At 51.8% G+C, this 57,671-nt stretch carries 48 protein-coding genes and 1 pseudogene (1 of these 49 running past the window's edge); 18 read left to right on the top strand and 31 right to left on the bottom strand.

All coding sequences use genetic code 11. The features are described 5' to 3' along the window. The 4 genes from J1778_RS09880 to J1778_RS09865 all read right to left on the bottom strand — a co-directional run. Positions 1-311: the 5' portion of a nucleoside hydrolase gene (locus tag J1778_RS09880; RefSeq protein WP_217173027.1), read on the bottom strand. The gene continues 652 nt to the left of window position 1, outside the view; the window shows 311 of its 963 coding nt (coding positions 1-311); the start codon lies at positions 309-311; its stop codon lies off the left edge, out of view. Between the two features lie 3 nt (positions 312-314). Next, a complete protein-coding gene (locus J1778_RS09875; RefSeq protein ID WP_217173026.1) occupies positions 315-1,265 on the bottom strand; it encodes a nucleoside hydrolase in 951 nt (316 codons plus the stop codon). Continuing rightward, the gene (locus J1778_RS09870; RefSeq protein ID WP_217173025.1) at positions 1,262-2,146 is read right to left on the bottom strand and encodes a dihydrodipicolinate synthase family protein; all 885 of its coding nucleotides are present in this window, start codon (positions 2,144-2,146) and stop codon (positions 1,262-1,264) included. Before J1778_RS09870 ends, J1778_RS09875 begins: the two co-directional genes overlap by 4 nt. A 92-nt stretch (positions 2,147-2,238) precedes the next feature. Beyond that, on the bottom strand, positions 2,239-3,801 hold the full coding sequence (locus J1778_RS09865; protein ID WP_217173024.1) for an ABC transporter substrate-binding protein: 1,563 nt from the start codon (positions 3,799-3,801) through the stop codon (positions 2,239-2,241). Positions 3,802-3,942: 141 nt separating this feature from the next. On the opposite strand from J1778_RS09865, the gene J1778_RS09860 reads away from it, so the two are divergent. Further along, on the top strand, positions 3,943-4,830 hold the full coding sequence (locus J1778_RS09860; protein ID WP_217173023.1) for a LysR family transcriptional regulator: 888 nt from the start codon (positions 3,943-3,945) through the stop codon (positions 4,828-4,830). 380 nt (positions 4,831-5,210) lie between these two features. Further along, on the top strand, positions 5,211-7,700 hold the full coding sequence (locus tag J1778_RS09855) for a membrane-bound PQQ-dependent dehydrogenase, glucose/quinate/shikimate family (RefSeq protein WP_217173022.1): 2,490 nt from the start codon (positions 5,211-5,213) through the stop codon (positions 7,698-7,700). Between the two features lie 63 nt (positions 7,701-7,763). On the opposite strand, the gene J1778_RS09850 is transcribed toward J1778_RS09855, so the two are convergent. After that, positions 7,764-9,059 carry a type II toxin-antitoxin system HipA family toxin gene (locus tag J1778_RS09850; protein ID WP_217173021.1) on the bottom strand — a complete coding sequence of 432 codons (1,296 nt, stop codon included), beginning with the start codon at positions 9,057-9,059 and terminating at the stop codon, positions 7,764-7,766. 3 nt (positions 9,060-9,062) lie between these two features. Beyond that, positions 9,063-9,314: a helix-turn-helix domain-containing protein gene (locus J1778_RS09845; protein ID WP_217173020.1), complete on the bottom strand. Its 252-nt coding sequence runs from the start codon at positions 9,312-9,314 to the stop codon at positions 9,063-9,065. A 207-nt stretch (positions 9,315-9,521) separates the two neighbouring features. Between J1778_RS09845 and J1778_RS09840 the strand changes: the two genes are divergently transcribed. After that, positions 9,522-10,232 carry a GntR family transcriptional regulator gene (locus J1778_RS09840; protein WP_217173019.1) on the top strand — a complete coding sequence of 237 codons (711 nt, stop codon included), beginning with the start codon at positions 9,522-9,524 and terminating at the stop codon, positions 10,230-10,232. A gap of 5 nt (positions 10,233-10,237) precedes the next feature. Here the strand turns inward: J1778_RS09840 and J1778_RS09835 are convergent, their stop codons facing one another. Then, on the bottom strand, positions 10,238-11,437 hold the full coding sequence (locus tag J1778_RS09835; RefSeq protein ID WP_217173018.1) for an enolase C-terminal domain-like protein: 1,200 nt from the start codon (positions 11,435-11,437) through the stop codon (positions 10,238-10,240). Positions 11,438-11,761: 324 nt separating this feature from the next. Here J1778_RS09835 and J1778_RS09830 point away from each other — a divergent pair, with 324 nt between their 5' ends. Continuing rightward, a complete protein-coding gene (locus J1778_RS09830; RefSeq protein WP_217173148.1) occupies positions 11,762-13,162 on the top strand; it encodes a PTS transporter subunit EIIC in 1,401 nt (466 codons plus the stop codon). A 6-nt stretch (positions 13,163-13,168) separates the two neighbouring features. Here J1778_RS09830 and J1778_RS09825 read toward each other — a convergent pair whose 3' ends face one another. After that, positions 13,169-14,041: a fumarylacetoacetate hydrolase family protein gene (locus J1778_RS09825; protein WP_217173017.1), complete on the bottom strand. Its 873-nt coding sequence runs from the start codon at positions 14,039-14,041 to the stop codon at positions 13,169-13,171. A gap of 158 nt (positions 14,042-14,199) precedes the next feature. Here J1778_RS09825 and J1778_RS09820 point away from each other — a divergent pair, with 158 nt between their 5' ends. After that, positions 14,200-15,123, top strand: a complete 924-nt coding sequence (locus J1778_RS09820) for a LysR family transcriptional regulator (protein WP_113876553.1) — start codon at positions 14,200-14,202, stop codon at positions 15,121-15,123. A 34-nt stretch (positions 15,124-15,157) separates the two neighbouring features. Here J1778_RS09820 and J1778_RS09815 read toward each other — a convergent pair whose 3' ends face one another. The 9 genes from J1778_RS09815 to pdxR all read right to left on the bottom strand — a co-directional run bounded on the left by J1778_RS09815 (position 15,158) and on the right by pdxR (position 27,308). Continuing rightward, positions 15,158-16,123, bottom strand: a complete 966-nt coding sequence (locus tag J1778_RS09815) for an ABC transporter ATP-binding protein (protein ID WP_217173016.1) — start codon at positions 16,121-16,123, stop codon at positions 15,158-15,160. Beyond that, positions 16,120-17,124 carry an ABC transporter ATP-binding protein gene (locus J1778_RS09810; RefSeq protein ID WP_217173015.1) on the bottom strand — a complete coding sequence of 335 codons (1,005 nt, stop codon included), beginning with the start codon at positions 17,122-17,124 and terminating at the stop codon, positions 16,120-16,122. Before J1778_RS09810 ends, J1778_RS09815 begins: the two co-directional genes overlap by 4 nt. Next, entirely contained in the window at positions 17,121-18,068 is a 948-nt protein-coding gene (gene opp4C, locus J1778_RS09805; RefSeq protein ID WP_217173014.1) for an oligopeptide ABC transporter permease, read from the bottom strand. The genes J1778_RS09810 and opp4C overlap by 4 nt, the downstream gene beginning before the upstream one ends. Continuing rightward, entirely contained in the window at positions 18,068-19,027 is a 960-nt protein-coding gene (locus J1778_RS09800) for an ABC transporter permease (protein WP_217173013.1), read from the bottom strand. Before J1778_RS09800 ends, opp4C begins: the two co-directional genes overlap by 1 nt. Before the next feature lie 51 nt (positions 19,028-19,078). Then, positions 19,079-20,698: an ABC transporter substrate-binding protein gene (locus J1778_RS09795; RefSeq protein WP_238484654.1), complete on the bottom strand. Its 1,620-nt coding sequence runs from the start codon at positions 20,696-20,698 to the stop codon at positions 19,079-19,081. Positions 20,699-21,104: 406 nt separating this feature from the next. Then, a complete protein-coding gene (locus tag J1778_RS09790; protein WP_217173011.1) occupies positions 21,105-22,091 on the bottom strand; it encodes a replication initiation protein in 987 nt (328 codons plus the stop codon). 1,374 nt (positions 22,092-23,465) lie between these two features. Then, positions 23,466-23,675: a plasmid partition protein ParG gene (locus tag J1778_RS09785; RefSeq protein ID WP_112289538.1), complete on the bottom strand. Its 210-nt coding sequence runs from the start codon at positions 23,673-23,675 to the stop codon at positions 23,466-23,468. Continuing rightward, on the bottom strand, positions 23,672-24,298 hold the full coding sequence (parA, locus tag J1778_RS09780) for a ParA family partition ATPase (RefSeq protein ID WP_217173010.1): 627 nt from the start codon (positions 24,296-24,298) through the stop codon (positions 23,672-23,674). The genes J1778_RS09785 and parA overlap by 4 nt, the downstream gene beginning before the upstream one ends. 1,489 nt (positions 24,299-25,787) lie before the next feature. Next, positions 25,788-27,308, bottom strand: a complete 1,521-nt coding sequence (pdxR, locus tag J1778_RS09775) for a MocR-like pyridoxine biosynthesis transcription factor PdxR (protein WP_217173009.1) — start codon at positions 27,306-27,308, stop codon at positions 25,788-25,790. A 146-nt stretch (positions 27,309-27,454) separates the two neighbouring features. Between pdxR and J1778_RS09770 the strand changes: the two genes are divergently transcribed. Both J1778_RS09770 and J1778_RS09765 read left to right on the top strand, forming a co-directional pair. After that, positions 27,455-28,723, top strand: coding sequence for a 4-aminobutyrate--2-oxoglutarate transaminase (locus J1778_RS09770; protein ID WP_217173008.1), 1,269 nt, complete (start codon positions 27,455-27,457; stop codon positions 28,721-28,723). 8 nt (positions 28,724-28,731) lie between these two features. After that, the gene (locus J1778_RS09765; protein ID WP_217173007.1) at positions 28,732-30,186 is read left to right on the top strand and encodes an NAD-dependent succinate-semialdehyde dehydrogenase; all 1,455 of its coding nucleotides are present in this window, start codon (positions 28,732-28,734) and stop codon (positions 30,184-30,186) included. 86 nt (positions 30,187-30,272) lie between these two features. On the opposite strand, the gene J1778_RS09760 is transcribed toward J1778_RS09765, so the two are convergent. After that, entirely contained in the window at positions 30,273-31,778 is a 1,506-nt protein-coding gene (locus J1778_RS09760) for a sugar porter family MFS transporter (RefSeq protein ID WP_217173147.1), read from the bottom strand. 309 nt (positions 31,779-32,087) lie between these two features. Between J1778_RS09760 and fabV the strand changes: the two genes are divergently transcribed. Together fabV and J1778_RS09750 are read left to right on the top strand one after the other, a co-directional pair. Continuing rightward, a complete protein-coding gene (fabV, locus tag J1778_RS09755; RefSeq protein WP_217173006.1) occupies positions 32,088-33,284 on the top strand; it encodes an enoyl-ACP reductase FabV in 1,197 nt (398 codons plus the stop codon). 282 nt (positions 33,285-33,566) lie between these two features. Further along, positions 33,567-34,403 (top strand): HAD family hydrolase, encoded by an 837-nt coding sequence (locus J1778_RS09750; RefSeq protein ID WP_238484648.1) that lies wholly within the window; start codon positions 33,567-33,569, stop codon positions 34,401-34,403. A gap of 118 nt (positions 34,404-34,521) precedes the next feature. Here J1778_RS09750 and J1778_RS09745 read toward each other — a convergent pair whose 3' ends face one another. The 7 genes from J1778_RS09745 to J1778_RS09715 all read right to left on the bottom strand — a co-directional run bounded on the left by J1778_RS09745 (position 34,522) and on the right by J1778_RS09715 (position 42,766). After that, complete coding sequence (locus tag J1778_RS09745; RefSeq protein ID WP_217173005.1) at positions 34,522-34,782, bottom strand: helix-turn-helix domain-containing protein; 261 nt, start codon at positions 34,780-34,782, stop codon at positions 34,522-34,524. A gap of 164 nt (positions 34,783-34,946) precedes the next feature. After that, a complete protein-coding gene (locus tag J1778_RS24860; protein WP_390889625.1) occupies positions 34,947-35,003 on the bottom strand; it encodes a hypothetical protein in 57 nt (18 codons plus the stop codon). A 216-nt stretch (positions 35,004-35,219) separates the two neighbouring features. Continuing rightward, on the bottom strand, positions 35,220-35,711 hold the full coding sequence (locus tag J1778_RS09735; RefSeq protein WP_217173004.1) for a nucleotidyl transferase AbiEii/AbiGii toxin family protein: 492 nt from the start codon (positions 35,709-35,711) through the stop codon (positions 35,220-35,222). A 6-nt stretch (positions 35,712-35,717) separates the two neighbouring features. Beyond that, entirely contained in the window at positions 35,718-36,491 is a 774-nt protein-coding gene (locus J1778_RS09730) for a type IV toxin-antitoxin system AbiEi family antitoxin domain-containing protein (protein WP_132964567.1), read from the bottom strand. A 257-nt stretch (positions 36,492-36,748) separates the two neighbouring features. Beyond that, positions 36,749-40,462 (bottom strand): autotransporter domain-containing protein, encoded by a 3,714-nt coding sequence (locus tag J1778_RS09725; protein WP_217173003.1) that lies wholly within the window; start codon positions 40,460-40,462, stop codon positions 36,749-36,751. 323 nt (positions 40,463-40,785) lie between these two features. Beyond that, positions 40,786-41,091 carry a YdgH/BhsA/McbA family protein gene (locus J1778_RS09720; RefSeq protein WP_217173002.1) on the bottom strand — a complete coding sequence of 102 codons (306 nt, stop codon included), beginning with the start codon at positions 41,089-41,091 and terminating at the stop codon, positions 40,786-40,788. Between the two features lie 283 nt (positions 41,092-41,374). Continuing rightward, a complete protein-coding gene (locus J1778_RS09715; RefSeq protein ID WP_217173001.1) occupies positions 41,375-42,766 on the bottom strand; it encodes an aldehyde dehydrogenase family protein in 1,392 nt (463 codons plus the stop codon). Positions 42,767-42,866: 100 nt separating this feature from the next. Between J1778_RS09715 and ptrR the strand changes: the two genes are divergently transcribed. From ptrR to J1778_RS09690, 5 genes and pseudogenes are all read left to right on the top strand, one after another. Further along, positions 42,867-43,751 carry a putrescine utilization regulator PtrR gene (gene ptrR / locus J1778_RS09710; RefSeq protein ID WP_217173000.1) on the top strand — a complete coding sequence of 295 codons (885 nt, stop codon included), beginning with the start codon at positions 42,867-42,869 and terminating at the stop codon, positions 43,749-43,751. A gap of 535 nt (positions 43,752-44,286) precedes the next feature. Further along, a complete protein-coding gene (locus J1778_RS09705) occupies positions 44,287-44,694 on the top strand; it encodes an H-NS family histone-like protein (protein ID WP_112287421.1) in 408 nt (135 codons plus the stop codon). A 207-nt stretch (positions 44,695-44,901) separates the two neighbouring features. Continuing rightward, positions 44,902-45,435 carry a cytochrome b gene (locus tag J1778_RS09700; RefSeq protein ID WP_217172999.1) on the top strand — a complete coding sequence of 178 codons (534 nt, stop codon included), beginning with the start codon at positions 44,902-44,904 and terminating at the stop codon, positions 45,433-45,435. Positions 45,436-45,597: 162 nt separating this feature from the next. Further along, positions 45,598-46,047 (top strand): annotated as a pseudogene (locus J1778_RS09695) (STM2901 family protein). Then, positions 46,047-46,361: a DUF1493 family protein gene (locus tag J1778_RS09690; protein ID WP_217172998.1), complete on the top strand. Its 315-nt coding sequence runs from the start codon at positions 46,047-46,049 to the stop codon at positions 46,359-46,361. The pseudogene J1778_RS09695 and the gene J1778_RS09690 overlap by 1 nt, the downstream one beginning before the upstream one ends. Positions 46,362-46,385: 24 nt before the next feature. Here the strand turns inward: J1778_RS09690 and J1778_RS09685 are convergent, their stop codons facing one another. From J1778_RS09685 to rhaS (J1778_RS09660), 6 genes are all read right to left on the bottom strand, one after another. Next, positions 46,386-46,868 carry an Hcp family type VI secretion system effector gene (locus tag J1778_RS09685; protein WP_217172997.1) on the bottom strand — a complete coding sequence of 161 codons (483 nt, stop codon included), beginning with the start codon at positions 46,866-46,868 and terminating at the stop codon, positions 46,386-46,388. A gap of 180 nt (positions 46,869-47,048) precedes the next feature. Beyond that, the gene (locus J1778_RS09680; RefSeq protein ID WP_217172996.1) at positions 47,049-47,972 is read right to left on the bottom strand and encodes a ketopantoate reductase family protein; all 924 of its coding nucleotides are present in this window, start codon (positions 47,970-47,972) and stop codon (positions 47,049-47,051) included. A gap of 171 nt (positions 47,973-48,143) precedes the next feature. Next, entirely contained in the window at positions 48,144-49,106 is a 963-nt protein-coding gene (locus J1778_RS09675) for an ABC transporter permease (protein ID WP_217173145.1), read from the bottom strand. A 56-nt stretch (positions 49,107-49,162) separates the two neighbouring features. Beyond that, on the bottom strand, positions 49,163-50,176 hold the full coding sequence (locus J1778_RS09670; protein ID WP_217172995.1) for an ABC transporter permease: 1,014 nt from the start codon (positions 50,174-50,176) through the stop codon (positions 49,163-49,165). Further along, positions 50,173-51,687, bottom strand: coding sequence for a sugar ABC transporter ATP-binding protein (locus J1778_RS09665; RefSeq protein ID WP_217172994.1), 1,515 nt, complete (start codon positions 51,685-51,687; stop codon positions 50,173-50,175). The genes J1778_RS09670 and J1778_RS09665 overlap by 4 nt, the downstream gene beginning before the upstream one ends. A 67-nt stretch (positions 51,688-51,754) precedes the next feature. Next, positions 51,755-52,747 (bottom strand): rhamnose ABC transporter substrate-binding protein, encoded by a 993-nt coding sequence (rhaS, locus tag J1778_RS09660; protein WP_013578029.1) that lies wholly within the window; start codon positions 52,745-52,747, stop codon positions 51,755-51,757. Between the two features lie 411 nt (positions 52,748-53,158). Between rhaS (J1778_RS09660) and rhaS (J1778_RS09655) the strand changes: the two genes are divergently transcribed. The 4 genes from rhaS (J1778_RS09655) (at position 53,159) to J1778_RS09640 (ending at position 57,426) form a co-directional block, all read left to right on the top strand. Further along, positions 53,159-53,977 (top strand): HTH-type transcriptional activator RhaS, encoded by an 819-nt coding sequence (gene rhaS / locus J1778_RS09655; RefSeq protein WP_217172993.1) that lies wholly within the window; start codon positions 53,159-53,161, stop codon positions 53,975-53,977. Between the two features lie 189 nt (positions 53,978-54,166). After that, positions 54,167-55,606: an aldehyde dehydrogenase gene (gene aldA, locus J1778_RS09650; RefSeq protein ID WP_217172992.1), complete on the top strand. Its 1,440-nt coding sequence runs from the start codon at positions 54,167-54,169 to the stop codon at positions 55,604-55,606. 54 nt (positions 55,607-55,660) lie between these two features. Beyond that, positions 55,661-56,242, top strand: a complete 582-nt coding sequence (locus tag J1778_RS09645) for a LutC/YkgG family protein (RefSeq protein ID WP_217172991.1) — start codon at positions 55,661-55,663, stop codon at positions 56,240-56,242. Between the two features lie 140 nt (positions 56,243-56,382). Next, positions 56,383-57,426 carry a coiled-coil domain-containing protein gene (locus J1778_RS09640; protein ID WP_217172990.1) on the top strand — a complete coding sequence of 348 codons (1,044 nt, stop codon included), beginning with the start codon at positions 56,383-56,385 and terminating at the stop codon, positions 57,424-57,426. The last annotated feature ends 245 nt before the right edge of the window (positions 57,427-57,671 follow it).

Genomic DNA, 57,671 nt, shown 5'->3' with positions numbered 1-57,671 from the left:
ACGGCGTGTTCGGCCTGCGGTTGGAGTTCAGCGTCCGGCACCAGTTCATCTTTGAATGCGCCGATATGCGCATATTTGCCGTAAACCTGTTCGCGCACCAGCGGACCCGGTGCGCCGGCAAAAACAGGTATCTGCGTTTTACCGGACAACGCGACAATCTTACAGGCGTTACGCACGGTGTCTTTCAGCGCCACATTGCCGGCAACCACGGTCACGCCAAGCACGTCCAGTTCCGGTGACGCAAGCGCCAGCCAGATGGCGATGGCGTCATCCACGCCGGGATCGGTGTCAATAATGATGCGCTGGCTCATAGATTATTTCCCGGCATAACGTGAAAGCAGCTCGTAAAACAGCGCAAAAACTTTGTTCGTTTCTACACGTGTGACGATCTCAACGTTGGGCGTCATTCCCGACTTTCCATACCAGTCGGCGACGGTTTGTCCCATACACAATTCGCTGTCGTGCTCGATAAACACCCGCGCTTTTTCGCTGCCAAACAGTTCCGGTGCCAGCACGTAAGCAATCACCAGCGGATCGTGCAATGGCCCGCCGCGCGAACCGTAACGGCGCACGTCGTTGCGATCCCAGAACGCCATTAACTCACCCAGCTGCGCGGATATCCGCCCGGAGACTTTGACGAATCTCGCCACGTGCTCCGGTGTCAGGATCACCTGATGGGTGGCATCGAGCGGCAAAACGGTGATGTTCAGAGTCGAGGAAAAGACAATATGCGCAGCATGCGGGTCGGCCAGCATATTGAATTCGGATGTCATGGTGCGGTTACCGGCTTCGCGGTATGCGCCGCCCATTAGCACGACGCGGCCTATACCGGCGGCAATGTCAGGTTTCATGCGCAGCGCCGTCGCCAGATTGGTCAGCGGCCCGAGCACGCACAGCGTCAGCGGCTGATTACCCGCGATGGCCTGTTCGCAACGGGTGATCAGAAAGTTAACGGCATGGAGGGATTCAGCGGATTTTTGCGGTGCGGGAAAGGCGGTATTGCCGAGGCCATTTTCACCGTGAAACTGGCCGTGGATCGGCGCGCGCAGCATCGGCTGATGACAACCGGCGAACACCGGAATATCCAGCCGGTAACCCAGTTCGGCGATTTGCAGCGCGTTGCGGGTAGTATTCGCCAGCGGCTGATTGCCGCAGACCGTGCAGATGCCGAGAATGTTCAGCTGCGGCGAGACAAAAGCGCTGAGCAGCGCAATGGCATCATCAATGCCCGGATCGCAATCAATGATAACCGGTATAGTTTTCACAGCGCCCCCACGGAACGTAAAACCTCTGCGATCTCCTGACGTGCCGCCTCGTTCAGAGGCACCTGCGGCGGCAGCGGATCGCCTACCGCAAAGCCCTGCAATTGCAGTGCCGCTTTGATACAACCGGCAATCGAATATTTGGCGAAGATTTCGTTGATGCGCCACAGCGGACGCTGCAACTCCATCGTCTTCTTCCAGTCACCCTGCTTCGCGGCTTCATACAGTGCCAGACTTTGCCTGGGCACAATACACGCCGGACCGGCCATCCAGCCCACGCCGCCAATCAGCATCACACACGCCGGAATATGCGCCGATGCAGCAAATACCTGCATCCGTCCCTGAGTGCGTTCAATGATCGACAGCAACCGGCCGGTATTGGTCGAGGCATCTTTAATATAGTTAATGTTTTCCACGTGGCTCAGTCGCTCGATCACTGGCAGGCTGAGATCAGAACGCTGGAACTGCGGATTGGTGTACAGCACGACCGGCAGTTTTCCTGCGGCAGTCGCGATGGCACGGAAATAATCCTCGACGCCCTGTTCGGGCACCGGGAAATAGGCTTCGAGGATCGCCAGAATACCGTCGACACCCAGATCGGCGTAGCGAGCGGTTTGCGCTACAGCGTCCTGAATGGTGGTGGCTGCAACTCCGGCAATGACCGGAACGCGGCCTCGAGCGGCTTCAACGACGATTTTCACTATCTCCGTGCGTTGCTCTGCATTGAGATAAGCGAATTCACCTGTACTGCCGAGCGGCGTCAGACCATGCACTCCGCTGTTTATCAGATGTTCGACCAGCGCTGTTAACACTGGTTTATCTATCTGGCCGCCATCAGTGACTGGCGAAACCAGATAGGGATACACACCGCTAAAAGAAGTCATAGCTTCTCTCTCTTTTAGTAAACTACTACCTTAGTACAGCCCTGGTGTTGGTGCTGTATTCCCGCCTTGGTTCGGTATTCACTATGGGCTTATTATTTCTCATGCACAAAGTACGGCAACGTATAACCGTCGGAGCGGCCAACGTAGCTATAAGGTGTTTTCATCGCCCAGGTGTATGAAAGGAACAGCAACGGAATGGTGCCTTCATCTTTCATCGCAATCTCTGTGGCCTGCTGCAACAGCTTTTCACGCTGACCGTCGTCGAGAGTTTCCCGCGCTTTTGCCAGCGTTTTATCAAATTCAGGACTGGAATAACGTCCGCGGTTGCCCTGTCCGCCGTTCGGCCCGAAGGTTTCGAGCAACGGCCCCAGTACGCCGGAAGCCTCACCGGTTTCAATCGCCGCCCCGCCCATGATCAGACTGAAATCACGTTTTGAAGCACGTGAGAAATACACGCTGCCCGGCATGGTCACGACGTCGGTTTTAATGCCGACACGGCTGAACATCTGGCCAAGCGCCTGCGCGATTTTGGAATCGTTCGGATAACGGTCGTTCGATGCATGGAACGTCAGCGTAAAACCGTCCGGGTAGCCTGCCTGCGCCAGCAATTGTTTGGCTTTCGCCGGATCGTATACCGGCGCGGCAATCGACGGCGTATAACCGAAATAGCCTTTTGGCACCAGTTGCGACGCCGGTACGCCCTGCCCGTCCATGATGCGGTCCACAATCGCCTGCCGGTTTATCGCCAGCGACATCGCCTCTCGAACCTCACGTTTTTTCAGCGGATTGCTGCCATCCGGCCCTTTGGCGAATGGCGACACATCGCGATCCTGATCCGGGTGTAAATACAGAATGCGGTTGCCGGCGACAGATTCCAGATGCAGGCTGGTTTGTTTCCCCAGATCCCGTCCGTCCGCCGTCGGCACGCTTTCAATCATATCCACATCGCCGGAGCGCATCGCCGCCACGCGGGCACTCGGGTTTTTAAAGACGCGCAAAGTGACGTGATCCCACTGGGCTTTGCCGCCCCAGTACTGGTCGTTACGCGCCAGCACCACGTTATCGTCCGGCGTCCAGCTGACAAATTTGAACGGGCCGGTACCGATGACGTCTTTCCCTTCGTTGAGGGTTTGCGATCCGACCGTCTCAAGACGCGCAGGCAAAATCGCGACGCGGCTTAAATTATTCAGTAAAAGAGGTGTTGGCGCTTTGGTGATAATTCTCACCGTTAAAGGATTTACTTCGATAACTTCAGCAATATCATTCACGTACGGCGTATAGGCGCTCGGACTGTTTTTCGAGGCCAGCGCCACGCGTTTCACACTGGCAATCACATCTTTGGCGGTGAAATCGCTGCCGTCGTGAAACTTCACGCCGGGCCGCAGGGCAAATTCCCAGGTCGTGTCGTTGATGACTTTCCAGGACACCGCCAGCGCAGGCGTAATATGTTGTTTTTCGTCCTGATTAACCAGGCCGTCAAAAATATTACGCGCCATGGCACTGTTGGCACCCCCGACGTAAAATTGCGGATCCATTGAAGTTGTTGAAGCGGCCAGACCGATTTTAAGATCAGCAGCCTGTGCAGAAGTGGTATTAAAAATAAAAAGCGTGGCCAGTGCTGAGGAAAGCACTCCTGCCAGAACAGACTTTCTCATGCATTTAACCCTTAATTATTTTAGATTTTCAGGCAATGTGTGACAGATCGTAAATTGGAGTCTAGGGGGTGGACTTCTGAATTGAAAATTGTATTTTGTGTTTCATCCATAAACAAATGTTATGGATTCTGAGGATATATTATGAAAATTAATCCCCGTCAGGTTGAAGCTTTTCACAAAGTGATCCTGACAGGTAGCATTACCGCAGCCGCGAATATGATGAATATCACCCAGCCTGCGGTGAGCCGGCTGATCCGCGACTTTGAATATGCCGTGGATCTGAAGCTTTTTGACCGCGACGGTCGCGGGCTGATCGCGCGTGACGACGCCATCAAGCTGTACCGCGAAGTCGAGCGTTTGTATCTCGGACTTGAACATATTTCACATATCGCCGACGAAATCCGTCATTCCAAAGGCAGCGTATTGCGCATTGGCTCGGTGGCGGCGTTATCGGCGCTGTGCGTCGAGCATATTCTCCCGCCGCTGATAGAGAGTATCAGCGATATCTCGCTGTTTCTGGACATAGAAAGCACGACGCATATCACCGATGTCGTCACCAGCAATCAGTACGACGTCGGGTTTATATTCGGCAAACCGGACGTGAAAGGTCTGGAAGCGGAAATGCTGGCACGGGCGAAAGCAGTTGCCGTGATGTCGCCGCGCCATCCGCTGGCGAAACAAGATGTGGTGACCGCCATGGATCTGACGCGTTACCGCCCTATTATTCCGGGGCGCAAAACGCCGTTGCGCGAACAGCTTGATCAGGTGATGAGCCGCCTCGACTTGTATCTCAACAACCCGATAGAAACCTCACTCAATAACTGTTGTGTGATGGCAGGAAACAATCTTGGCGTCGGCGTGGTCGATTTCATCACGGCGCGCAGCCATAAAAGTGATCTGGTGGTTAAACCCTTTACCCCGGATATCAGCATTGCCTATCTGGCCGTTTTCCCGCCACAAATCCCGAAAAGCCGTCTGGTGGAACACATCACCAAAGAAATGAAGACCTTAATAGAAGGCTTTTTGTAAAACTCCCCGTCAGGTTCGCCGATTTCGTACCAATGAGTCCACAATGTAACATTTCAGTCATTATGATGAAAAATGAGCGGACAGTTGGTGCGATCTGTTAGATGAAAAAAATATATCCATTAATTCATTCATCAAAATAACGAATAACACACTTTATTTTATTCTTTAAAATCAACGCATAAAATTTCCCTGCATAAATAATAATCTAATCTATAATAATTTACCTAAATTCAAACTCTTCGTTACACATTCACAACCTCGATGAGAAGTATTACTATTTGCGCGAAATTGTTCTATTTGGTTCATTTAATAACGGGTGGTCATTAAGTGTTACCAGTTTTTCATCAACAGTTATCTACAACTATGCAGTGAGATAAATCATGCCAACAACAAATAGCAAGTGGACCTGGCTCCTCTGGCTGCTGAGTGCGCTGATGGTCGTCATCGGCCTGACACTCGGTATCGGTGGCGCGTATCTGGCGACATTGGGAGGAAGTGTTTACTTCCTGCTGATGGGTCTGGCGCTCATCGTTTCCGCCGTTTTGATTTTTAAAGGTAAGCCTTCGGGCGCTTGGCTGTATGCCTTAGCCTTTGTGCTTTCTATTATCTGGGCTGTCTGGGACGCGGGCTTCACGTTCTGGCCTCTGTTCTCCCGCCTGTTCACTTTCGGCGTGCTGGCTTTCCTGGTGGCTCTGGCTTATCCGCTGCTCAAAGCACGCGCGGGTCTGGTGGCGCGTAAAGGGCCTAGCTTCTCGCTGGCTGCTGTGCTGGCTGTTGCATTAATTGCCGCATTCGGTAATACCTTCGTGCCGACGCCAATCATCAGCGCTGACAACGATCAGGTGCCGGTGAAACCGGTAGATAAAGGGGCAGAGCAAAAGAACTGGGAAAACTGGGGTAACACTACCGCTGGCGACCGTTTTGCTGCATTGGATCAGATCAACAAAACCAACGTGGATAAACTTCAGGTTGCGTGGATTGCTCATACCGGTGATATCCCGCAGAGCAACGGCTCCGGCGCTGAAGACCAGAACACTCCGCTGCAAGTCGGCGACAAGCTGTTTGTCTGTACCGCTTACAGCAAAGTGATCGCCCTGAATGTGGATGACGGTAAAAAGCTGTGGTCTTACGACTCCAACTCGACTGCACCTAACTGGCAGCGTTGCCGTGGTCTGGGCTATTACGAGAACAGCAGCGTAAACGGCGCAGCGCCACAGGCTCCGGCGGCACAGCCCGCTGCAACTCCTGCGACTGAACCGGCCACGCCAAATGCAGCGTCAGAAGCGGCCGCACCTGCCACTAACGCACCGCAAACGCCTGCTGCCACCGGCGGCACCGTCAGCGCTACCTGCGAACGTCGTCTGTTCCTGCCAACCATCGATGCGCGTCTGATCGCCATCAACGCCGACACCGGCAAGCCTTGTGCTGATTTCGGTGACAACGGTGTGGTTGACCTGAAAGTCGGCATGGGTGAAGTGAAACCTGGCTATTATCAGCAAACCTCTACCCCGCTGGTTGCGGGTAACGTGGTCGTTGTCGGTGGTCGCGTAGCGGATAACTTCTCTACCGGCGAACCTCCGGGTGTGGTCCGTGCATTCGACGTGCATACCGGCGCACTGGTATGGGCATGGGATCCGGGTAATCCGAACATCACCAAACTGCCACCGGAAGGTCAGACTTACACCCGTGGTACCCCGAATGTCTGGTCAGCCATGTCATACGATCCAAAACTGGGTCTGATTTACATGCCTACCGGTAACGCAACGCCAGACTTCTTCGGCGGCACGCGTACTGAGCTGGATGACAAATACAGTTCTTCTGTTGTCGCGGTAGACGTGGCCACCGGTAAAGTCCGCTGGACTTTCCAGACCACGCATCACGACCTGTGGGACTTCGACCTGCCGTCTCAGCCGCTGCTGTATGACCTGCCGGACGGTAAAGGTGGCAGCACGCCGGTTCTGGTGCAGACTTCCAAACAAGGCATGATCTTCATGCTGAACCGCGAAACCGGCCAGCCGGTCGCGAAAGTGGAAAACCGTGAGGTACCGCAGGGTAACGTCCCTGGCGAACGCTACTCCAAAACGCAGCCTTTCTCTGTCGGTATGCCAAACATCGGCAACCAGACGCTGAAAGAATCTGATATGTGGGGCGCAACGCCGATGGATCAGTTGCTGTGCCGCATCGAGTTTAAAGGTATGCGTCACCAGGGCGTTTACACGCCTCCGGGTCTGGATCGTTCCCTGCAATTCCCGGGTTCACTGGGCGGCATGAACTGGGGCAGCGTCTCGGTTGACCCGAACAACGCCATCATGTTCGTGAATGATATGCGTCTGGGTCTGGCGAACTACATGGTTCCGCGTGCACAGGTTCCGACCGGCGCGAGCGGCATCGAGATGGGGATGGTGCCGATGGACGGTACGCCTTACGGCGCAGTCCGCGAGCGTTTCCTGTCACCGCTGGGCATTCCTTGCCAGAAACCACCGTTCGGTACTATGTCTGCGGTTAACCTGAAAACCGGTAAAATCGTCTGGCAGGTTCCTGTCGGTACGGTGAAAGACACCGGTCCGCTGGGCATCAAAATGCGCATGCCAATGGAAGTCGGTATGCCAACGCTGGGTGCGAGCCTGTCAACGCAATCCGGCCTGCTGTTCTTCGCCGGTACGCAGGATTTCTATCTGCGTGCGTTTGATACCGCAAACGGTAAAGAGATCTGGAAATCCCGTCTGCCTGTCGGCAGCCAGTCTGGCCCGATGACCTACGTTTCACCGAAAACCGGTAAACAGTACATCATCATCAGCGCCGGTGGCGCACGTCAGTCCGCAGAACGCGGCGACTACGTGATCGCCTACGCACTGCCTGACGAGAAATAAGATTTCGCAGTCAATGACAAAGCCCGCTGGTGCTGACCGGCGGGCTTTTTTTTATTGAAGAGATTAAGGCAAACGTGCAGCCTGATGGCGCAGGCCTGCAAAAATTGCATCACTGATTTTTACCGGAAAATTAGCAGGTATTATTGCTTCAACATCTGCAATCACCTGCTCAGTTTTTTCCTTCATTTCCGTCATCATCACAGCAACGTTTTCTTTGGAGTACTCGACCCGTTGCGCCGTCGTCACAAAATGGCGGGGAAGAATTCTGTCCCAGTGAAAATGCCGGTTTTTCCCTAATACAGCCATCGCCATTTTGGCTTTCTTCGCCGGAATTCCTTGTGGATTCATCAGAGGAAATGCTGACATCACGTCATACAGCGGCGTCATGCGGTAAGCGCTGCCCGGCTCGATATAAACACTGAAATTTTTAGCATGACCATCAATGGCGGCCAGCATCCAGAAGAGGATCTGGCTTTTGAAGAACATATCCCTGTCCGCCCCCGCCCGTTGAGAACCCAGTAAAAGCTTCATTGCACGTGCAATTCCGGGGCCGCCATCAGATTCATACTTCAATGCGGGAGCCACACCCAGCGCCTGACAAAAATCTTCCTGAGGTATACGCATCAGCCAGGATCCATCCTGTGACCAGCGGCGGTCAAAACGCTCAACGACCAACACCTTCTGAGCGCCAAAACTGGCAATCTCAGACCGTGCAACAGGGAATCCAAACTTTTCGGCTATCTTCAGGCACAGCCATTCATTCTCCACGCTCTCGCTGAGATCAATGCCATTGTTAGCGATATAACCAATAGGAAGTTTAAGGATATGGCTGGTAGGCGTACTTCCCTGCGGGCGGTGCCACTGGTCGCGATACCAGAGCAGCGCTGTTTTTTCCTGCGCACCGGCCAGAGAAATTCGAAAGTCTTCAATGTCAGCTTCCATGCCCAAAGGTGCATCCTTATACCCCTGCAAAAGCTGTTCGACATCTTTTTCGTCAAGCGGTCGGGCATGGATTTCAGTGACAGGCGCAACCTGATCACCCTCAGGATAGAGCTGGATCGCACCGACGCAATCACCGCCGATCCGCGAGAGCAAATCGAAGGGTTGTTTGGTCGGGATCTGGAAACGCGCCTGTATGCGGCTGCGTATTTGTTCGTTATCAGGCAGAAGATTATCGAAAAAATTGTACACCACCGCGCCACGGAATTTATCTGCCTGCAGAGGTAATGATAATGATATAGCGCGGGCTCCGGGGCGATCGAGCCAGCTTTGATGGTAAACAAATGACATTTCACCACTGCCGCCTTTTTCAAGCGTACCGACAGCAATGCCATTTAATGCGAGCGTTAACTTATCCATGTATTACCACTCCTGATCCCAGGACGTCTTTTCCTTAGGATTGCTATCTCTTGGCGTGATCTGTAGCTCTAAATCCAGCGCCGCCAATAATTTGAACAGTGTTTCCAGACGGGTACCGTCCGGATAATTTTCGAACTCAGAAACCGTAGACTGCTTCAGGCCAATGGTTTCAGCCGTTTTACTTTGGCTGAGTTTGCGCTTTTTTCGCTCATTGCGCAGCGCATTGGCGAGCATTTTTGCAGATGTAATGTTCATATTATCCTCCCTGGCGGATAATCTCAGTGTATCCCTTGTAAGGGATAAATCAACTTTTATCCCTTAAAGCAGATAAAATTAAAATATCCCTTCCAGGGGGTAATACAGCCTGAAAGCTGTTAACGCTCAATACAGCTTAAACGCTGTAATTTGCCCACTGCCGCCCTGTCATGCTCAAATAGCTTATTCACGCACGGATGAAACCCCATGAAAAAAAGCGAATTTATCGCTCAGGATTTACTGAGCAAGATTTACCAAAACAGCGGTTCGCTGCCGGAAAAGTTGCCGCCTGAGCGCCAGCTGGCGGAAGAGTACGGGGTTTCGCGCTTCACGGTGCGCAAGGCGCTGGAAAAACTGGTGAGTATCGGTGCGGTGCATATCGTGCAGGGGTCCGGCATTTACATTAAGGCGGGCGTCAGCAGTAATCCGCTGATCTACAACTCGGTGACTGAGAAGAAATTCGCTGAAATCAGTTTCAAAATGCTGGAATTACACAAGCGCCGGCCAGATAAAGAGGAACAACAGGTGTTCGGTTTAAGCGCCGACGATTTTATCTGGGCGTTCACCCGTTTACGGCGGATTAACCTGCGCAATGTGCAGATTGAATACTCGCGTATGCCCGCCGAAGTGTTTGCCGATCTCAATCAGAAAACCATTGAGCATTCCATCCAGCAATATGTGCTGAGCAAAGGCTATGCGATTTCGCATTCCCTCACCCGTTATCAGGCCGTCACGATCAATAAAGAGCAGGCACAAACGCTCGGCTGTAAAAAAGGCATTGCCGCCATGCATATCACCAACAGAGGTGTTTTACAGGGCGGCAAGGTTTATGCGTTCAGCGATATTGTAGATATCGACTATTCCTGCACCTACGTCATCCCGTTTAATCAGGACAATTTGGCTTTCCGCCAGACGTAAGCGCGTTACGGCGCGTGGATCACGCCATCCGGCAGGCGGCTTTGCGTCCATTCATGCGGCCGGTAAACCACCGGAAACTCTTCCGCTATCTGAGTGTTAAAGCCCACGCCAATCCCTGCTTCTTCACCCGGATAAAAATAGCCGTTCTCAGGCTTCTGCGCGCCGGGGAAGACCTGTTGCGTGTTGGCCGGATACGCCACAAATTCCTGAATAGCCGCATTGTGCAGATGAATATTCAGATGTGTATTTACCGCTGCACCAATCGGCGTCATGTCCGGCGGGCAATGCCAGGCCAGACGCACACCAAAACTCTGGCAGAAATGCGCCAGTTTTAATGCCGGTGTAATACCGCCGATTTGCGAAACGTGGCAGCGGATGAAGTCGATCCGTCGGTTAATGATCAGATCTTTCCATTCTGCAGGATTATTAAATAACTCGCCGGTCGCCAGCGGAACGGCGGTCTGACTGCGGATCTGCGCCAGCCATTCGTTCTGATCGGGCGGCAGAATGTCTTCAATAAAGTAAGGCCGGTATTGTTCAACGGCTTTGGCAAACTGCACCGCCTGCTGCGGGAACAACCGCTCATGAACATCGTGAAGAATATGAAACTGATTGCCGTATTTTTCGCGCAGCGCTTTAAACATCGCCAGCGTGTTGTCGATGTACTGATCCTGATCGTAATACGCGCCCATTGTCGGCTCACGGGTGCTGTGAAAATCCTGCGCATTACCACCGTAAAAGCCCAGCTGACAGCGGATGTGGCGGTAACCTTCGGCTAGCAGACGATCGACTTCGCCGTACAATGCTTCCAGCGTTTCGCCTGCTGCATGGCTGTACGCCGTCACCGCATCTTTCGATTTGCCGCCAAACAAATGATACAGCGGCATATTCGCCAGCTTGCCTTTGATATCCCACAGCGCCATATCGACGCCCGCGATAGCGTTGTTGATCACCGGCCCGTTACGCCAGTAGGCGTTCACCATCATCATTTGCCACAAATCTTCGATGTGATTCGCATCGCGCCCTATCAGCAGCGGTTTGAGATATTCATCGACCATCAGTTTGACCGCCAGCGGGCGTTGCTGGAACGTCGCGCAGCCCAGACCGAAAACGCCACGGTCAGTTTCAATTCTGACCACCACTAAATTATGACGATCGGGACGTGTAATCTGGCATTCGATATTGGTAATCAGCACAGGCTGCATGATAAATCCTTAATAAAAACCGTTAATCCTTTTCATAAAAAAGGCGGCGGGAATATTCGTATTGGCGTTATTTCAACGTATTTTTATCCTGCTTGTAAACCTAAAATTAAGGCTTTTATTTTGGTTTGAAAGCACCGCATATTTTCGCCAAAAAACAGACCAATTTAGCCATCACGGACTAAATCAGCGCCTTACGGTGAAGTTTTGTGATGAAGATCCTGTTTTATTGGTTTGTTTTTAAAAACTGCCCTCATTACACTCCCTTTCATTCAAATAAAGAATAATTCATTTTTTGTCGCGGGGTTCAGGGTGAATACAGAAATAATGCAGTCGGTGGTTAAACTGGTCGGCGGTGCGGGAAATATTAATAAAGTCTGGCATTGCATGACCCGTCTGCGTTTTGATTTACGTGACGAAAATAAAGTGCTCTGGGAGGAAATTAAAAACCTGCCAGGCGTGCTTGGCGCACAAAGCCAGAGTGATCAGGTGCAGATCATAATCGGCCCCAAGGTGAATATCTGGTACGAAGCCATCGTGTCACAACTTGAGCCAGTCACTACAAACTCCGCGGCATCAACAGGAAATGTTTCCACAAAAGGACGTAAAAGTCTGATCTCAATGTTCATGGATACCGTCTCCGGCGTATTCGGCCCGATCGTTCCGGCCATTGCAGGCGCGGGGATGATCAAAGGTTTACTGGCAGGATTAATCGCTCTGAAGATGATTTCAGCCAAAAGTGAAACAGTGATGATCATCGATTTGATCGCCAGCGGCGTGTTTTACTTCCTGCCGTTTTTCCTCGCGGTTTCTGCGGCGAAGATCTTCAAAACCAATGAATACCTGGCCGCCGCCGTGGCCGCCTGCCTGATGTATCCGACGCTGATGGACGCCGCGAAAGCGCTCGCCAGCCACACCGCTGGCGCGCCAACCGCGCTGTACTTTATGGATGTGCTGCCGGTATCCTTTTTCAACTATTCGGCGAGCGTCATTCCGGTGATTTTCTCTGTGCTGGCGCTGAGTTACATCCACCGCTGGGTGGATAAAATCATGCCGGACGTGCTGAAAACCGTGTTTACACCCACGCTGACACTGTTTATCGCAGCGCTGGTGTCACTGACGCTGATTGGTCCGGCAGGAATTTATCTCGGTAAGTTACTGGCGTTTGGCATTCAGGGATTGTTTGACGTGTCTGCAGTATTTGCCGGATTTATTGTCGGTGCGATCCGCCCTGTAGCGATCCTCACCGGTATGCATCACGCCATGACGCCGATTGCGTTGCAGAACTTTACCGATCAGGGCTGGGACATGCTGATGCCGATGATGTTTATGGCCAACATGGCGATTGCCGGATCAACCTTTGCGATTTACTTCCACGTCAAAACCCGTGAACAAAAATCCGTGGTCCTGTCTGCAGCGATTTCAGGCCTGCTGGGGATCACCGAACCCGCGCTGTTCGGCGTGCTGACGCGCTACAAAAAAGCGTTTATCGCCACCACTATCAGCAGTTCCGTGGCGTCTGCGTTTATCGCGTTCTTCGGGGTGCGGTTGTACGGCTATATTCTGTCGAGCATTTTCAGCCTGCCCGCCTACATCGGTCCGTATTTTATCTACATTCTGATGGGCGTGGTGCTGTCACTGGGGCTTTCGTTTACGCTGACGTATCTGATGGTCGTCAAAAACAAAGGCACCGAACAATCGGTGCCTCTGGTAAATCAGACCCGCTGAGGTTTATCAGGCCGCTGTCTTTGAATGCGAAATCTCAGACAGCGGTGCGTTCTGAATAAGATTGGTCAGACGTCCGATATTTTCGATTTCCACTTCAATCTTGTCATTCTCATGCAGGAACAACGGCGGTACGCGGGTTTTACCGACGCCGCCCGGTGAACCGGTCATGATCACATCGCCCGGAGAAAGCTGAGTAAATGTGCTGATGTAGGCAATCATCTGCGGAATAGTGTGGATCATGCTGGCAGTGGTGTCGTCTTGTACCAGTCGGTCATTCAGCCAGGTTTTGATGCTCAGATTTTGCGGGTCGCCCACTTCATCCGGCGTCACCATCCACGGACCAAACGCGCCCGTCGACGGCCAGTTTTTCCCGGCGGTATACCATTTATGCTGCCAGTCGCGTACTGAGCCATCCATATAGCAGCTGTAACCGGCGACAAAATCCAGCGCGTCTTCTGCTGAAATATTTCGGCCCGTGCGGCCGATAATAATCGCCAGTTCACCTTCATAATCAAACTGCTCAGAAGAAGCTGGTTTGATTATGGTGCCATTGTGGCCGACCTGGGAATCCGCAAAACGGACAAACAGCGTTGGCGCGTCACTGGTTTCATTAAATTCTTTGCGTTTTTCCGCGTAGTTCATGCCCACGCCGAAGATTTTGCCGGGACGGTCGATGACCGGCAGGAAACTGATGTCATTCAGCTGAAGATCCGCAGGCAGATCTGCGTAGCGTTGCAGTTCCGAAAGTGAATGGCGTGCCATGAATTCGTTAATATCGCGGCATCCTGAGTGACTGCCGACGTCGACAATCCCCTCTTCTTTATAGATGCCGAAGCTTTTAATGTGGTCTTTACTGGTGGTGAAATTAACAATTTTCATAGATGCACTTAGATTCTTATTTTACTTAAAACAGGTAAATTTGCTGGCGTTCGGGTTGCGAAAACGGCTTGCCCGTCGCAACGTTGGCGTGATTATTGACCCTGCCTCTCATGCCTTCTACTATATTTTATTATCAAATCGATGAATTTCAGGAATCAATGTTAAATAACAGAGACTTAGAGTACTTTGTGACAGCCGCAGAGATGATGAATTTGAGACTTGCGTCACAAAATTTAAATATAACTCAGCCTGCACTTTCGAAATCCATCACCCGTTTAGAGAAAGAACTGAACATCAAACTGTTCAAACGGGCAGGACGCGGACTGGAACTGACCGAAGCGGGCCGGGTGCTTTATCAGCGCGGTTTAGCGCTGCAAAGTTCCTATCTTGAGCTTGGGGAAATCATGAATGAACTGAGCAGCGGCGCGGGCGGTATCGTTCGCGTGGGTGTCTCCGGTTCTGCAACGCAATTCCTGTTGCCTGAAATCTGCAAAATGCTGCAATCGCAGGTGCCGAATATGAAACTGGAAATCCAGATCGGCATGAATGACGTGCTTTTTACGCTGCTTGAGCGTCATGCAATCGATGTGATTATCGGTCCGCTGGTCAATTACGACAGTCCGGTGGTGCAGTTACCGGTGACCGCCGACCGGGTGATCGTTGCCGCCTCACGCGACCATCCGTTAGCCGGTAAACCCGCCAGCCTGCGCGAACTCAGCCGTTATGGCTGGATTTTACCGGCGAAAACCGTCTCCATGCGCCAGTGGCTGGATAAAATGTTCTATGAAAATCATTGTTCGCCACCGGACGTGAAGGTGGAAATCAGCTCGCTGGCATCGGTGCCGGGGCTGATCGCGAAAAGCGGATTACTGAGCTTTTTGTCCGAGAACATTCTGGTCGAAGAAGAATTTCTTTCGCGGCTGATCCGCATCGATAACGATCAGTTAGTGATGGAACGCCGTGTGGGCATCACCTGGCTGGAAGGAGCGTTTCTTTCACCGGCGACGCAGAAAGTGATCGACGTGACCAAAAGTGTCGGGCAAAAAATGCAGATGGAAGCCCGCCGGATCCTCGAAGACTGAATACCGGCGGGGGAAGATTTACACCCGATTTTCTCTATACAAGATGGCAGGCCACGCGGTGACCGTTTTCCACTTCACGCAACACAGGCACTTCCTCCCGGCAACGTGCCATGGCATGAGGGCAGCGGGTGTGGAAACGACAACCGGCGGGCGGTTTTGACGGATCCGGGATTTCCCCGCTGACCATCGCCACCGGTTCACTGTCAGGATCCAGCGTCGGTACCGCCGCCAGCAGCGCCTGCGTGTACGGATGCAAAGGCCGCTCAAACAGCACATCCCGACTGGCGGTTTCCACCAACTGGCCGAGATACATCACCGCCACGTCATCACAAAGATGTTCGACCACGCCGAGATCATGCGAGATAAACAGAAACGTCACGCCGTGATCGTCACGTAAATCCGAGAACAGATTGATGATCTGCGCCTGAATGGACACATCCAGCGCGGAAATAGGTTCGTCGGCAATGATAAAGTCCGGTTGCAGGATCAGCGCACGGGCAATGCCGATACGCTGGCGCTGACCACCCGAAAATTCATGCGGAAAACGGTTGTAATGCAACGGCGAAAGCCCGCAGATTTTCATCACGTCCAGCACCTTTTCACGCAGTTCTGCCCGCGAACATAACTGATGTTCGAGCATCGCCTCACCGATGGCGTCACCGACGCGGATGCGCGGGTTCAGCGAACTGTAGGGATCCTGAAACACCAGCTGGATTTTCGGACGCAGCGCTTTCAGCTGTTTAGGCCTGAGGGCATGAAGATCTTCGCCACGAAATTTTACGCTACCGGCCGTTTTGTCATATAACCCCAGCAGTGTGCGCCCTACCGTGGTTTTGCCGCTGCCAGATTCTCCGACCAGACCAAAAATCGTGCCCTTGCGGATGTTAAAACTGACGCCATCCACCGCCCGCAGCTGGCCGGTTTCCTGACCGAATACGCCATCGCGGATCGGGAAATACTTTTTCAGCCCGTCGACTTCAATCAGATATTCCGCGTTCATGGTTGCAGCTCCGTGTCTTTTTTCTCTTGTGCCGTCGTTAACCCGCTGTAGAAACAGGCGGCCTGACGGTGTTTTCCTTCCAGCGGCGGGATCCCTTCGCGGCAACGTTCGGTGGCACGCGAGCAGCGATCGGTAAACGCGCAGTAAGGTGGCAATGCAGCCAGACTCGGTACTTGTCCGGTAATGGAATACAGCCGACGACGACGTTCACCCGCGGTGGGACGGGACGCAATCAGCCCCTGCGTGTAAGGATGTAGCGGATTGCGCAGCACATCGGCGGTCGCGCCCTGCTCGACAATTTTACCGGCGTACATCACAACCACGTGGTCCGCCATCTGGGCAATCACGCCTAAATCGTGGGTGATCAGCATCAGCGCCATGTGGTTCTGTTGCGCCTGATCGCGCAGCAAACGCAGGATTTGCGCCTGTACGGTGACATCGAGCGCGGTAGTGGGTTCGTCCGCAATCAGCAACTGCGGCTTACAACTCAGCGCCATCGCAATCATGATGCGCTGCAACATACCGCCCGAAAGCTGATGCGGATAACTGGTCATCAGGCTTTCCGCGCGCGCCAGTCCGACTTCAGTGATCATCTGCGTTGCATGGGCCCACGCCGATTTCGGTGACTCGCCGCGATGACGGATCAGCGGTTCAACCAGCTGTTCACCAATGGTCAGCACCGGATTGAGCGCAGTCATGGGTTCCTGAAAGATCATCGCCAGCTGATTACCGCGCAGATCCGACATTTGTGACGAACGCAGTTTCAGCAAATCACGCCCCTGAAACAGGATTTCGCCCCCGTCAATGCGGGCGGCCTGTGGCGGCAATAATCCCATCAGCGACATCGCCGTGACGCTTTTTCCGCAGCCTGATTCACCGACCACGCCGACCGTCTGCCCGGCCTGAATGTCAAAGGTGACATCCTGCACCGCGCGCACGCGTCCTTCATCGCTGGCAAAGGACAACGAAAGCTGGTTAAAACGGATCAAGGGTTCAGTCATTTTTTGCTCCGTTTCATCTTTGGATCCAGCGCATCGCGCAGGCCGTCGCCCAGCACATTAATCGCGATCACCGTAATAAAAATCGCCACGCCCGGCGGCATCCATAACCAGGGACGGCGCTGAAAGTCGATCAGGCTGTTCGCGGCGTCCATCATATTTCCCCATGACGGCGTTGGCGGCACTACGCCTAATCCCAGATAGCTGAGCGCAGATTCACTGAGAATGGCATTCGCCACCGCCATCGTTGCCATCACCACCAGGATCGGCACGGTATTGGGCAGTAAGTGACCGAACAGGCGACGGCGCGACGACAATCCGAGAACCTGAGTCGCCAGCATAAAATCGCGTTCGCGCAGTGAAAGGATCTGCCCGCGAACCAGACGCGCCAGTTTCGGCCATTCCAGCAAACTGAGCATAACGATCACCATGTACACGCGGGAGTCCGGCGAGAAATCCAGTTCAGACAGCATCGCGCCCATCACGATCAACAGCGGCAAACTTGGAATGGTCATCACCAGATCGGCAAAGCGCATGATAATTTTGTCGGTGATACCGCCGACATAGCCGGATACAGCGCCCATCAGATAGCCGAGCGTCACGGAGAGCAACATAGTCAGCATCCCGATAATCAGCGAGATGCGACCGGCCAGCAGCAGCCGCGTATACACGTCACGCCCGAGAAAATCGGTACCCAGCCAGTGCTCAGCATTGGGCGCTTTGTTGATCATTAGCGCATCGGTCGCATCATCACGCCACGGCGAATAGTAAGGGCCCACTATGCACCAGACCGCCATTATCATGAGCAAAATAAGACAAAACATCGCCAACCGGTTCTGACGTAAAGCACGCCAGGCCTGTAACCAGGGTGACGGTGTCACCTGTGACAGTGCGGGGATCTGTGCTTCGCGTAACCGGCGATTGGTAGAAAATAAAGAGCCAAACATCACGACCTCACACGAATACGCGGATCAGCCCACGCATACAGCACATCAGCAATCAGGTTGCCAAGAATGGTTAACACCGCCAGAAACAACGTGAAGCCCATCAGAACCGGGTAATCACGGGCAGCCAGTGAATCAATGTGAATGTGCCCCGCTCCGGGCCAGTTAAAGACTTTTTCGGTGATCAGCGCTCCGGAAAACAGCCCCGGCAGCTCGAAACCCAGCAGCGTGATAATCGGCAGCAACGCATTTCGAAGCGCATGTTTCAGGATGACCGTGCACTCGCGCAGCCCCTTGGCGCGCGCGGTACGGATGAAATCCATACGCACCACATCCAGCATGCTGGCGCGGAAATAACGCGTCAGGCTGCCCGCCTGTAACATCACCAGCGCAACCACCGGCAACACCAGATGCGCGGCCACCTGCGCTACCCAAGCCCAACCGGTCGCGTCACTGCCGGTATTGGTCATTCCGCCCACCGGCAGCCAGTGCAAATCCACGGCGAACCATTTGATCAGCAGCAGGCACAGGAAGAAGGTCGGGAAGGACATGGCGGCAAAAATCACAATGCTCACCACGTGATCAAACAGAGAATAGGGTTTCATCGCCGAGACAATACCCACTGCCAGCGCAATCCCCCAGTACAACACCATCGCAATGGTGGCGAGCAGAAAGGAGTTCCAGATGTACTGATTCAGCAGCTGACTGACGGGGATCTGATATTGCAGCGAGAAGCCGAGATCGCCGCGCAACAGATTTCCCAGCCAGTGCAGATAACGACTAAGCAGCGGCTGATCCAGACCATACAACGCTTTCAGCTCGGCAGCGCGTTGCGCGGTCAGGGTGATATTCCCGTCGATGAAATCGCCCGGCGTTTTGGCAAACAGCATGAAGATGAGCAGCGAAGCGAGGAACAACATCGGAATGGTTTGAAGTAAACGACGCAGAATGAAATTTCTCATGACTTTCTCATTGAAGCTGCCGGAAGAGTCCGGCAGCCGCATTATTTCTGATTATTTTACGATTTTGACGTCCGGCAGACTGCCGGTCAGGCCGTTGTAGATATCCGGTTTAAAACCAGTCACACGGGCGCTGCTGGCCGAGAGAATTTTACGGTTACCGAGCAGGATCACCGGCGGATCGTTCGCCAGCACTTTATACAGTTCATGATAAATCGGTTTACGCTTTTCGATATCCAGCGTGGCATTCCCTTCGTTGATCAGCTTATCAACTTCAGGATTGTTGTAGCCCGATTCAGTGGACTCTGTGCTGTAGTAATCCCAGACGCCATCATGCGGATCATTAAGCGTGCTGGTGCTGAAGGACGCCAGATCGTAATTCCCGGCCTTACGCTGAGACATCAGTGCGTTGAAATCCACCACCTGTGGTTTCAGCAGCACGCCGATTTTCTGATAGTTCTCTTTCGCGATCGGGATCAGCGCGTCGTTCAGCACTTTTTTGCTGACCAGTAACGTCAGTTCAAGACGTTTACCGTCTTTCACACGGATCCCGTCACTGCCCGCTTTCCATCCTGCTTCATCCAGCAATTTGTTGGCCTGCGCCGGATCGAATTTATACGGGTTCACGCCTTCAGTGTTATACGCCCAGGAAATCGGCGCGATCGGCTCAATCGCCACCGATCCATATCCCTGATACACCACGTCGATCAGTTTCTGGCGATCAAGACCGTAAATCAGCGCCTGACGGACTTTCACATCTTGCAACGCAGGGCGTCTGACGTTGAACTCAATCTTGCTGTAATCGCTGGAACCATAAAGGTTGATATTGGCAAAGCCGAGCATTTTCAGCTGTTCGATATCGTCCGGGCGCGAAGTGAACGCGTCATAATCGGTATCACCCGTCTGGAATAACTGGAAGTTGGTCGACGGATTGGTCACGCGATAGATAAAGCGCGGAGTCGGCGGTACGCCGCGATAATAATTGGTGTTGGCGTGGAAACGGATCTCCTGCCCCGGAATGTATTTGTCGTACACATACGGGCCGTTACCGAGCGGTTTGCCATGCAGCGTGCGCAGATAATCGAGATTACCGCGCGTGTAGCCTTTGCCGTAATAGGCTTTCGAAAGTACCGGTCCGCCGATTTTTTGCAGCGTGGTGGCACCCGGTTGCGTGGTAGTGACCTGCAAGGTCAGCGGGTCGATCACCTTCAGACCACTGATGCTGTCCGCCTTGCCCTGCTTATATTCATCACCGCCGGCAATGTGCGCCAGCGTGATATCGGTGTCGCCGTCATATTTCGGGTCGTACAACACGGTCAGCGTGAACGCGACGTCTTCTGCCGTCAGCGGAGAACCATCGCTGAACTTCAGGTCATGGCGCAGTTTGATGGTGTAGGTCTTGCCATCAGGACTGACGGTCCAGTTTTCTGCCAGACCAGGGACCAGTTTGCCCTGGCTATCCCAGTCAATCAGACGGGCGAAAATCACGTTAGTGACGTTTTCATCCCAGCCGTTTACGAAGAAGTAAGGGTTAAAAATACCCTGAGGTTCGGAGATCCCGGCGATCACTGTATCAGTGCGCAGTTTCGCGGCAGCAGGTACCTGGCTGGCATCGGTGGCCGGTGTAATGCCTTCTTTTAAGACATCATCAGCAAAAGCAAAAGAAGACAACATTACGGCACTGGCCAGTAATGCGATTTTGAAAGAGGCAGTGCGACGCGCGCGTTGTACGACTGGCGCGAAAGCGGAACGTAATAACGTAGCCAAAAGAGATCCCTCATCTGTAATGTGTGCAAACGGTTTACAAAACATGACAAAGAGTAAGGATGCCGTTAAGCCTTGTCTAACAACGAAAAAATATGGCTTATAGCTTTTAGAACAGTACGGTGAATTAGCCACCAAAACGGTTAATGTGGAATAATTTCCTGATCACACCCAGTAAGCACTTACTAACTTTCTAAGGCATAATATATAAGGAATTTCCTCGCGGAGATGTGCAAACACAGCCGATACGAATTAAATAAAAACGGCGTATCTTTTTAAGGATACGCCGTTCAGATTTGGGAGCGTTAGAGGTTTATCAGGCAGCGGCTTTTTTGCTGCGGGAACTGACTTCTGAGAGGATCTCTTTTTGCTTGTTCTTTTCGCCAATCATCTTGTACCAGCCTGAAAGCTTGCGAAGATCCGGCAGCGTGGCCTTTTCTTCAACATCATAAGCATTTAATTTTTCGAGATACTCTTCGAAAATGCTGATGCAACGGCGAGCCCACTCACCTTCGAGCGCGGATCCGGCGACGGCACGCGGACGGCGTGGCAAACGCGGACGCAGCGGTTTGCTGGCTTCAGGTGCGGATTCATCCACATAGGCAAACTTGATGGATACCACCGTTCTCCCCTGCTTCACCGGCTCCCAGACAACGGATATGTCGGTGTTGGCATTGATCCGGTTGATCGTTGGCTCAAGCAGCTTCTGGCGGAAGTCACGATAGTCCTCGTATTTGCCCGCTAAACCGGCCTTCTCGCGCATCCAGTTGAGATCCAGTGTCACTTCAATGGCTTTGCCACTGCGACGCCCGTAGAGGTTCTTGGCTTTGATTAACCAGCCATACAAGCGTACGGAGAACGGGGTATCAAGTTTCGCGATATTGGCGAAATTGAGTTTGGTAAAAGATTCTTTAAGTTCATACAGATATGGCGCAACGTCCTGCCCGAATCTCAGTACGACTGCACTGTGATCGTCACTGCTGACGTATTCCAGACGCGAAAACCAGGAAAGCTGCACGGTACGCACTTTGCCGGTTTTCACATCAGGCTTGTAGATGGTCACCGGCTTTTTCATCAGGCTTTCAGCTGCTTCGCGCAACTGGCGGTGGCTGCTTGTCGGGTTTACCCCGTAGATCCGCTGATAATCCTGAGGGAAAAGTCGATAAAGCGTATCCGGTTGCGGTTTCCTGCTATCAATTTGAGCCAGCGCCAGGTTAAGCAAGCGCATTTCATCCAGAGTGACGCTATAGGCGCCTTCAAGAAGATCGTTCCCCTGAACTACTGTGAGTTTATTCAGTTCCATGTAGCAGGATCCATAAGTGGAAAGTAGGTAAATTATTCCACATAAAAATTGCTGCCGTAAAGTAAAAACAAGGGTTATTTATTTATTCAAAATCATCAAGTTAACTAAGGATCAAAAAAATCCGATCAGGAAAAATCTCCACATATGCATTTCCTGCCCACCAGGGATCCTTTTTTTAACATGCTGGATCGACAGCTTTTTTACAGGAAATTACTCCACATATCCGTAGGGTGATCTTTCCCGTTACTGATGCCCGCAGAGTTGCTTCTCGCCGGCTGATGATCAGATAATTCTTCCACATTAGAGCTGTTATTGCCTGTTTATTCAGCTGACGTCGCACTGTGATCCCCTTCTCATTTCCATTTCGCGTCACTTTCTTGTCTTTACTGGGATGATCAGGAAAACTTTCCACATAATGCTCACAGGTGAGATCAGAAAATGTCTCCACATTAGCGGCACGACTGACATCTGATCAGGAAATCACTCCACATAACTACTGCGATCAGATCACAGAAAATCTTTCCACGTATAACGGGTAACGGGATCAGGAAATCTTTCCACTTATCGTTGGCTGCTGGTTTTTAGCCTGATGTTTGAAGGTTAAAACGGCGACTGGGATCAGGAAAAATCTCCACATATCGTGATGTGACAATGTCACTTAAAAAATAAGTCATTGATTTATAATGCCATCATGACGAGCCTGATCTAAATGCCTGTTTTTGGGATCAGATAATGTTTCCACATATCACCTTTCAGGGATCAGGAAAAACCTCCACATAAACGCATTATGCCTCCTGAACAGGCCGCGCTGTGCCCTGCCTGCGGACTTTCGGGGATCCCATTTCGCTATTTGTGACACCACGTGACGCTGTCACAGGAAATTCTTCCACATATCTTCCTTTCTAAGGGGATCAGGAAAAGTCTCCACGTATAAGAAAAAGCAGTTATGGCAGTATGTTAGCGAGTTTTGGGTCGTCCGGGCGTAGTGACATGACAAAGGAGGAAAGTATCCACAGAAAATCCCTCCACATAGATAATGACTTGATCCCTAAAGAGATTATCCACAGAAAAAGACTCTACATTCACCATGAAAAGGATCCACATCCAACATGAAGGATCTCCACCTCGGACAGGAAATGATTCCACAATATGAGCTACAACTCTATGATAATTAAAAGTAAAAATGCTCCCTAAAGAGAAAGATCTAAACTTATAAAATAAACAAAACATTATTTGATCTTGGGATCTGATCACAACGGAGAGAATACTTCAGGAAGGGATTGGTTAGCGTTTAAGGCAGGCTGAGCAAGGTTTACAGACTGGATGAAGCCAGAAACGGGCCTGTAAGACCCGATCCAGCCAGCGATCATATTATCAGGCGCGTTCGTTGTGGATGAGCCACGCTTCGATCAGTTCTGTCAGAACGTCTTTCATTTCGCGATCCTGCAGGAAGCAGCTGGTTTTGAATCGGCGATGCAGCTCCTCATCGATATTCGTTTGTAGCTTTTTCACCGATGCAGGCGGTTTAGCCACAGCGTCCAGTGCTGTAGTCAGTTGTCTGTGCTGGCCAAGTTTCATTTTCATTTCAGCAACTCCGTGATTTCTTTAGTCATAATTTCAATTTCACCCTTCGCATTTCCGTCCGTTGTATCGAAAACGGTGCCACCATCCATCATGGTTCGAATGTACACCTGGCGTTGGGTCGTGCCGGTACGCAGCGCAGGAACGCCCGTGTCGGCAATGGATGCCTTCAGTACTTCAAGCATTTTAGCCGATGCCACTTTTTTAGTGATCAGAAAGCGGGCAATTACGGGTTGCAGGTTTTCGCGTGCTTCGACAACGGCAAGAATAGCGCCGCAAGCAGCAAAATCTAAAGGTGACGGTGTCACGGGGATCAGCACTAAATCACTCACCATTACCGCTGCAGATGAAATAGCTGATATTGCAGCTGCCCCATCAATCACTACGTAATCGTATTCTTTCAGTTGCTTGCGTACGGTGTAGACTTCTTTTTCTGAAGCCGCTTCAGCCAGGTCGAACTGGCATTTGCTTTCGTCATACCAGTTGCTGATGCTTCCCTGTGGATCGGTATCAACCATCACCACTTTATGGCCTTGTCTTGCCAGACAAGTTGCGATGTTTATTGATGTCGTGGTTTTCCCTACTCCGCCCTTCCCGTTAAGGAAGGAAATAATTTTCGCTGCCATGACAACCTCTTAATGAAGCGTTCAGTAATGATAACAGGATTCCAAAATCATAAGATTTTAGGATTCATTTAGTTTGTAATCTTAGGATTCTGAGATTTTCTAATCCATGAATCACAGGATTGGACTGCTACTATAAAGTTTGCAGCCGGGGATTTCAATATCTAAGGATTATCGAATTACATTATCCCATGATTACAGGATTCCATGAGGTTGTTAAGAGTGTTAACTTTAAAACTTGAGATAATCCGTTCCCCACATCACAGGATTGTATAAGGTTGGGATTACATGATTTTAGGATTACAAAATCTTTAACTTCCGGTTGAATCTGTTTGCAGAACATTTACGTAAATCTCGTTATCCGGTAATCATTAAATCTCTGAATCTCTGAATCTCTGAATCTTGAAAGTCCGGGATTCAACACTCCTGGTATCATCAGATGACAGGATGCACATGTTCATTTAAATGACTGGACATAAATGCATCAGGATATAAAATCTCACCATCTCACCATCTCACCATCTCACCATCTCACCATCTCACCATCTCACCATCTCACCATCTCACCATCTCACCATCTCACCATCTCACCATCTCACCATCTCACCATCTCAACATCTCAACATCTCAACATCTCAACATCTCAACATCTGAATCCTGTGCTCCCAGGATGGTAGTGCGGATATACTGGGATTTCAGGATTCAGGGCATATCCGGATTTCAGGATTATTCGGGAATAACTGGAGATCAATACCGGTTGAGTCATGAGATTATGACCTTACTGAATCACAAGATTCAGTGAGGCGGAGCTACAGGATTCCAGAATTCTGATATCCTGAAATCCTGTTCGCGAGAAATTGTGCAGTATTCTAGTTTGGGGATTTCAGTATCCTGGGATTCTAAATTGAGATAATGATTACAAGATTATAGGATTCAGCATGAACTTAAGGATTATGGGATTTTATAATCATTGATTGTAATTCAATACCTTATACTATTTCATCGTTTGCACGCAGAAAGATTTTAGAATCCCAGGATTATGTATGGATTTCAGGATTATAAGATTTACTACAAAAATCACGGGATGGTATGTTTCTTGAAGATACTATTGGGATTATATAATCCTGAGATTCAACAAATGATTCTGGGATGATGGGATTTATATCCTGTGATTCCGGGTGGTCAGGATTGGATGGTGTGATTATAAGATTATAGGATGGTGATGGCTGGAATCTCAAGATTTAGAGATTCTGTGATTATGAAATCCTGGATCATACATCTTATGATTTCAGGATTCAGAGAGTATCAGGATTCAAAGATTTATCTCTGATTACAGGATGATGGGATTCAATGATTTATTGATTGCATTATCTCAGGATATCTAAAATCTTATAATCATGAAATCATGAAATCATGAAATCATGAAATCATGAAATCATGAAATCACGAAATCACCAAATCGCACAATCATAGGATTGGGTTACCGCCTTACTTATGGCTCAGTTGTACCCGCTGAAAACAAACGTCGTCGCAGACACTCGACGATATGCCCGAATGCAGTTTCAATTTCTTCCTCAGGTACACAGCCATAACCGAGCAACAATCCGCGACGCGGGGCAGGGCGCAGATAATAAGCTGACAGAGGGCGGGTCAAGATTTTTAACTGCTCAAGCTCTGCACTCAGCGCCACATCATCAATAGAATCCGGCAGCGAAAGGATCAGATGAAGTCCGGCGTTGCTGTCTTCACAAAGATATTCTGGTCCAAGTTCCTGTTCAATCATCCGCGTCAGCGTATTTCGGCGTTTGCCGTAAATCAGCCGCATTTTGCGAATGTGCGCGGCGTAATGTCCTTCGCGAATAAATTCCGCCAGCGTTAGTTGTGTGAGTCCGTTTCCGCCACGGTACAGCTCTGAGTGCGCAATCTTTAAGCGTGACGCCAGCGGGCGGGGAAGAACCATGTAACTGATGCGCATCGCGGGATACAGCGTCTTGCTGAATGTTCCGATGTAAATTACAGGCGCATCGCTGCTCAGTCCCTGCAGTGCCGGGATTGGACTGCCCGAGTAACGGAATTCGCTGTCGTAGTCATCTTCCACAATCCAGCTACCAAGTTCACTGGCCATCGCAAGAATTTTTTGGCGTCTTGCAAGGCTCATCACCGACCCGAGGGGGTAGTGATGTGACGGTGTCACGCATATAAGTTTCGGCACAGGGTTATTCAAAGAATTCTCAGGCATGTTTTCAGGCGGAGCCATGCCACTGTCATCTACAGGAACCGGCTGAATATCAACGCCATTAATGGTCAGCACATTACGAATTCCCCAGTAACTCGGCTCTTCAATCCAGGCAGTGTCGCCGGGGTCGCAGAGCATTTTGGCCAGCAGATCCAGTGCCTGATGTGTACCTGTGGTGATCAGAATCTGGTCAGCCGTGCAATCAACAGAACGTGCAACGCGCAGATAATCCGCCAGTGCATGCTGCAGTTGCGGACATCCTCCGTGGCGGGAATAAGTCAGGAATTCAGGGTGCAGGCGGCGGCTCAGGCGGTTCTGAAGTTTACGCCAGATCTCATGCGGAAATTTAGTCACGTCGGGCACGCCGGGCATGAATGCGCCCCATTGTTGCGAGGCAACGCCCGTGCGCGTCAGCAACCGGGTGCCGCGTTCGGAAAGCACAACATGGCTGCGTACCGGCGCAAAGTACCGTGCCGTTTTATCGGTAATCACGCCGTCCTCAGGCAAATCTGATGTGACGAAAGTCCCACTTCCGCTACGGGTCTGAATGTATCCCTCCGCCTGCAACTGGTCATACGCAGCAAGCACTGTATTGCGCGAAATATCCAGCTCTTTTGCCAGGTCACGCGAGGCCGGCAAACGGCTGCCCGGCGCGATACTGCCGTCGAAAATTGCCTGCTGTAACGCCTGATAAACGCGCTTATTCAGCGTGCCTGTAGGCGTGTCGGAAAGGCCGGTCAGGCGTTGAGAAATGAGGTCTGAAAGCAGAGAACGCAAAAGTGGTACCTCAAAATAATTCAAACTGGTTCTGGATTATAGAGCCGCTGGCGGGATAAAACACAAGAACGGATTGCTATTACGACAAATTGTTCAGCTTGCAACCGGCATCATATAAAACATCAACCTTCATGCAGGAGCGAAAGATGAGTCACAGTGAACTGGAAAAACGCCGTAAAGAGGCGACACCACGGGGTGTTGGCGTCATGTGTGATTTCTACGCAGCGAAGGCGGAAAACGCGACGCTGTGGGATGAGCAGGGACGGGAATACATCGATTTTACTGCCGGGATTGCTGTGCTGAACACCGGGCATCGTCACCCGAAAATTGTTGAAGCAATCCGCAAACAGCTCGACCTTTTCACGCATACGGCCTATCAGATCGTCCCTTACGCCAGCTTTGTGGAACTGGCAGAGCGCATCAATTCGATTGCCCCGGTCAGCGGCAAAGCTAAAACGACCTTTTTCAGCACCGGCGCGGAGGCGGTAGAAAACGCGGTGAAAATTGCCCGCGCAGCAACCGGTCGGCCTGGCATTTTGACCTTCTCCGGCGCTTTTCACGGCCGCACACTGCTGACCATGGCGCTGACCGGCAAAGTGGTTCCATACAAAGTCGGTTTCGGGCCTTTTCCTGCCTCCGTTTTCCATGCGCAATATCCGAACGCCGTGCAGGGTGTCACCACTGAAATGGCACTCGACAGCATCGAACGTATTTTCCGTAGTGATATTAGTCCTTCCCAAGTAGCCGCAATTATATATGAGCCGGTGCAGGGCGAGGGCGGTTTCAATATTGCGCCGGAAGAATTCGTGAAAGGGTTGCGTGATATCTGCGATCGCCACGGCATTGTGATGATTGCTGACGAAGTCCAGAGCGGTTTTGCACGTACCGGCAAAATGTTTGCTTCGGATTATTATCCGGATGCTAAACCGGACATCGTCACGATGGCGAAAAGCCTCGGCGGCGGGATCCCGATTTCCGGCGTAACGGGACGCGCTGAACTGATGGATGCGCCTGAACCGGGAGGTCTGGGGGGAACCTACGCCGGTAATCCGCTGGCAGTGGCATCAGCCCTTGCTGTGCTCGACATCATCGAAGAAGAAAAATTGTGTGACCGCGCCAGCCGCTTAGGATCGGAGCTGGTGGAAGTGCTGGAAAAAGCCAAAACGACATGCCCGGCGCTGGTGGATGTCCGCGCACGCGGGTCGATGGTGGCTGCCGAATTTAACGATCCCGCGACCGGAAAACCTTCTGCTGAGCTGACTAAACAGTATCTTCGCAAAGCGCTGGATGCCGGTTTGCTGATGCTGAGCTGCGGCGTACAGGGTAACGTGATCCGCTTCCTGTATCCGCTGACCATTCCTGACGCCCAGTTTAAAGACGCACTGGCGATTTTATCCCGCGTTCTTGCAGACTGAGGCAGCTTATGCAACTGAAACATCCAGGCCTTCTGCGCCAGCAATGCCTTATTAACGGCGAATGGTATGACAGTGAAAACGGTGAATTCGACAATGTGATTAATCCGGCAAACGGTGGGGTAATTGGTCGCGTTCCTCAAATCACCACGGCGCAAACGGCGCAGGCTATTGTGTATGCCGAACAGGCGCAGCAGGGCTGGAGAGAAAAAACGGCCAAACAGCGTGCCGCGCTGATGCAGAAATGGGCGCAACTGATGCTGGAACACGCTGACGACTTAGCGGCGTTGCTGACGGCAGAACAGGGCAAACCCCTTGCGGAAGCGCGGGGTGAAATTGTCTACGCCGCTTCTTTTATCGAATGGTTTGCTGAAGAAGCCAAACGCGTTGAAGGCAGCGTGCTGGCTCCGGTGCAGGCATCCCAGCGGATGCTGGTTTTGAAACAACCCATTGGCGTGTGTGCAGCCATTACGCCCTGGAATTTCCCGGCAGCGATGATCACCCGCAAAGCCGCACCGGCGCTGGCTGCAGGCTGCACGATGATTGTTAAACCTGCCGAACAGTCACCGCTGACAGCGTTAGCGCTTGGACAACTGGCGATGGAAGCCGGTATTCCGGCAGGCGTGTTGCAGGTGATCACCGGTTCAGCGCAGGCCACTGGCAAAGTGTTGTGTGACAGTCCTGTGGTGCGCAAGCTTAGCTTTACCGGGTCGACAGAAGTAGGGCGCATCCTGATGGCGCAAAGTGCACCGACGGTGAAAAAGCTCTCGCTGGAACTGGGGGGTAACGCGCCATTTATTGTGTTCGACGACGCCAATCTGGAGCGTGCAGTGGCCGGGATTATGGCTTCGAAGTTCCGTAACAGCGGGCAAACCTGTGTTTGCGCTAACCGGATTTATGTCCAGCAGGGCATTTATCCGGCGCTTATTGCCAGACTGGTCGAAGAAGTCGAAAAACTCAGCGTGGGTGAAGGTACAAAAACCGGCGTTACGCAGGGGCCACTTATCGACCAGGCGGCAGTCAGCAAAGTGCAGGAACATATAGAAGATGCGTTATCGCAAGGCGCCATGTTACTGACCGGCGGGCAGCCACATGCACTTGGCGGGACATTCTTCCAGCCAACGGTTATCGGAAATGTTACGTCAGCGATGAAATTTGCCCGTGAAGAAACGTTCGGACCGGTGGCGCCCGTATTTAGTTTTACAGATGAAGCGCAGGTTTTGGCAATGGCAAATGACACCGAATTTGGCCTCGCGGCATACATTTTTACCCGCGACGCAGCACGTCAGTGGCGGATACCGGAATTGCTGGAATATGGCATGGTAGGTATTAATACTGGTCTGATTTCCAACGAAGTCGCGCCGTTCGGTGGCATTAAACAATCCGGCCTGGGGCGTGAAGGCTCACGTTACGGTATGGATGATTATCTGGAAATGAAATACCTGTGCATCGAGCTGGGTGAATAAGGGTGCAGATTACGGGGAGTATGGGAACAGCATACTAAGAAAGCGCCGGACAACTTGTCCGGCGTATTCATGCGGCGATGTAAAATTTAACTTCTTGCTTCCTGCGGAGCAGGGTCATCTTGTAAGTGCTTTTTGAAGTGTTTCTCAATTTGCTCTAACGTTTTGCCCTGCGTTTCCGGCGCGAAGATAATGGCGAAAATGCCCCCTGCGACACCGATGGCGGCAAAGCAGAAGAAGGACATCGTCAGCCCGATAGAATCCAGCATGATCGGGAACATAAAGGCGATAGAGAAATTGGTCATCTGCATGGCAAATACCGACACGCCGTTAGCCATACCGCGGATGCGCATCGGGAACATTTCCGACAGCAGCAGCCAGGTAACAGGCGACAACGCGCCCTGCTGGAAGCACAGGAAAATCAGCATACCGCCCAGTACCAGATAACTGCGGACAGCATCGGGATGGCCGTTGACGGTTTCTGGCATCAGCCAGGTCACCAGCCCGATGGCAAGAAGCGTCAGCGTACAACCTATCTGACCGGTCAGCAGCAGCGGACGGCGTCCGAAACGGCTGAGTAACATTATCCCCACGAACGTCATGATCACCGAAATTACCCCGTTGGCGATGGTCGCCATCAGAGACGCATTGGTGCTTAATCCCGTGGCCTGCAACATGGTCGGTGCGTAGAACATGATGGTGTTCACGCCGGAAAGCTGTTGCAGCATGGCGATACCAATCCCCAGAAATACCAGTCGTTTCATCCAGACGGAAATCGTCTTCTGGCGGCGGGAATGTTTCTCGCTTTTAGAACTCATGGAACTGCGGATCTCGCTCAGTTCTTTCTCAACCTTGCCTGCTTTACGGGTGCGTTCCAGCACGTCACGCGCCTCGCGATAGCGGCCATGCATGGCGTACCAGCGCGGTGTGTCAGGCAGGAACAACATACCGACCCATAAAATCACCGCCGGAACACAGGCGACACCCAGCATCCAGCGCCAGGTGGTTTCGCCGCCCCAGACTTCGTTAATGGCCGCGTTACTGGTGTAAGCAATCAGCTGGCCGGAGACGATCATCAGTTCCTGCAAGGTGACGAACTGCCAGCGGCGGTTAGAAGGCACGATTTCCGCGATATATATCGGCACAATCGCTGCCGCGCCACCGACGGCCAGTCCGAGAATAAAGCGGAAGGTAATCATCAGCACGACGTTGGGGGCCATGGCACAACCCAGAGAACCGGCCATGAATATTATCGCCATCGCCAGAATGATTTTTTTGCGTCCGAACCGGTCAGCGACCCGACCCGCAAAGACCGCGCCGATAGCAGAACCCAGTATCAGGAAACTGGTGACCATCCCGGTCGTCACCGATGTCAGATGCAGATCGTGCTTCATGAACAGCAGCGCGCCCGCAATCACACCTGTATCGTAGCCAAACAATAAACCACCCAGGGTGGCAATAAACGCAATTACTTTTACCAGTGGTTCGGTCGGCGGCGGAGTTTTCTTCGCCTCGCTTTCCTGCCCGCTGTTGAGTTTCTCAGTCACAAGTGCTCCCTGTATTTCATTATTGTTGTCATGTTTTGTGTGATGCAGATCACACAACCTCTAAATCTAACCCAAGTTGAGGATTTTGGTAGGCGGCAGGGGAAATTAGTCATGGATTACAAAGCAGATGTTAAAATTTCGGAAAATACTGAATGCCGCGCAGGAGTGAGGCGGGAAGTGCATTACACTTCCCAAGGGGATATTTCGGTTCGATTTTTATCCGTTGGGATAGAATTAATGCTGTTTTTACTTCAGAGAAGTCTGTTTACGAGGGGATAAAGCAGCAGGTTTTGCCTGAAACGGCGCAAACCTATATTCTATCGGCCAATTTACTGAGACAGTTGCAATGAGGTCTATATGATTATCAAACCACGCATCCGTGGCTTTATCTGTGTTACTGCCCATCCGGAAGGTTGCAAGGCGAACGTTAAAGAACAAATCGACTACGTTACCGCGCAAGGCAAAATCGAAGGCGGTCCGAAAAAAGTCCTGGTGATCGGTGCTTCTACCGGTTACGGCCTCGCTGCCCGCATCTCAGCTGCTTTTGGTTCTGACGCAGCAACGCTGGGCATCTTCTTCGAACGTCCGGGCGATGAATCGAAAACTGCAACCGCAGGCTGGTACAACTCTGCAGCCTTCGAAGAATTTGCGGATGCAAAAGGTCTGTACGCAAAAAGCATCAACGGCGACGCCTTCTCTGATGAAGTGAAGCAAAAGACCATTGAGCTGATCAAACAAGATTTAGGTCAGGTTGATCTGGTGGTTTACAGCCTGGCCGCGCCGCGCCGTACCCATCCGAAAACCGGTGAAGTGTTTAACTCCACCCTGAAGCCAATCGGTAAGCAAGTGACCATTCGTGGCATCAATACCGATAAAGAAACCATCAACGAAACCACGCTGGAACCGGCAACCCCTGAAGAAATCGCGGGCACCGTAGCGGTAATGGGTGGCGAAGACTGGCAGATGTGGATCGAAGACCTGAAAGCCGCCGGTGTACTGGCTGAAGGCGCGAAAACCACGGCGTTCACCTACCTGGGTGAAGAAGTGACGCAGGACATCTACTGGAACGGTTCTATCGGTGAAGCGAAGAAGGATCTGGACAAACGTGTTCTGGATATCCGCAGCACACTGGCAGAGCAGGGCGGTGACGCACGTGTTTCCGTGCTGAAAGCCGTTGTCACTCAGGCGAGTTCCGCTATCCCTGTGATGCCGCTGTATCTTTCCCTGCTGTTCAAAGTGATGAAAGAGAAGGGCACGCACGAAGGTTGTATCGAGCAGGTTTATGGTCTGTACAAAGATAGCCTGTATGGCGCTGAACCGCTGGTCGATAACGAAGGCCGTCTGCGCGCTGACCTGAAAGAGATCGCGCCGGAAGTACAGGCAGAAGTCGGCAAGCTGTGGGATGAAGTCACTAACGACAATATCCCTGAGCTGACTGATTTTGCGGGCTACAAAAGCGAGTTCATGCGTCTGTTCGGCTTTGGCCTGAACGGCGTTGATTACGCAGCCGATACTAATCCAGACGTGAAAATCAAACATCTGATCCAGATGTAATTTGGATTAACGCTTAGATTGCTAAAACCCCACATTCGCTGAGAAGCGGGTGTGGGGTTTTTTGTTAGTTCTATCATATGTTTCATTGCTAACTGATTACGCCGAAAATGGCTCTGTTAGAGGTTCTTTGTTATTTTGGCATTACAATTGTTCAACATATATTATTTAATCAGACTTAAACGTAATACTTGTACTACGTTGGACCTTAACCTACTTAGAAAGCTAATAATGTCAATTCAACTAAATACGTAGCCATTAAAATTTCTATAGGGAACATAAAAAATGGGCAGTATGAAAATGAAATGTGCGCTGATATACGATTTTGATGGGACTTTGGCTGAGGGGGATTGCGCTCAGCATGGATTAATGCCGGCCTTAGGTATTGAAAATATAGGCGATTTTTGGACTTTGGTTAAAGATAGGGCAAAAAAAGATGATGGTGATGAGATATTATCCTATCTTGGCCTTCTTGCTGAGAAGGCTCATTCTCTAAAGTCTGATGAACTCAGTTATTCTAATCTTGTAAAGCATGGGCAAGCTATTCCTTTATTCCCTGGAGTAGTCGATTGGTTTGGCAGAATCAATGAATATGCCAGGCAATACGATATGGAGATTGACCACTATATAATATCCAGTGGATTAGATGCGATGATTCGCGGGACTGAAATTGGTAAGAGATTTCGTATGATATATGCTTGTAAATATCATTACTCAGAAGACGGGAAGACAGTCCTTTGGCCGGCACAAGCAATAAATTATACTACAAAAACACAATTTTTATTCAGGATAAACAAGGGGATTGATAACTCGTGGGATAATGCTGCTGTTAACAAATTCATTGAGCCAGAATCGCGAGAGGTTCCATTCCAAAAAATGATTTTCTTTGGTGATGGAGATACGGATATTCCATCGATGAAAATGGTCAGACACCAAGGTGGTTTTTCTATAGCAGTATTTGACCAAAATAAATGGAGTGATAGCAGAACTCAGTCAAAAGTAGAAAAACTTATTGCGGAAGAAAGGGCAAATTATGTGGTGCCCGCTGTATATGAAGAGGGTAGCCAATTGGATGTAACGGTGAAAGGCTTGTTGCAGCTATTTAAACGCAAAGGTATTTAACTATCAATCTAGAAAACAGTTACATACTTTTCCTTAGGATAATAATTTTTCACCATTTATGGCATCCCGTTTCCTCATTCCACTAAAAAGGGCGCATACCGCGCCCTTTCATCATTTTCTACACCCCGCCCGCAGATCTCACCTTCCGCTGAATAAGTTCACGCGTGTTTGGGTCGAAATACCGGCTTGGCCAGATGGCGCTCGGGTGTATATCCAATGCCTGCGCAATAAGCATTTCGCCTTTCGGCCAGGGTCTTGAAAGTGCGTTAGACAGTGTCGAGGAACTCAGACCGGCAGCGCGGGAGACGGCGGCCATCGTCGTACCTTTCTTACGTAATCCGGCAATGATATCGGCCTGATGCCAGTCGCAATTATTCATGACGGGGTGCTCCTGTTTTTAAAAGCACAGGAACAGCAGAGCAGAAGGGCAGAAATGTGGGGCTATGCGATAGTTTCATATACGACTCCTTGTAGTGAATACGACTACCACTGGAGCTGCGAAACTCTTTGGGTGGTAGCTCAGACAAGGTTCGCAGTACCGGCCTACAAGGACACCGGCCAGCCCGAAGGCTGCCCTGCCTGAGCCACCATTGATGTTATTAAACAGGGTTAGCTGCCTAAATAACAGGTGAGCAGAGACAATTGCACTCGATGTATAACATCAAGTACGTCCTTATAGTGTTGGCCGAGCTGCGAAACCCGGCTGCGGATTTTGCCGCAGCGGGCGCACTATAGCGTAATTGAGTAAGCTAAACCAACGGGCTAACCGCGAAAATGAGGTGCGCTTTCCAGAGAAATTTCACGCGTTGCAGTGGGTTACATGACAACATCAAGAACGTATGACAGTCGCTTAAGCGCGTTCGCATGTTTCTCTGCGGGCATCTTCGACAGATTTTTTCTTTTCCAACGCACTGCGGGTAACTTGTCTATATTGTCGAGACCCAATAACGTCCAGTCCGGTTCTTTATTTTTGAATGACAGTAAAAATTCTTTCTCTTCCTGAGTTATTTTCCCATTAATCAGGTCAATCAGTTGCCTGCGTACTGCGAGCAATTCGGCGAGCGGAATATAAGCGAGCACTGATTTCGCAATGTCGTCTAACGCAGCTTTAATTCCCTTTAGTGACTCTTCCCGGTCCAGCACGGGCAAATAAACCAGATCGATATCAACGGATAAGCGTGGAAAATTGCGGATAAAAAGATTGATTGCCGTCCCACCCTTGAGAGCAAAGCAATCGTGTTTTGCAATGAAAGGAAGCAATTGTAAAAGCAACTGCACCTGTCGGTAGTAAATACATTCCCTGTCCATTTTTAATTACATATCCTTGGGTACCGTAATATTCCATGTCGTATCTAGCCTGCCGGACTTAGCGATTTCGCGTTTACCGCTACCTAACTCATAAAGATCAGGCTTGAGATATTTAAACCAGGCATGGTTGTGACGCTGTGCCAGCCACAGGAAAAGACGTTTGGACTTTATACTGCCGCTTGCCTGCAGCAGAAGTTCAAGTTTGCGAGGGGAGAGTGTCGAAAGCCCCTGCATGATTTGGTCAGCATGCTCAAAACTGATAGCTTTGGGCACGTCTGAGAGAAGTTCGAGCATAGCTTTCTCAGGCGCGGAATAGAGCATTGGCGACAGCGATTCCTGCCACTGACTTTCACGCAGAAATCTTTTGTCCGCCATGACCGAATCAGGCCATAAACGTCGCGTGCTGTGCCCTTTAAAACTGGCGCGCCCGGTGATTTTATTTAGCCACGCTGGAAGTGGACTGGAAGAATAAAGGCTGACTGGTACGACCTGACCCTTAAGCTGATAATGTGCTAACCCTTCCAGGTTCAGAGCCGTCAGACCGCCTAAAGTGACGGGCGTTGGGTGCATACGCTGAAGCGAGGTTACGATCCCTTGCCAGTTCAATGGCGATTCATCACGTGTATACACGCCGGGTGCAAGCATCAGCAACGTCCGGCTTTTTACTGCGTTATCGATAAAATGTCGTGGTAATCCCTGTTCTTGCAACCACGTTTTTGTGGTGATCAGACCACAAGGGAGTAACGTTTTCAGATGTTGTCTCGCCTCAGTGTTAAGCATAAAAAACCACCGGTTTACAAAATGGATAATTCGCGGCGATTATTGCCGCATATTTTTATTTTTGTAAACCATAGCATGGATAGAGTTTATCAGGCTCGCGCTATTCCTGCGCAATGTAACGCGTCTGCGGAGGCTAAACCAACGGGCTAACCGCGAAAATGAGGTGCGCTTTCCAGAGAAATTTCAGGCGTTGCAGCGGGTTACATCAAGCACGTTGATCAAAAGCGTCCCGCTATCTTCAGGACGCCTCTTCCTTATCAGAACCCGATGTTCACCCGGATCATGATCATCTGCGAGCGGCTGCGTGCCTCATCCAGCCCGAGCGTGCCCTGATAGGCGATGCCCGGCGTAATGTTATGCGGCAGCAGGAAATCCAGCCCCATGCCTAACACCAGATTTTCCTGACTGTCGCCGTAGACATCCGCACTCCACGTATCATTGCCGGAATCGGCGTAACCCAGACGGGCACGGCCCGGATCGCTGAAAGCCTGCGTGTATTCGAAACGACTTTGCCAGCGCAGCACCGACCACGTCAGTGGCAGTGCGTATTGGGTGCGAACGCCGAGCGCGCCGGTCACATCATTCAGCACCTGGGAGGCGAAAGCCAGATCGTAGGCATCGGCGCTGGATTCCGTGTAGCTGTCGAGCCGGGTGCGAGACAATTGCAGGCGTCCGTATGGCGAAATCAGCAGGTCGGGCAGACGATAGTCATAACCCGATGTCAGAGCCCCAAATACCTGATAACCGCCACGGTCGCCGCGGGCGAATTGATCCATTTCTGTCACATAACGACGGCTGTCGTAGTCCAGACGGCTGTATCCGAGCAAACCATCGATAAAGAAACGGCTGGGATGATAGCTGCCATAAAGCGCCGAGCTGATGGATCGACCGTTGCTGCGGGAACCGCTGTCACCGATATCGCTAACGTCTCTGCCAAAACCAATCCCCATACCTGCGGTGAAAGTCGGGGTGAACTGGTAGTCCGCGCCGGTGCTGATGCCGACCAGCGTGTGACTGAAACTCACGCCGTCTTTACCGGAATGACCAAAATCAACAAACCCGCCGGTCCAGTAATTAATACGCGAGTTCGCACCATTAAGCGGATGCTGCCCGGCGTTTTTATCGGTCAGTTGCGGCAGCTCAGGTTGCGGGCGATTGTGCTCCCACGCGGTGTTCCACAGAGTGTCATCGTTGCCGCGTTCCTTTTCAGACGCTGGCATGTTGAAGCGGATGCCGTTCATATCGCTGCGCACACTGGCCGGGTTGTGCAGCGTTTCCAGACGGTCGCTGAAGTTGCGGATTTGCGCACGCGCGAAATTTTGCGCCGACTGAATCTGCGCGCCGACCAGACCGAGTACATCCGGATCTTTAGATGGATCCGGACGACCGGCGATGCTCAGCGTTACGGTCGCGGGTGCTGATTGCGAATCTTGCGTCATCAGCACATAGCGAAGAGCCACCGTACCGGAAGCCTGCGCCGCAGCCTGAAAGTCGAGATAAATCCCGTTATCGCTTTGTGCCAGCGCCACACTGCCGAGTGTTGCAGCCGGAGAATCGACAAGTCGCGCCCCGGTAAACGGCCCACCGGTGGCGTTTTCGGTCAGGTTTACCCGCACAGATTTGCCAGCGAGAACGGAGGCCGTATGGCTGACGCCCACCGGCTGCGCGCTGGTAATGTTAAGTGTGTACGCGACCTGAGCCGTCACGCCGCTGGCGTCTGTAGCGATCAACGTAAAACTGTTGTTCCCCGCTGCGGAAGGTGTTCCGCTCAGCGTGTCGCCGCTCAGTGTTAATCCGGCGGGCAATGTGCCTGATATGCGGTACTGATACGATGCCGTGCCGCCTGTTGCGCTGAAAGTCTGCCGATAAGGCGTGCCTGCACGACCATCGGGTAATGCGCCGCTGGCAGGCGTGAAGGCCAGTTGTACGGCGGTGACGTTCAGCGTGACCGATGCCTGTGCTGCGCCAAAATTATTGGACGCGCTGTAAATGAAACTGTCACTACCGGAATAGCCGGCAACCGGCGTGTAGCGGATTTTCAGGTTCTGGATGCGCGCCGTGCCGTGTGAAGGTTGCTGCACAATCGCCAGTGAAGTGACTGCGCCGCCCGACAGCACCGGCTCAATCAGATTATCGCGGGTGTTGGCTGCCACGCTCGAGGATACCGCACTGACTACCGGTGCTTGTCCGGCAACCGTCAGTGCATAGTTTACGGTGCCGGTGGTCCCGTGACTGTCCGCGGCACTCACCTGAAGGGCATAAGTGCCGGAAGTGGCGGGCGTACCGGAAATCTCACCCGTGCTGGCGCTGATGGTGAGCCCCGCTGGCAGGCCGGATGCACTGTAGGTGTAAGGTGCAGTACCGCTGCTGGCCGTAATAGTCTGTGACCACGGCGTACCTGCGGTGGCTGCGGGTAAAGCGCCGCTCGCGGGCGTGAATACCAGCGTGACGCTGGCAACGTTCACACTGACAGCAGCGGGTGCAGATGTGCCCCAGTGATTGCTGGCGCTGTACGTGAAGCTGTCGGCACCTGAATATCCGGGCGCAGGCGTGTAATTCAATGAGGTTCCCGAAGCCGTCGCCGTGCCGTGAAGCGGGGCGGCAGTGATGGTAACTGACGCCGCGACGCCGCCAGACAGCGCCGGAACGATGGCGTTGTTGCTGCTGTTCCCGGCAACCGTGGTGCTGACCGCGCCCGCGACCGGTGCCTGCCCGTTTACGGTTATCGTGTAGCTTTGGTTTCCGGTGGCCGCATTCGCCGTATCGTGCGCCACGACGGTAATGTTAAAGCTGCCTGCTGCGGTCGGCGTTCCCGAAAGCTCACCATTTGCTGCCAGTGTTAATCCGGCAGGTAACATATCCGTTGTGGTGAACTGATAGCTGCCTGATCCGCCCGTTGCGGTCAGTGTCTGGCTGTAAGCGGTGCCGGATGTGGCAGAAGGTAAGGTGACCGGCGACAGCGTAATCACCGGTGCGGCGATATTCACGCTGACGGTCGCAGGTGCAGATGTGCCCCAGGTGTTGCTGGCGGTATAGGTAAAACTGTCTGGGCCAAAGTAGTTTTGCAGCGGCGTATAAAGGGCGGTTGAGCCGGAGAATACGACTGAACCGTGTGCCGGTGCCGATTCTGATACAACAGATGTTGCTGCGCCGCCGGAAAGGGGCAGAGCAATCGCATTATTGCTGCTGTTAAACGCCACGCTGGCGCCGGCCGAACCAGCGACCGGTGCTAATCCGTTGCGTTGTACCTGCACGGAATAGCCGGACGTAGAGGTGCCGTCGGCGGCCGTCACGGTGACGTTGATGGTGTTACTCCCTTCACTTAACGGGATTGCACCAGACGCACTGCCGGAAGTGACGGAAGCCCCATTCACTTTTACGGTTGCCGTAGTGTCGGTGGTTACCGGCGTCAGCGTAATGCTGGTCACGCTGTTGGCAACGGTTGCACTGTAAGACGTTGTCCCGCTTGAAAAAGCCGGTGAAAGCGAACCCGCAGAAAGTGACAGAGACGAAAGGCTGGCATCTGCAGATGCGCTGACCGGTGAGGTACAGGAAACGCTGAGAGGGCTCAGATAGCCGTGGCTGGTGGTGATACGAAAGCGAACCCCGCTGCTCACCAGTTGTGATCCCGTTACCGTATAAGAATGGGGGCCTGCCGTGCCGCCGGTGACGTAGTAGGTTGAGTATGTCGTCTGCGCATAATTCGTCAGGCCGAAGCTGTCAGTATCTGTTATCTCGCTGTTCACACCGGCGCCAGAATCTGAAAACGTCAGCGTTAAGGTATCAGTGGCATCAAACTGGCTGGCCTGATAAGCCTGACTTGAAAAGTTCGCGGTGGAAAACGTGCGGTTATTCAGCGCCGTACACCCTGCCGATTGAGCAATCGCCTGGGATACAGAAAAGAGTGATAACAAAAGAAAAGCGCAGACAAAACGGGCAAAGCGCCCGGTCGCGCGGCGATGGCGAGTCATGTAAATTCCCTGAGATATTCTGACGTGCAGGCGTCGTTTTTTGTGTGTTTGTTTTGGTGATGTTATAAGAATGTTCCTAATACGATTGCGTAAATAACGAGTAAAAAACGGTTAATTCCGGCGCATTCAACAGGGATGACGTCAGGGGATTTTAATCGTAAGCGGGAGCATGCGTATTCAGAAGGGCATTCAGAGAAAGGGATATTTGGGATAAATCGCCAGCATCAGATGAAGGAAGGATAGAGAACGGCGAATTAAATAAAAAAGCCGCAGACCTGTCCGGTATGCGGCTTTTTACATTTCACTCATACTTTCAGGAAACATCAGTCATAGGCCACTTTATGGTTGATATGATAAAACGTCGCGGTGGCCGCCATGACGTGTTGTTCTTCTTTACCCGGTTTGTGGGATTCCACATGAGTAATGTGATAGCCCACGGCACCTGCATCTAACGCTTTTTTGACAATCGCATTATTGAGTTCTTCCATGGAGGTAGCCCAGGAAACTGTTGTTACGCCCACAGCTTGCAGGGAGGCTATTTCACGATGTGATAATCCACTGCGGATCAAAACAGGCTTAACAGACTTCGGATAAAATATGGATAAAACATCATTGACTAAGCCTTTCATGGAGTGACTCCTCAAGAGTTCAATGTCTGAATCGGGTATTACGTTGCCCATAACTAGCGGGCACAGAGTTAATAAACACCTTTTCATGTGACGAACTTTAGCTTTAATTGCTAATTTGTTGTTAAGAAGGTTTTCGCCACAATTAACGCAATTTTCCGGCAAGATACTTTCATTTCGTTACAGGTTCGGCATTTTTGACATGAATGAAGAAGCGTAAATAAAAAACGGGCACTTTAGCGCCCGTGGAGGTTTTTCTTGTACCGGTGGCAGAGTCTGACGGGTGTTATTTCCGGTTGCTCCACACGGTCTGCACATTACAAAACTCGCGTAAGCCAAAGTGTGAAAGCTCACGGCCATAGCCGCTTTTCTTCACGCCGCCGAAGGCAACACGCGGATCGGATGCGCTGTAACCGTTGATAAACACACCACCGGTTTCCAGCTCATTAGTCATCTGTTCTGCCCGCGCAAGGTCCGTTGTAAAAATTGTCGCACTCAGGCCAAACTCGCTGTCATTAGCCAGTTCGACGGCATGGTCTGCATCGCGCGCCACCGTGATCGCGGCAACCGGACCGAACAGTTCCTGCCGGAATGCGGTCATCTCAGGCGTCACATTGCTTAAAACAGTTGGCGCATAGAAATTACCCTTTCCGGCAATTTTCCCGCCGCCAAGCAGTAAGGTTGCACCTTCTGCCAGCGTGTCCTGAACCTGTTTATCCAGCTCATCGCGCAAATCATAGCGTGCCATCGGGCCGATATACGTCGCGTCATCCAGCGGATTGCCCGTCACCAGCGCCTGAGTCGCGGCAACAAATTTTGCGGTAAAAGCGTCCAGCACACCTTCTTCCACGATGAAGCGTTTTGCCGCGGCACAGACTTGCCCGGTATTCTGATAACGACCGGCAACTGCCGCTTTTACCGCTTCATCCAGATTTGCGTCATTGAGTACGATGAACGGGTCTGAACCGCCCAGTTCCAGCACACATTTTTTCAGTGATTTACCCGCCAGTTCTGCAATTGCCGCACCGGCACGGACGCTGCCGGTGACAGTAACGGCCACCACACGCGGGTCGGCAATCAGTTCTGCCACTGCCGGTGTGCCGACATTAATCACGCCAAAAGCACCTGCCGGAAACCCTGCTTTCAGCGCGGCCTGTTTCACCAGATACGTGGTCCCCATCACGTTCGGTGCCGGTTTTAACAGGAAGGTATTACCCGCCAGCAGCGCCGGTACGGCACCGCGCAAAATCTGCCACACCGGGAAATTCCACGGCATAATCGCCAGAATCATTCCTGAAGGGCGGTAATGAATGTGCGCTTCGCCGTTATCGACCATCGTCGGTTCCGGTGCCAGCATCGCCGGACCGTTTTTAGCGTACCACTCACACAATCCGGCTGATTTTTCTACTTCAGCGAGTGCCTGTTTCACCGGCTTGCCCATTTCCAGAGTGATCATGCGGGCGATGTCTTCGCTGGCGCAGCGCAGCTCGGCGGCCAGATTGACCAGCAGTTTTGCCCGCTGTGCGACATCCGTTTTGCGCCATTGCTTAAATGCCACGCTGCCCTGAGACACCGCTGCTTCCAGTGCCAGCGTGTTGTCAAAAGGATATTCACCGATACGCTCGCCGGTGAACGGATTTTGCGAAATGGCATGTGTTTGTGAATTTGTCGTCGTCATTATTTATTCCTCGTTAAACCAGTGCGTTCAGAATAGTGGCTTGCGTGATTTAATAAAAATGAATAAAAATAAGTAAACCGTTCACTTTTTGAGAAGGCCTATGAATCTGTCACAACTCGAGATGTTCCGTGCCGTTGCTGAAACCGGCAGTATCAGCGCCGCTGCGCAGCGGGTACATCGTGTTCCGTCAAACCTGACCACGCGCATTAAACAACTGGAGGCGGAGCTGGGCGTCGAATTATTCATTCGCGAGAATCAGCGTCTGCGACTTTCGCCTGCCGGACGTAATTTTCTTGATTACAACAACCGGATCCTGGATTTAGTGGAGGAGGCACGATTGTCGGTAGCCGGAACAGAACCGCAGGGGATTTTCGCGCTGGGCGCGCTGGAAAGTACCGCCGCCGTGCGTATTCCGGCACTGCTGGCGCGATACCATCAGCAATTCACCAAAGTAGAACTGGCACTGAGTACCGGTCCGTCAGGGGAATTGCTCGATAAATTACTCGAAGGCGAGCTGGAAGCGACCTTTGTCGACGGTCCTGTTCTTCATCCAGTGCTGGATGGCGTACCGGTATTTCCGGAAGAAATGGTGATTGTCGCGCCGCTGCATCATGCGCCGGTCACGCGGGGGAAGGACGTGAATGGAGAGATCGTGTATGCATTCCGCTCCAACTGTTCTTACCGGCGTCATTTTGAAAGCTGGTTTGCTGATGACGCTGCAGCGCCGGGGAAAATTTACGAGATGGAGTCTTATCACGGCATGCTGGCATGTGTCATAGCAGGCGGAGGACTGGCACTGATGCCTCGCAGTATGCTGGAAAGCATGCCGGGCAGCAGTACCGTGAGTATCTGGCCTCTGGCAGACAACTATCGTTATCTGACGACCTGGCTGGTGTGGCGGCGGGGGAACCTGACCAGAAATTTATCTGAGTTTGCAAAGATGGCCAGGGAGCTGACCATCAGCCTTCAGCCACCTGCAAAATGATCTGCCAGTCCAGTGCCAGTTTCAGCGCTACACAGCCAGCAAAAACAACACAAATGGTTTTGAACATAACAATCAGGGTTCTTATTTCGTGATTTAAGTCTCATTTTACCGTCGGTGTTGTTTAATCGCTTCTAAAAAATGGTGCAGAAGATGCTTTTTCTAACCTGTTTTTTCGAAATGATTATTCTGAAAACGGTAATGCATCGCACGGAAAGACCAGACTTTGACAAGTTTGTACATAATAGCAACACAGTTTATTCACGTACTGACACTATTACCAAAGTGTGCAAATTGTAGTTAATAATATTTTTCAGGCATTTTTTAGGTCTTTAAAGTGATTTCTTCGTGAAAGTTTTAATTACTCAGTGACAACAAGTTGTTATGAGATGAGGTATTAACAATTAAAGAAAAAGAGCAGCGGTAGCCGCCGATGTGTCACGGTGAATAATATTATGCGGGCGCAATTGATATCATTATTTCTTTGTGTAGAATCAGGGGCACTAATTTAATGATACCCCTCTAAAGTGAGCACATCATGGACAACGCGTTAAACGTTTTGAATAATATCCGTACACTTCGGGCACAGGCTCGTGAAATGCCACTGAGCACGCTGGAAGAAATTCTTGAGAAGCTGACTGCTATTGTTGAAGAATCACGCGAAAATGTGAAAGCCCGCAGTGCGCAGCAGCAGGAACGTGACGAAAAATTACTGAAATACCGTGAAATGCTGGCAAATGACGGCATCGCTATTGATGACCTGCTGGGTCACCAGACGACCAAAGAATCTGGTAAAGCTAAACGTAAACCGCGCCCGGCAATTTACGAGTATACCGATACCGACGGTTCAAAAAAAACCTGGACCGGCCAGGGCCGTACTCCTTCTGCCATTAAAGCGGCACTGGATGGTGGTGCAACATTAGAGAGTTTCCTGATCGCGCGTTAATCAGGCTTCCGATGTGTTCAGTGTTTTCTGCCTTGCAAACAGCGGGGCAGATAACACACCTCCAGTTCTTTTTTTCATTCTGCAACTCCTTTTTTGACATCGTAATCCCCCTCCACGCGATCATTTCATCCCGGTGCGAAATTCCTCTTAATGTAAGCTTAAGTCTCACCACGTATGGTTAACGTATCTTCGTTTACCGGAACTGCTATGCGTACCCAATATTCTTCCGTTCAGATTGTGCTCCACTGGCTGGTGTTTGTTTTAGTCGTACTGACATATACCACGATGGATATAAAAGGGGGGTTTGCAAAAGGCACATCAGCGCGGGAGATATTAGCCCTGACGCATTACAGCCTGGGATTTTGCGTATTATTCCTGATGTGTGTACGCCTGTTTGTTCGCGGGATGTATGTCACGCCGCCGGTAAAACCCGCGTTACTTCGCTGGCAGCATTATTTGTCGGATGCCGCGCATGTTCTTATTTATCTGATGTTTCTGGGCTTACCGGTGCTGGGCATTTTGTCACAATATTATGGTGGCCATGACTGGACGATGTTTAACATCCTTATGCCGAAAAGCGTCTTTCCGGATATACCTTTACAGAAACAGTTTAAAACGCTGCATGAATGGCTCGCGAACGCCGGTTATTATCTTATCGGATTACACGCTCTGGCGGCACTCTGGCATCACTATCGCCGGCGCGATAACACGCTGATCAGGATGTTACCTTCACGAAAATAGTCAGCGGATGCGGGGATCTGAGAAACCGTGGCTATGTTCTGGTATCAACGGAGCGATAAACGTGACGGAAAGAACACTGATGATATCCGGTACGAGGGGCATATTGCCTGCTGATAAATGCAGCAGTATTCTAAAGCCCTTCTAATCAAAAGGATATTGAGTATGGATACTACCGAAACGTTAAACGGGACGTACTTCTACCATGGCCACGACAACGTAACTAAAGAAGAGTTGTTCTGGTTAATCTTCTTGGAATCTTTCTCCAATCGCGCAGGAATAGAAATAGAAACAGCTGCAACCATCTTTGTGGGTAAGCCAATTATCCCCAAGCGCAAAGTCTTAGGCTCAAAGGGCGATAGGACAAGCATTGCATCAAAAATGTCACGAAGAATTTTCAAGGATGCAAAGCTCCCAAACAATCTAAAAATTCCCACTATCGCCTATGGTCAGGTGAGGAACACAAATCAGATTGCTACGATTGTTGGCCGCTGGGTTCCGTATTTAGGCTAAGCTCAGGCGGTAATACTTTGTGCAATCGTGGCAAAGGATACACGTGATAAATACAACCTCATCGCCTCCCCACAAGACCGTATTGCATGGACGTACTTCTGATGGAAGTAGATGAAAATGAGATTCTCGATTACATCACGGACAAATACAGTGAGAGGAGAAAACCAGTTAGTAAAGACTGGACGTTTCAGGAACACTTTAATTTAGTCACGGACGAATTAGGTGAAATGCTGATTGACCTGTTCACTCGGTATGGCATTAGCTATGACAATTTTAATCTCGATAATTACTTTGAGCCTGAATTGCCATGGTGGTGGTGGCAACTTAGGCGAGAGTACAAAGGCAAAGTCTACAAGCCTCTTACTGTTGAGATGATTATCGAATCAGCAAAGGCGGGTCGTTGGCTATATGATTAAGGGGCGCTATGCCCCTTTTTCACATTATGCAGTTTGGCGGTCATTCCACGAGTCAGCAAATATGATGTTCCCATCATTGTGCTTCCAGATGATTTTCTCGTAACGCAACTCAACAGTTTCCATATGATTTTCATTAGGATTGCTGGCTGATGCCATAGCCGGCGAAACAGACACGATCCGCACCTTTTCTAACAACATGTTGAAATACTCCACTTCCCGGCCTGCGTCATTGATTCGGTACCATTTGAATTCAGCTGAAGCAAGACATTGACCCGTTGCCACTGCTTTGTAGATATACGGACTGGAACAGTCAAAATCTTTCACCAGCATCATAGGGTAATGAATACGTGTACCCGTAATTTTCCCTGTACGATCATCAGTTGGCGTCATCAGATTATGATGGAACCCTTTAACTTCGATGCTGTATTCCCGCCCGATAACATCCACACCGCCTTTAATCAGTGCGCCGCCATCGTCTTTAAGCCATAGATATGCTGGTATAGCCATTTTGAAAATTCCGTTTTAAAAGTCAGGTTTCAACGTATTCCTTTGTCCAGCAGGGCACAATTATCTAAGGTTGTAATAGCCTGATTTTCAGATGTTTATTACTGACAACGGGGCATCATTGAGATGTATTTTGAATGCGCCCGTTCAACGTTGAAATTTGCATGAACAGGCGGAAAGGTTTTACTGTTTTACGTAGTTCTTCTGGTACACGCACAAATGTGTATAAGCGGCCTGCAGATGCGGCACACTGATCCCAACACGCGTAGCACGTTCAACCAAATCACCAATAATCTGGTCGGCTTCGATAGGATATCCCTGCATCATATCGCGGTACATGGACGAGGTTTGTGGCGAGTTTTTATCCGTCACCGCTTCCCTGACTTTTGCCACCGCCGCTGCGCGTTCCGCGTAGCCAAAGGCTTTCATGGTGGTCAGGGCTTCGGTGACAATGGCCTGGGCGAACTCTGTGCCGCCTTGCGCAGACGCCACCTGGCCGATGTTTCCGCGCATGGTGCAGGTGATGGCGCCGAGGCTTGAAAGCAGCAACCACTTCTCCCACAAATCCGTGATAATCGTTTCAGAAAGGATGGCTTCAACGCCTGCGCTCTGAAACGCCTGATCGACTTTCAGAATACGTTCGGTTTTTTCACCTGAGAGTTCGCCATAAATAATCTGGTGCAATGGCGTCATCTGATGGATATGTCCATCCGCATCCAGCGTTGCGTTGATTTTGCATAATCCGCCGATCAGGGCGTGCTCGCCGAAACGCAAACTCAGCGTCTCCATGTGTTTCATGCCGTTAAGAACCGGCATCACCATGGTATATTCACCGACAACCGGCGCGATGTCTTTCATCGCCGCTTCCAGCCCGAAGCTTTTCACGGTCAGTAAAATCAGGTCATATGGGCCGGTGAGCTGCGAGGCCTGTAAGACATTAGGCTGGAAATGGAAATCACCGTGCGGACTGTGAACCGTCAGCCCGTTTTGCTCAACCGCAAGCGCGCGCTTTTCTCGTAAAAGAAACGTCACATCCTGTCCGGCCTGCGCCAGTCGTGCGCCAAAATACCCGCCGGTCGCGCCAGCACCCACAACTAAAATCCGCATATATTTTCCCCGTTGTTCAAGACATTCAGAAACAGACATTTGGTTTTAAACTACGGGAGGAGGGCGGCGGGAAGCAAGTATTGCAAGGAGAAATAAATCCTGTGGGGTTAATGTCGGAGGACAGGGCGGCAAAAAAACTGGCTCTCCGCTCGCAGACGAAGAGCCAGACAGTCATTTCCCGCGCGCCAGCACCTTGCGGTACAACACCGGCAGCGAAATCACCACGATCAGCATCGCGCCGACAATCACCGACATCACAATTCCCGGCACATTCAGCAGGCTGAGGCCGAAGGTCAGAAGCCCCATCAGGAACGCGGCGATAATCACGCCGGTCATGCTGCCGGATCCGCCGAGCACGCTGACGCCGCCGAGCACCGCCATGGTGATCACGCTCAGTTCCCAGCCCAGTGCCAGCGTCGGACGCGTACTGCCGAGGCGCGACGTCAGCAGCACTGCCGCCAGTCCGGACATTACACCGACCAGCACGAACAGCGTCAGGTTGTGGCGTTTCACGTTAATCCCGGAATACCACGCCGCGACCGGATTGTTGCCGATGGCATAGGTGCGGCGGCCAAAGTTGGTTTTATGCAGCAGGAAATAAAACACAGCGCCGAGGACCAGGAACAGCGCGAATTCAAACGACAGCGCTCCCCAGACATAACCCTGACCAAACCACGCAAAACTGGCGGGATATTTATTCAGCGCCTGATCGCCAAGCAGCACATAAGTCATGCCACGGAACAGGCTCATGGTGCCGATAGTAATGACGATAGACGACAGATTCAGCCGCGTCACCAGCAGCCCGTTAATCAGCCCGCACAGCAAACCCACGCTCAGCCCGACGCCGACCAGCGCCGGTGTCGGCAAACCGGCCTGCGCGCAAAATCCCATAATAGTGGAACTCAACGCCATGGTGGAGGCGACCGACAGGTCGATTTCACGGGCGATAATCAGCATCGCCATTGGCAGCACAATGATGGCTTTTTCGGTGAAGTTAAAAGTGGCGTCCGACAGGTTCCAGATATTGAGGAAATAGGGCGAGGCAAATGCATTCACCACAAACACCAGCAGCGTCACCAGCAGTAAAAACCCTTCCCAGCACATCAGGCGGCGGAAAAACGGCGTGACGGTCATGGTGGATTTTTCTCCGGCAGCGGAATGCGGCGTGTTGCGCGAAGTTAAGGTCTTGTTCATGATCTTGCTCCGGTTTCAGTTCGCACAGGCTGGACGGCAGGGGAATGGCGCAGGATCAGCCGCCCTTTACGTTTGTTGGCGCGTTCGTTGAGGATGACGGCAATCACAATCACGCCGCCGGAAATCGCCATCTGCCAGAATGGTGATACTTCAATGACCGGCAGGGCGTTGTTGATGACGCCGAGGAAGAGCGCGCCGAGCAGACAACCGACCACCGAGCCGATGCCTCCCATGGTGCTGATCCCGCCGATGACGCACGCCGCGACAATCTGCAACTCAAAGCCGTTAGCGACATCGACGTAAGCGACGGCGAAGCGTGAAATCCACAGATAGCCGCAGAACCCGGCCAGCGCACCGGAAAGACAGAAGCTGACAAACTGCATTTTACCGGCGTTGATGCCAGTGTAATACGCCGCCGTGGCGTTGCCGCCAGCGGTATATAAAGCGCGACCAGTGCGGCTGTATCTCAGGAAATATGCCACCAGAATCAGTGCCGCAATCGCACACCAGCCGAGCAGCGGCAGGCCGATAAAGGTGGCTCGTGGCAGGCTGAGAAATTGCGGGCTCATCTGATGGGCATTGATCCAGCCGCCGTTGGAAAGCAGGAAAATAATGCCGCGATAAATGCTCATGGTGCCGAGCGTGACCACAATCGGCGGAATGCCGACTTTCCACACCAGCAGGCCGTTTACCGCGCCCATCACCAGTCCGAGAACTGTCGCCAGCACAACCAGCGACCACACCGGAATGTCCGGATGATGGAAGTTGATCAGCGCGACGATCATGCCGGTCAGCGCCAGATTTGCGGCCATCGATAAGTCGATCCCTTTGGTCAGCAGCACCATCATTTGCCCGAGGGCGAGGATGATCAGGATCGAGGTATCGTTGAACATTCCCAGCAGGTTTCCGGCACCAACAAATTCCGGTGAACGCGCGCCAACGCCAAGCACCATCAGCACTATCACCACCGCCAGCAACAGCTCGCGATATTTCAGCAGGTTCTTGATCATGCTGCCTCCTTGCCCGCGCCGCTGGCGGCACTGACAATCATTTCTGCGCTGGCTTCACCGGCGTTAAATTCCGCCACCATCAGCCCTTCATGCATCACAATGATGCGATCGGCCATGCCCATCACTTCCGGTAATTCGGATGACACCATAATTACCGCCAGCCCGCGCCCGACCAGTTCAGACATAAACTGATGCACCGCCGCTTTCGAACCGATATCAATGCCTTTGGTCGGCTCATCGAGAATGATGATGTCCGGTCTGGTCGCCAGCCATTTGGCAATCACCACTTTCTGCTGATTGCCGCCGGAAAGGGTACCCACCGCCTGTTTCCAGCTGGATGCTTTGACCTGCAACCGTCTGGCGTAATCGTCAGCCAGCGCCCACTCTTTTTTGTCATTGAGCACGCCACGCGGATTCAGCTGGCTGAGCTGCGGCAGGCTGATATTCTGGCTGATCGGCAAATCAATAATCGCGCCTTGTTTCTGGCGCTCTTCCGGCACATACACAATCCCTGCGCGGATGGCCTGAGAAGGGCGCGAGAAATGCTGCTCTTTGCCGTTAATCAGAATTTTTCCGCCGTTCGGCTGCGTGACGCCAAACAGCGCCTGCATCAGCTCGGTTCTGCCCGCGCCGACCAGACCGTAAAAGCCGAGGATCTCGCCTTTGCGCAAAGAGAAGTTAATGCCTGCAAATTCGGTTGGATGGCTGAGGTTTTGCACCTCAAGCACGGTGTCACCCGGCTCGCAGTTCACTTTCGGGTAAGCCTGACTGACTTCGCGGCCGACCATCATGGTAACCATCTGCTGTTCGCTGATGTCACTGATTTTGCCGGAACCGACATAACTGCCATCGCGCAAAACGGTGTAGTAATCGGAAATGGAGAAGATTTCATCGAACTTATGCGAGATAAACAGGATGGCTTTGCCCTCGCGTTTAAGGCGTTCAACAATCTGATAAAACTCGACAATTTCGTGCTGCGACAGGGCAGCGGTCGGTTCGTCGAGAATAACTACCTGGGCATCAAAAGACAGCGCACGGGCGATCGCCACCATATGGCGCTGCGCGATACTCAGGTCTTTCAGGGTGGCGTGCGGATCAATGTTGACTTCAAGACGCGTTAAAATATCGCGTGCCTGCTGATGCATTGCCGGCCAGTTCAGGCGTTTAAACAGCCCGCGATAGATGTAATGGCCGACGAAAATATTCTCGGTAACGGAAAGTTCGTCGAACAGCACGGTTTCCTGATGAATGGCGGTAATGCCGACTTTGTGTGCGGATTCCGGATTCGGCAGTTTTATTGGAATCGCTTTGTAACGCAGTTCGCCTTCCTCCGGCTGATAAATGCCGGTCATGACTTTCACCAGCGTCGATTTACCCGCGCCGTTTTCGCCAATCAGGGCGGTTACTTTTCCCGGATACAAATCCACGTGAACGTTATTTAACGCCCTGACACCCGGAAAGACTTTGCTGATGCCTTTTAATGATAAAAGTGGCGTCGTTGAGTCTGTCATTTCAGTTCCCCTGTCTGGCTAAGCACAACAAAACGGCTCACCGCATCACGATGAGCCGCATTCAGGATCAGAAGATTTTGGAGAATTTGTCGATATTGCTGGCGTCATAGACAAAGGGTTCTGCCATCGCACCGCTGCCGTCGGCATCCAGTTTCACCTTGCCTAAACGGCCCATGCTGGCTTCGGTTTTGGTGGCGGTGCCTTTGACTAAATCGTCTGCCAGATACGTTGCGGCGTAGCCCAGATCAATCGGGTTCCAGATGGCGAAACTCTTCGTTGCGCCGGATTTCACCGCGCCCGCCATCTCAGACGGCAGACCCAGACCGGTCACATACACCTTGCCGATTTTGCCCTGATCTTTCACCGCCTGCGCCGCTGCCACGATACCGACGGAAGACGGGGAAATAATCACTTTCAGATCCGGGTAGGATTTCAGCAGGCCGATGGTTTCACGGTAGCTTTTATCTGACAGATCATCACCATAAGCGACGGTCACCAGATTCACCGAAGGGTATTTCGGCAGCACCTTTTTCATCTCAGCGATCCACAGATTCTGATTGGTAGAGGTTGGCGTGGCGCTGAGGATGGCCACATCGCCTTTTTCAACGTTCAGGGCTTTCAGCGCATCGGCGGCCAGTTTGACGTTGGTTTCGCCGATCAGGGCGTTATTGGAAGGATTAAGGTGGATCTGGCGGCCCTCTTTGGCAACGCCGGAATCCCAGGACACCACTTTAATCCCGCGCTGCATGGCTTTTTTCAGCACCGGCACCAGTGCATCCGGGTCGTTGGCGGAAACCGCAATGGCATCGACGCCCTGCGCGATCAGCCCGTTCAGCACTTCAATCTGCGCTTCGGCGGTGGTGGTGGTCGGGCCGGTATAAATCACTTTTACATCACCCAACTCTTTCGCTGCCTGTTGCGCCCCGACGTTCGCCGCTTCAAAAAAACCATTGCCGAGGGATTTCGCCACCAGCGCAATTTTCACTTCTGCCGATGCCGCGCCTGCCAGCAGGATGCTGCTCGCCATCAGGGTAAGGCTCAGTACGTGTTTTAATTTCATTGTTGGTACTCCGCATGCTATTCGCATAAATCTGCAAAAAGTTTAACGACGAAAAGTTGCCGACGCGCCAGGCGCATGATCACGACTCTAGGAGGTTGCTGACAGACTGACCTTTCCGCGAGTGCCAGTTCAGCGCTAACTATGGCAAAGACGCAAAGGTTTAAGCGAACAACCTCACAATTTGATAACAATCTTGTTTCGGTCATGCCAAACGGTCAGAAAACCACACATTACCGGTCTCAGAAATCCGCACTTAAATAAGGTGTAAAGCCACGCAGTACGCCGGATGGCGCAGGATTTCGTAAGGAGAGAAATGTTTTGTTCAAAAGCGGCTTGCGGATCACAGTTTCAGCCTTATGGCCGCGCCGCTGACGACTAAGATATTACGATAATGTTAATAAGGAGTCGGAAATGACCGTGCTACGCAGTAGTGAGTATTTTTCCTCAGGAGATTTTCCGGTCGCCATTGAACCCCGTTATCCGCAGGAAACATTTCCCGAACATCATCATCAGGATTTCAATGAAATAGTGCTGGTCGAGCAGGGCACCGGCACGCACGTTTTTAACGACCAGCCGCTGATCCTCAGTGCCGGCAGTGTCTGTTTTGTCCGCCACAGCGACCACCATCTGTATGAAGATACCGATAATCTGCATCTGACCAACGTGCTGTACCGCAGCCCGAACGCGTTTCGTTTCCTGAATGGCGTCAGCGATTTGTTGCCGCAGGAAGTGGACGGCATTTATCCCGCGCACTGGCGCATCAGCCCGAATCAGATCACTCAGGCCAAAACCCTGATTGACCTGCTGGCGCGCAAGCCGTTCAGCCCGTCACCGGAAAATCAGGCACAGCAGGAACTGTATTTTATGCAGCTCTTATTATTGCTGCGTAAAGGCAGCCGTGATGTGGGTTATCGCGGGCAGGGCGGTGATCTGAATAATCTGCTGGACTGGATGAACGAACATTACCACGAAGAAATCGACTGGCCGCAACTGGCCGCGCAGTTTTCCATGTCGCTGCGTACGTTGCACCGGCAGATGAAGCAGCAGACCGGCTGCACGCCGCTCAACTATCTCAACCGCCTGCGTCTGCTTAATGCGCGCAATATGCTGCGGTTCAGCGACAGCCCGATTACCGAAATCGCCCATAACTGCGGTTTCTGCGACAGCAATTACTTCTCCACATTATTCAAACGTGAGTTTGGTTATGCCCCGCGCAGTATCAGACAGTGATCCCTGATTTGCAGAAATGTTATGTCGGGCAGTGCGACCATGACATTTTTGCCATTTCTGAAAATTAAATGGCAATCACGGAAAGGTAAAAACCAGACGGATAGAACAGGCTGTTAAAACTTCACAAAAAAGAACTTTTTTATTAACAAATCGTTCATCACCTCTATCCGCACCTGGGAGATTCTATACATGAGCACAGTTCAGAAACGTATGTACATCAATGGCGAATTCGTTGAAAACACCGGCGGTAAGTGGATTGACGTTGTGAACCCGGCGACAGAACAGGTGATTTCGCAGATCCCTGAAGGCGCGGCAGAAGATGCCAGAAGAGCCATTGATGCCGCCGAAGCGGCGCAGCCGGGCTGGGAAGCATTGCCTGCGGTAGAACGCGGCGTGTGGCTGCACAAAATCGCCGCCGGTATTCGCGATCGCGAAGCCGAACTGACCGAAACCATTATTGCCGAGGGCGGCAAAACTTACGGCCTGGCGCAGACTGAAGTCCTGTTCACGGCGGATTATCTCGATTACATGGCGGAATGGGCGCGCCGTTACGAAGGCGAAATCATTCAGAGCGACCGGCCCAACGAAAACATCTTTGTGTTCCGTAAAGCCATCGGCGTGACTACCGGTATTTTGCCGTGGAACTTCCCGTTCTTCCTGATCGCGCGTAAAGCCGCACCGGCGCTGATTACCGGCAACACTATCGTGATCAAACCGAGTGAAATCACGCCGAACAACGCCATCATTTTCGCGGAAATCATTCACAAAATCGGCCTGCCAAAGGGTGTGCTGAATATTGTGACCGGCTATGGCCCGACCGTCGGGCAGGAACTGGCGGCAAATCCGAAAGTCGGCATGGTCAGCCTGACCGGCAGTGTGGCGGCAGGTATCGCCACCATGACCGCGGCGGCGCAGAACGTCACCAAAGTCTCACTGGAACTGGGCGGGAAAGCACCGGCCATCGTGATGAATGACGCGGATTTAGATCTGGCGGTGAAAGCTATTGTCAGTTCGCGCGTTATCAATACCGGGCAGGTGTGTAACTGCGCAGAACGTGTTTACGTGCAGGAAGGCGTGTACGACGAATTCATTTCACGCATCAGCGAAGCGATGAAAAAAGTCACGTTTGGCAATACTGCCGAACAAAAAGAGCTGGATATGGGCCCGCTGATCAGCGGTGCAGCCTTGCAGCGTGTGGAAGAGAAAGTGGCGAAAGCCGTGTCGCAGGGCGCGAAAGTGCTGCTGGGCGGCAAGCGTCACGGCGACAAAGGATTTTTCTTTCAGCCAACGGTACTGGTGGATGTGACGCAAGATATGCCGATCATGCACGAAGAAGTGTTTGGTCCGGTGTTGCCTGTCGCGACATTTAAAACGCTGGACGAAGCCATCGCGATGGCCAATGACAGTGAATACGGCCTGACTTCGTCGATTTACACCAGCAACATCAACACCGCAATGAAAGCGCTGAAACAACTGAAATTCGGTGAGACGTACATCAACCGTGAAAACTTTGAAGCGATGCAGGGCTTCCACGCGGGCTGGCGTAAATCAGGCGTCGGTGGTGCAGACGGCAAACACGGCTTGCAGGAATATCTGCAAACGCACGTCGCGTATTTGCAATTCCACTAATCAGCAGTAACGGCCGGAGCGGGGCAACCTGACTCCGGCTTATAAGGACATATCATGAGCCGCAACGATTTCCTCACCGGCATTCGTCAGCATAAAATCATGCAAACGCTATTTCCGCCACAGACTGAAATTCCCAATCTGCCTGAAGAATTTGGCCGCGCGCTGACCCTGATGGGCGGCGTCTGGGACGACACGTTTTTGCGTACGCCGCAAAATGGCTATACCACGCTGAACGCCTACCTGCGCGGGTTGTATCCGGCCGATTCCCTGTTTTGTTCCGCCACACCGGAAATTATCGCGGAGGTGGATTTCAGCGCCCGCACGCAGGCGGCAGCGCTTAAAGATGTGGACGTCGGCGTGGTTCGTGCCTGCTTTGGGGTGGCAGAAACCGGCGCGGTATTCCTGAGTGATCCGCAACTTTGCGTGAATTCCCTCAGCGCGATGGCGAAAAACCTGGTGGTGTTGCTCGACGTTAATCAGATCATTGAACATCTGCATCTTGCACATCGCCAGCCGCAACCGTTCAATGCCCGTTATACGGTGATGGTGACGGGGCCCGCCGCGATGGCCGACAGCGAGAGTGCACTGATGCTCGGCGCAAAAGGCGTGCAAAGTCTGCGGGTGATCGCGATTTAAGTCCTAAAACCCACGGATCCTGCTGTAGTCACCTCGCTTAAAATAACTCCTGTAAATAAAATAAATCCTATCTGATACAATCAGTAAACAGGTGCACAACGGGCGCGTCCTGACTTTTACTGCAAGTGAGCGCGACAACCATGAGCGTGATACAGAGCCTTATCAAACAAGCCTTTGGCACCGGTAACAGCAATGAAGCAGCCACTTTTCTGGCCAGCGCATGCAACCGGATGAAGGCAATGGATAAAACATCTATCGCCCGCGAAGTGGAAAGCGCGCTCAGAGGCGTCAGTTTCAGCCGCGCCGAAGGCGATAAAGCCAAAGTTAAAACCGTTTTTAAAGACACCGCCGTCACGCTCGAAAAGCTCGCTTCTCTGGAAAAACAGGTGCGCAGCCTGACCCATGAACTGGCCGTTGCCCGCAACCAAACCAGCAGCGGGAATAAAGAAGACGTTCAGCGACTGGAAGGAGAGTTGTACCGTCTGAACACGCGGATCAGCGAACTGCTGCGCCAGTCTGAAATACAGAAAAAGCAGCATGCCGACGAACTGGCGCTGATGCGCTCCCGTCAGCAAACCGCCGGAAACTCAGTCTCAGCCGAGCTGGTAGAGTCCAGAAATCTTGTCGCTTACATGGGCAGTCAGATGGCGGCGATGGCCGCAGCCCGCGACAAGCTACAGGGCCAGGTTGTTGAGGAAGAAGACAAACGTCACGCTGCCAACCGCCGTGCAGATGGCAATTATGCGCTGCTCGGACAGCAGAAAGAACTGACGGCTGAGGCTAACCGTAAAGTCACGCAACTGCGTGCCAGCCTGAAACTGGAAGAGTACGAAGCGCAAAACACGAAGAGCGAAAGGGCGAAACTGAGAAAGCAAGTCGCTGAACTTCAGGAAGAAAACAGCCGTCTGACAGAACGTTTCCGCGATAACGAAGAAGATTGCGAACGCCTGAGCCACGCGCTGGAACGCACGAATCAGGAATTCGCCGCCTATAAAGCGCAAAAGCAGCGCTTAACCCGCTGGATCCATATTCCCGGCGCGATGATGGGGATTTCCGTCGTCGCGCTGGTGCTGTACTCAGATGCCCAGCCGGGGCATCTTTTCGATAACCTTGCCCCCGCTGCTTTTCTCGGCAGCGTCGTCTACGCACTTTCCCTGATGATTGCGTTTACTCGCCGGGCGTAGCGGGGGGCGGGTCCAAAAAGCCTCTGGGTTTGTCAGACAACAGAAAGGCTTCACTAACTTTTGTCTAATACCTCTCATTAATATAACTTCCCGACCTCCAAATTCTGAGTAAACTCTATGCCCACAATTTCACCATGTGAATACAGTCTCCTCACCCTCCGAAAAGCAGGATGCTTTTCACATGCCAACCAGGGACCGGAATGGATACACTTTCCCGCTACTCACTTGATATCTGGAACAGCCCT

This window comes from Rahnella bonaserana (assembly GCF_019049675.1).
GTDB classification, from domain to species: Bacteria; Pseudomonadota; Gammaproteobacteria; order Enterobacterales; family Enterobacteriaceae; genus Rahnella; species Rahnella bonaserana.
Note: the sequence above shows the minus strand (reverse complement) of the source record. Positions and strands in the feature narration are given on the sequence as shown.

Excerpts from the sequence above, each read along its gene's own strand:
- J1778_RS09855 (WP_217173022.1), top strand. The coding sequence starts at position 5,211 with ATGCCAACAACAAATAGCAAGTGGACCTGGCTCCTCTGGCTGCTGAGT.
- J1778_RS09840 (WP_217173019.1), top strand. The coding sequence starts at position 9,522 with ATGAAAAAAAGCGAATTTATCGCTCAGGATTTACTGAGCAAGATTTAC.
- fabV (WP_217173006.1), top strand. The coding sequence starts at position 32,088 with ATGATTATCAAACCACGCATCCGTGGCTTTATCTGTGTTACTGCCCAT.
- J1778_RS09815 (WP_217173016.1), bottom strand. The coding sequence starts at position 16,123 with ATGAACGCGGAATATCTGATTGAAGTCGACGGGCTGAAAAAGTATTTC.
- rhaS (WP_217172993.1), top strand. The coding sequence starts at position 53,159 with ATGACCGTGCTACGCAGTAGTGAGTATTTTTCCTCAGGAGATTTTCCG.
- J1778_RS09795 (WP_238484654.1), bottom strand. The coding sequence starts at position 20,698 with ATGTTGTCTTCTTTTGCTTTTGCTGATGATGTCTTAAAAGAAGGCATT.
- J1778_RS09850 (WP_217173021.1), bottom strand. The coding sequence starts at position 9,059 with ATGGATAAGTTAACGCTCGCATTAAATGGCATTGCTGTCGGTACGCTT.
- ptrR (WP_217173000.1), top strand. The coding sequence starts at position 42,867 with ATGAATCTGTCACAACTCGAGATGTTCCGTGCCGTTGCTGAAACCGGC.
- J1778_RS09770 (WP_217173008.1), top strand. The coding sequence starts at position 27,455 with ATGAGTCACAGTGAACTGGAAAAACGCCGTAAAGAGGCGACACCACGG.
- J1778_RS09820 (WP_113876553.1), top strand. The coding sequence starts at position 14,200 with ATGTTAAATAACAGAGACTTAGAGTACTTTGTGACAGCCGCAGAGATG.
- J1778_RS09830 (WP_217173148.1), top strand. The coding sequence starts at position 11,762 with ATGCAGTCGGTGGTTAAACTGGTCGGCGGTGCGGGAAATATTAATAAA.
- J1778_RS09825 (WP_217173017.1), bottom strand. The coding sequence starts at position 14,041 with ATGAAAATTGTTAATTTCACCACCAGTAAAGACCACATTAAAAGCTTC.
- J1778_RS09810 (WP_217173015.1), bottom strand. The coding sequence starts at position 17,124 with ATGACTGAACCCTTGATCCGTTTTAACCAGCTTTCGTTGTCCTTTGCC.
- J1778_RS09790 (WP_217173011.1), bottom strand. The coding sequence starts at position 22,091 with ATGGAACTGAATAAACTCACAGTAGTTCAGGGGAACGATCTTCTTGAA.
- J1778_RS09675 (WP_217173145.1), bottom strand. The coding sequence starts at position 49,106 with ATGACCGTCACGCCGTTTTTCCGCCGCCTGATGTGCTGGGAAGGGTTT.
- J1778_RS09640 (WP_217172990.1), top strand. The coding sequence starts at position 56,383 with ATGAGCGTGATACAGAGCCTTATCAAACAAGCCTTTGGCACCGGTAAC.
- aldA (WP_217172992.1), top strand. The coding sequence starts at position 54,167 with ATGAGCACAGTTCAGAAACGTATGTACATCAATGGCGAATTCGTTGAA.
- opp4C (WP_217173014.1), bottom strand. The coding sequence starts at position 18,068 with ATGTTTGGCTCTTTATTTTCTACCAATCGCCGGTTACGCGAAGCACAG.
- J1778_RS09800 (WP_217173013.1), bottom strand. The coding sequence starts at position 19,027 with ATGAGAAATTTCATTCTGCGTCGTTTACTTCAAACCATTCCGATGTTG.
- J1778_RS09835 (WP_217173018.1), bottom strand. The coding sequence starts at position 11,437 with ATGCAGCCTGTGCTGATTACCAATATCGAATGCCAGATTACACGTCCC.
- rhaS (WP_013578029.1), bottom strand. The coding sequence starts at position 52,747 with ATGAAATTAAAACACGTACTGAGCCTTACCCTGATGGCGAGCAGCATC.
- J1778_RS09725 (WP_217173003.1), bottom strand. The coding sequence starts at position 40,462 with ATGACTCGCCATCGCCGCGCGACCGGGCGCTTTGCCCGTTTTGTCTGC.
- J1778_RS09765 (WP_217173007.1), top strand. The coding sequence starts at position 28,732 with ATGCAACTGAAACATCCAGGCCTTCTGCGCCAGCAATGCCTTATTAAC.
- J1778_RS09750 (WP_238484648.1), top strand. The coding sequence starts at position 33,567 with ATGGGCAGTATGAAAATGAAATGTGCGCTGATATACGATTTTGATGGG.
- J1778_RS09860 (WP_217173023.1), top strand. The coding sequence starts at position 3,943 with ATGAAAATTAATCCCCGTCAGGTTGAAGCTTTTCACAAAGTGATCCTG.
- J1778_RS09785 (WP_112289538.1), bottom strand. The coding sequence starts at position 23,675 with ATGAAAATGAAACTTGGCCAGCACAGACAACTGACTACAGCACTGGAC.
- J1778_RS09870 (WP_217173025.1), bottom strand. The coding sequence starts at position 2,146 with ATGACTTCTTTTAGCGGTGTGTATCCCTATCTGGTTTCGCCAGTCACT.
- J1778_RS09730 (WP_132964567.1), bottom strand. The coding sequence starts at position 36,491 with ATGCTTAACACTGAGGCGAGACAACATCTGAAAACGTTACTCCCTTGT.
- J1778_RS09745 (WP_217173005.1), bottom strand. The coding sequence starts at position 34,782 with ATGAATAATTGCGACTGGCATCAGGCCGATATCATTGCCGGATTACGT.
- J1778_RS09680 (WP_217172996.1), bottom strand. The coding sequence starts at position 47,972 with ATGCGGATTTTAGTTGTGGGTGCTGGCGCGACCGGCGGGTATTTTGGC.
- J1778_RS09700 (WP_217172999.1), top strand. The coding sequence starts at position 44,902 with ATGCGTACCCAATATTCTTCCGTTCAGATTGTGCTCCACTGGCTGGTG.
- J1778_RS09715 (WP_217173001.1), bottom strand. The coding sequence starts at position 42,766 with ATGACGACGACAAATTCACAAACACATGCCATTTCGCAAAATCCGTTC.
- J1778_RS09845 (WP_217173020.1), bottom strand. The coding sequence starts at position 9,314 with ATGAACATTACATCTGCAAAAATGCTCGCCAATGCGCTGCGCAATGAG.
- J1778_RS09690 (WP_217172998.1), top strand. The coding sequence starts at position 46,047 with ATGGAAGTAGATGAAAATGAGATTCTCGATTACATCACGGACAAATAC.
- J1778_RS09685 (WP_217172997.1), bottom strand. The coding sequence starts at position 46,868 with ATGGCTATACCAGCATATCTATGGCTTAAAGACGATGGCGGCGCACTG.
- J1778_RS09865 (WP_217173024.1), bottom strand. The coding sequence starts at position 3,801 with ATGAGAAAGTCTGTTCTGGCAGGAGTGCTTTCCTCAGCACTGGCCACG.
- parA (WP_217173010.1), bottom strand. The coding sequence starts at position 24,298 with ATGGCAGCGAAAATTATTTCCTTCCTTAACGGGAAGGGCGGAGTAGGG.
- J1778_RS09665 (WP_217172994.1), bottom strand. The coding sequence starts at position 51,687 with ATGACAGACTCAACGACGCCACTTTTATCATTAAAAGGCATCAGCAAA.
- J1778_RS09645 (WP_217172991.1), top strand. The coding sequence starts at position 55,661 with ATGAGCCGCAACGATTTCCTCACCGGCATTCGTCAGCATAAAATCATG.
- J1778_RS09735 (WP_217173004.1), bottom strand. The coding sequence starts at position 35,711 with ATGGACAGGGAATGTATTTACTACCGACAGGTGCAGTTGCTTTTACAA.
- J1778_RS09670 (WP_217172995.1), bottom strand. The coding sequence starts at position 50,176 with ATGATCAAGAACCTGCTGAAATATCGCGAGCTGTTGCTGGCGGTGGTG.
- J1778_RS09720 (WP_217173002.1), bottom strand. The coding sequence starts at position 41,091 with ATGAAAGGCTTAGTCAATGATGTTTTATCCATATTTTATCCGAAGTCT.
- J1778_RS09705 (WP_112287421.1), top strand. The coding sequence starts at position 44,287 with ATGGACAACGCGTTAAACGTTTTGAATAATATCCGTACACTTCGGGCA.